The following is a 55858-nucleotide window of genomic DNA, read 5'->3' on the forward strand; positions in this document are numbered from 1 at the left end:
CTTCACGGCCTGCGATGCGGTCTACGCACTGGGGGCGCCCGCGCTCGCGGAAGAGGACGTCGAGACGTCCTTCGGTACGACTCACGTCCACCGCTATGGCCCCGCGAACGAGGCTGCCCAATCCCGCACCCCCATCGTCCTGGTGCACGGGGCGGGCTCCTGCTCCGCCATGTGGTACCCGAACACCCCCGCTCTCAGCGCAGACCGCCCGGTCTACGCGATCGACACCCTGGGCGATCCCGGCCGCAGCGTGCAGCGCGAACCCATCCACCAGCCCGAACATGCGGCGCGGTGGCTGGATGAGACGCTCGCCGGGCTCGGACTCGACCGCGTCCACCTCGTCGGCTCCTCCTACGGAGGCTGGCTTGCCCTGAACCAGGCGCACCGCAGGCCCGGTCGCCTCGCCTCGGTCACCTTGCTCGACCCCGGCGGCCTGGAGAAGGTGGGGTTGCGCTTCTTCGTCTGGATCTTCGCCAGCCTCTTCGCAACCTTCGCGCCCAAGGTGCTCCGCCCGCGACTGGCCGCCTGGCTCGAACAGCCGGTCCTCGTCGTGCCGGAACTGCGCGCGATGATCAGAACGGCGGTTCGCGCCTACCGCATACGCCGTCCAGCGCCGCTTCCCCTGTCCGAGGAGGAGCTGTCCACCATCCGCACTCCGCTCTATCTGGTGCTGGGCAAGCGAAGCCTCCTCGTGCACCCGCAGCGGCAGGCGGAGCGTGTGCCGCGTCTGATCCCCGATGCCCGAGCCGAGATCATCTCCAGCACGGGCCACGGGCCGCAGATCGACCACGCGGAGGAGATCAACCGCCGGATGCTGACCTTCATGGCCTCCGTCGACTGACAACCGCCCCGCCGACGGGCCAGGACAGCGCCGAGGGACGGCCGGCCAGAGCCTGGGCCGGTAGAAGGACCCTTCACGGTCGTTCAGACGGGGCCGGGGGCGGTGGCCGCTCCCACGGTCGGCCGCACATGAACGCAGGTGAACGGCCCCGTCCGAGTCGCTCAGGACCACCACCACAGTCGGAAAGCGTGTGGGGGGCAACCCCTCACGAGTTCGAATCTCGTATCCTCCGCAGCCGCCACTTCTCCTGCCTTCGGCTCGTCTCGTCGGGCTGGGCCCGCGGTGGGGAGGTGCCCCAGACTCTGTCTTCGTACGGCATCCGCGGATCGCGGAACTGCGCCATCCTTGATCTTGGCGCCGAAGCGGCTTCGGCCCGCCTGTGACGTTTCCTGTCTGTCGAGGTGCACCCTCATGAAGTCCCGATCGACGCTTGCGACTTGGCTGAGCGAACTCGACGGTTCCCGCCTGGCACGCATACTCGCGATGCGGAAGGACGCGGCCTCCGCTCCGGAACCACGCTCGGTGGGGGAACTGGCGGACCGTCTCCAACGACCAGGGTCCGTGGCACTCGTCCTGCCCCAGCTCACGCTGCCGTGCTTGCAGGCCGCCGAGGCGCTGGCAGCCCTGGGAGCACGAGCGACCCGGGACAGCCTCGCGGAGCTGCTCGGCTCGACATCCCCTGCGGCGGTACACGCGCTGGACGCGACCCTGGAGGCGCTGTCGGATCGGGCGCTCGTGTGGCCTGACGGCAACGAGGCACTCCGCACGCCTACGCCCTTGCGGCAGGCGTGGAGCACACCCCTGGGACTTGACGCCCCGCTGGAAGAGTTGCTGGCCGGCACCACCTCGGAGGAACTGCGCGGCATGCTTGCGGTCCTGGGTATCAAGCCACCCGGTACCAAGCAGCAGCGACTCGGGGCTCTGGTGGAGCATCACAGTGACGCGGCACGGGTCGCCGCGTTGGTGGGTCAAGCACCGGCGGCCACACGGAAGTTGCTTGAGCAGAGCGCCAGGGCCACGCCGCGTCAGTCATTGTTCGTCGCGTTCGGGGCTCCTGGCCACGACCTCCGACCAGGCGCCCGATGGGCACTCGACCGCGGGCTTCTGCTCCAGGACCGTCACGGGTACGGGCCCGTCCGGATGCCGGTCGAGGTGGCCTTGGCCCTGCGGGGCCCCGATTGGCACGCTCCGTTCGAACCTCTGCCTCCCGTCACACAGTTGGTGCCCATCACCTCCTCGGAGGTGGAGCGGGAGGCCGCGGTGGCCGCCACCGCGTTCGCGGCCCATGCCGCCTCCGTCCTTTCGGCGTGCGCGACCGCTCCACCGACCCGGCTGAAGTCGGGCGGGATCGGCGCCCGTGAACTGGCCCGGCTCGGCAAGGCCGCCCAAGCGGACGACGCCGTCGTACGCATCGCCCTGGAGACCGCGTACGCCGCCGGACTGCTGTCCCGCGACGGCGATCGCGTAGCTCCCACCGAGGCTTACGACGCCTGGGCCGAGCAGGAGCCCGCAGAACAACTCGCCGTACTGCTCCGGGCATGGCGGGATCTGCCGCTCACCCCCACCCGGGCGCGCGACGAAGACAACAAGGCGCTTCCCGCGCTTGCCGGTGCGCCTGACTGCGGCGGCTGTCAGCAGGCCCGCCACGGGCTGCTCACCGCGGCAGCGGGGCTCCCGTCAGGACAGGGGGTGAAGCTCGCCTCGGAGCTGGGGCCGCTCGTCGCCTGGCACCGTCCGCTCGCGGACGACGCCTCGCCCCAGGACACGGCACCGTTCAGCACCGTGATCCGCGAAGGCGAACTGCTGGGCGTGCTGGCACGGGGTGCGCTGTCCCCACTCGGTGCCCACCTGGCGGCCCACGCCGACGAAGAGCTCGACATCACGGCCCGGCGGCTGCTGCCCCCCGCGACCACGACGGCCCGGATCGGCGCCGACCTCACCGCCGTCGTCACCGGCACCCCGTCCGCGCGACTCGCGGCGCTGCTGGATTCGATGGCCGACCGGGAGACCAGTGGCACGGCGTCAGTATGGCGCTTCAGTGCCGGCAGTATCCGCCGGGCTCTGGACGCCGGCCGCACCCCGGACGACATCACAGCCGACCTGGCAGCCGGCTCCGCCACGGCACTGCCACAGCCGCTGACCTATCTCATCGCCGACACCGCACGAGGTCACGGTCGGGTGCGCATCGCCCCCGCGGCCTGTGTCATCCACGGCGACGAACCCGCGCTCCTGGCCGAACTCGCCGCCCACCGCGCACTGTCCAAGCTCGCCCTGCGGCAGCTCGCCCCGACGGTCCTGGTCAGCGGCAGCCCACCCGCGACGGCTCTCGCCGCGCTCCGTGCTGCGGGCTACGCCCCGGTCGCCGAGACCGCCGAGGGAACGGTGCGCATCGAGAAGCGCCTGCCGCAGAGGGCCGCCGCTGCCGTCCCGCCCCCGCGAAGGAACGTCGGGCCGCGCGGCCCCCGGACGACCACAACCGGCGCCTCGGACATGCCCACCGACGCCGGGATGGACGTCCTGGCCGACCGGCTGCTCAAGGCCCCGCCCATCGCACCGGACCCCGACCCGTTCGGCAGCGGGGTGCCATTCGCGACGGACACCGAGGAGATCGTCTCCGGATACGCGAAGCACCTGTCGTACAGCGATGTCCGCCAGCTCGCTCATGCCATCGACACCCGTGCGGCCATCACGGTCGAGTACATCGCCACCTCGGGCAACCGGACCGTACGCACCCTCAGCGACCTGGAACTCGACCCGCCCTACCTCGACGCCTGGTGCCACCTGCGCGAAGCGGAACGTGTCTTCACTCTCTCCCGCATCCATGGCGTGATGCCCGCGTAGGACTCGGCGGCCAGGCCGGGTGCCCGGATGCCGGGGTGTGCCACTTCGAGAACATTCGAGAACAAGGGGAACTACCGTCGGTGAACGCGGCCCAGTTCCTGATCGACACCAGCGCGCTCGCTCGGTTCATGTGCGAGGACGCGGAGCAGTACGGCTGGGACCAGGCAGCAGCAGCCGGGCTCATCGCCACCTGCCCGATCACCGAGCTTGAGTTCTTCTACAGCGCCCGGGCGGCCGCCGACAGGGCGCGCGGCATCGAGGACATACGACTGATCTTCGGTTGGGTTCCCGTCGAAGACCGCGCCTACGACCGCGCCTGGCAGGTCCAAGAGGCTCTCACCAAACAGGGAAAGCATCGCAGTGCGGGTGCGGTGGATCTCGTCGTCGCCGCGACGGCCGAGCTGCAAGGGCTCACCTTCCTGTGTTGCATTCACCTCCGTACCGCACCGTTCAGGAGCACCACCTGCCACAGCCGCACCGCAGGTCAGAACGCTCCCGCACACCCCTGCACCCCAAGACGAACATGTGGAAAGCGTGTTGTCTCAGTCGAGGTGGGTGATGTCCGTCCAGTGCCAGGCCTGGAGGGACGGGTCCGTGAAGATGCGGTTCAGGGTGTGGTTCAGGTCCGGGGTCGGGGTCGGTCGTGCGGGGCGGCCGAGGCGGACGGTGAAGTGGGTGCCCTTGACGTGCGGTTCGTAGTGCCAGTCCTCGGGGAGCAGGGCCAGGAACCGTACGGCGGCCAGTTCCGGGGCGCCGGCCGTCGCGGTGGGGCGGGGTTCGATCAGGACTACGCGGTGGTCTGTCATGAGAGGAACGGCAGGCCTTCGCCCGAGCCGAGTGCGTCGTCGAGGGCGAGCAGGACGCCTGCCGTGCCGGTGGCGAGGTCGGTGGACAGGCGCAGGGTCTGGTCGCCGAGGAAGGCGGGGTGGCCCGCGTAGGGGATGGCGTGCCAGCCGAAGGCGGTGAGGTGGCGGTGCAGCGCGGCCTCGGTCTGCGGACCCGGCGTTCTGTCGTGCAGTCGGCGCAGGGCGAGCGTCGCTCCCGCCCGGCCCTGGAACAGGCCCGCCTGGGCCTGGTAGGGGGAGGCCAGCGAGGAGTGGAGGAGGGGCAGGGCGTCGTGCAGGGCCGGGTCCGGGGAGGGCAGGTGCGGCAGTACGTCACTCACGACCATCGCCGTTCCCGCGCCGCCCACCGCCAGGTACGGCATCCGGCTGATGCCCGGCCCGTTCGACAGTTCGGCGAGGTCGTGGCGCAGTCCCTCCACCGCCGTGTGCAGCAGTTTCGGGTCGCCCGTCCTCTCGTACAGCCGCAGCAGGAACAGCGCCGCGCCCGTCGCGCCGTGGAGCAGACCCGGCCGGGGGCGGGCCGCGTAGCCGCCCGGGGTGCGGTCCGCGACCAGTTCCGCCAGGCGTTCGGCCGCGTCGAGGTGGCCGAAGTGGAGCAGGGAGAGGCCGATGCCGGGGAGGCCGGCGAAGAGGGAGCCGTCCACGTCGTCCAGCGGCAGGGCGAGGGCGCGGTCCAGGACCTCGTGTGCCTCGGCCGTACGGCCGAGAGCGTCGAGGGCGTAGGCGATGCCGTGCAGGCCGTCGTAGAAGCCGGGGCGGGGTTCGGTCCAGCGGCGGACGCGTTCGGTCAGCCAGTCGGTGTGCGCGGCCGGGATCTGCGTACCGGCGCCGCCCAGGGCCCACAGGACCCCGGCGGCTCCGTGGGCGAGGGCGAGGCCGCCGCCCGGGGTGGTGAACTGGGCGATGTCGCCGGGGAAGAGGCGGTCCTCGCGGTCCGGGGTCGCGGTGGCCAGGATTCCCGCCGCGAGTGAGGCGCGCAGGGACGGCCAGTCGGCGGGGGTGAGGGTCTCGGGCCAGACGGGGGCCGGGTCGGCGGCGCTCGCGGCGGTCTCCGGGCTCGCGACGGTCTTCGGGCTCGCGACCGTCTCCGCGTTCGCGTCGGCCTCTGTTCCCTCTGCCCCGGCGGTGTCATGGGCGGCCGTCAGGTCCGCCACCACCCGCTCCGCGAAGTCCGGCGGCACCGGGAAGTTCTCCGTCACCAGGGTGATCAGTTGCGCTGTCTTCTCCGGGCCCCAGTTCAGCACCACCGTCAGCGGCAGGAACACCGCGAGGCGGAGGCAGCCGAGGGCGTAGCGGTCGACCGCCGGGCCCGTGCAGCCGGCCGGGGCGCGGAAGCCGGGTGCGCCGATCGACTGGGAGGCCATGGCGTCGACCGGGGTCGCCGTCTCCAGGTCGATGAAGGCGATCGAGTCGTCCGGCCGGACCAGGACGTTGTTGGGGTGCAGATCGCCGAAGACCACGCCCCGGTCGTGCATGGCCCGCACGCCCGCGTCGATCTGGTCGAGGAGGGACAGGGCCCAGGAGGTGTACGCCGTGAACGACTCGGGGGAGGCGTCGGCATCCGGGTTCAGCAGCGGGTTGGACTCGTGGATACGTGTGTGGAGCGAGGCGCCCGGCACGAACTCCCGTGCCAGGAAGTAGTGTTCGCGCCCCTTGCGGTAGTCGATCAGCGGCGGCACGCAGTCCAGTCCCGCCAGCCGCTCCAGCGCCCAGCGCTCGCGCTCCAGCCGGGTCACCGCGTCCTCGCCCTCCTCGTCGAGGCCGGCCAGCGGGCGGGCCTCCTTGAGGAGCACGGTGGCTTCGGTACCGGAGCCCTGACGCAGGTCCTGGGCCTCGTAGACGCCGCCGCCGTTGGAGAAGTGCAGCGCCCTGACCGCGCGGAACGGGAAGTCGCCCATCGTGCTCGCGTTACGGGCCGCCAGCGACTCGGCGAGGCAGTCCGGCAGCGTCACCCACGCGGGCGGCCGGAAGCCGGGGCCGCGTACGTCGGGCACGAGGCGGCCGTCCGGGTCCTCGATGCAGTGCACCGGGTCGCCCTTCGCGTCCCGGCCGAGGCGGGCGACGAAGCCGCCGTAGCGGACGTAGAGCGGGCCGGAGCGCCAGCGCAGGTCGCTGAGGATGTACGGGCCCGGCTCGCCGCCGACCTCCGCGTCCAGGTCGACGAGCACCCGCTCCAGCTGGGGCTCGTCCAGCGGGTAGAGGGTGATGAACTTGCCGCTCGCGCCGCGATCGCCGTACTTGCTGTTGCGCCGGTTCAGGACCTCGGCGCTGCGGATGTACTTGAAGGTGAGGCGCTCGCGTACGCAGTAGGCGCGTACGGCGTCGAGGACGCGGTCGGCGTTGTCCCGGGTCGCCGAGACGTGGATCTTCCAGCCCTGGCCGGGGAGTTGGGTGTGCGGCGGGGTCAGCACCACCCAGTCGCCGTTGACGGAGCGGGTCCAGCCGGCGGGGGCTTGTGCCACCGCGTCGGCGGGCTCGGTGGGGGCGGTGGCGGTCGCCGGGTCCTCGTAGAACGCGTTGCCCGCCTGGCAGTAGGTCACGTACCGGAGATCCATGGTCGTTCTTCCTGTGAGGGCTCTGGGCTACCAGCGCCAGGCCGGTGCGACGTACTTGGTGTAGAGCCACTCCCAGCCCGGGCGGCTGCCCGCGTCCAGCTGGGCCGCGCCCGAGGGGTCGGCGGGGGCACGGTCACGGCCGCCGCGCAGGTCCAGCGGAAGGCCGAGGGCCGGGGTGGGCAGGGCGTCGCTGCGGACCGGGATCAGCGCCGACAGCGGGGCCATGGCGTCCTTGCCGTCCGCCCCGTCGACGGCGACCGTCGCGGCGCCGGTCCGGGTGCGGGTCGCGATGCCGGCGCGGTAGAGGCGTACCGGGGCGCCGGCGGTGATCAGCGCGCGGTCGGTGGACCGGGGCAGGAGCAGCGTGACGCGGCCGTCCTCGGCCGTCGTGTAGCCGCCGTTGACGGTGTACGGGACCTGGACCAGCTGCCCGAGTACGGCGAGGGCGGCCGCGGCCAGGGCGAGCACCGCGCCGAGGCGCCAGGGGCGGCCGCCCGCCGTCCGGGCCTCGCGGGCGAAGCGGCGTACCCCTCGCGCCAGGTGGTGGAGGAAGTAGCCGATGCCGCACAGGACGAGGAGCGCGCCCAGGGCGCCGAGGCGCTGGAGGCTGTCCGACCAGAGGGTGATCGCGCCCGCCACGATGTAGAGCGGGAAAGTCATGCAGAGCAGGCCGAAGGGGACCGCCCAGCGCACACCGGGCAGGTCGCGGCGGTAGCCGGTGCCGCCGGCCAGCAGCCGGGCCAGCCATCTGCGGGCGTCGGTCATCGCCCGGTCGCGCAGATGCGGGATGTCCAGGTGGCTCATCAGCGCGATGTAGCCGTCCAGTTTCACGAACGGCAGGAGGTTGAGCACGCCGGAGAGGTAGGTGACGACGGCGTACACGAGGACCCCGTCGCGTGCCGCCGAGGCGCCCATGAACAGGGTGGCGAGGGCGGCGGCCCCGGCGATGACGGTCTGGGTGGCGATGCCGGCGAGGGCGACCCGTACCCGCTGCTCCTTGCGCGGCAGCCGCCAGCCGTCGGACACGTCGCAGAAGAAGGCCGGCGACATGTAGAAGAGCATCATGCCCATCCGGGTCGGCCGTCCGCCGTAGTACGTGAGGACCGCGCCGTGGCCGATCTCGTGCACGGCGGTGGTGGCGAGCACCGCGCCGATCACGCAGAGGTAGAGCAGGGGTGCGAAGGGGCGCCCCAACGCGCCCTGGAGATCGGCCCCTTGGAAGGCCAGGGCGAGCAGTCCGCCGATCGTGACGGCCGATGCGGCGACGGCGGCCCCGCGGTGCGCGACGGCCGCCACGAGCGGGGCGAGGCGGGTCAGCAGCCGGTCCGGCTTGAGAAGGGTGAACTGCAGGGTGAGCGGCGGGACGAAGCGGAACCAGGAACTGCGGTCCTTCTTCGGCACTCCGTCGTCCAGCACCTTCGCCCCGGCGAGCGTCCGCACCGCCGAGCCGACGTCGGCCTGGGTCCAGGGTGCGCCGAGGGCGTCGGCCAGGTCGTCGTGGTCGCGTACGCCGTCGACGGCCCGGACGAGGCGGGCCAGGTCCTCCTGAAGGCGGAAGTACTGGTGGCTGCCGCGCTGCACCACCCAGGGCGCGCCCGGCTCGGCCGGCTCGTGGACCACCACGTCGGGGGCGAGGCGGGGACGGGCCAGCCGCTCGGGGGCCAGTAGTACGGCACCGGCGGGTGTGCTGGACATGCCTGGTTCTCTCCTCGGGACGGCGGGGTGGCGGGACGGCGGGACGGCGAGATGACGGAACGGCGGGGTGGGCGGGGGTGGATCCGGTGGCTCCGCGACAGCCGGTGTCGGGGCATGCCGCCGGGCGACGTCGCGGGTGGTGTCGGTTGCGACGTCGGACGGCGGGTGAGGTGACGTGGGGTGCGGTGGGGCCGAGTGTGGTGGGGCCGGGTGCGGTGGGGCCCGTCCGGCGACGGCCGGCGCTGTCGTCAGACGACGTCGCGCGCGGTGAACAGCTTCCGGGCGAGCAGCGCGGCGGCCGTCAGCCAGCCCACGATCACCAGCAGCGCGAGCGGCGTGGAGAGCAGGTCGGGCTTCTGGTCCCGGTAGACGGAACTCTGGGCGATCGTCATCAGGTACTTGCCGGCCTCCGGCACCAGCACCTGCACCGCCGGGTCGACGACCAGGGTCAGCGCGACGACGGTCACCACGGCCCCCACCTGGTGCCGGACGATCCAGCCGACCAGCGCGCCCCAGGGTGCGGCGAGCGTGTTGACGGCGAAGACGCCCAGCAGGATCAGCCAGGTCTCGCCGTGCCACGCGGGCTTCGTCCCGTTGGCCGCGAGGGTGCCCCACGCGGAGGCGAGGGACAGCGCGGCGGTGAGCAACGCGGCGAGGGCGCCCACGGCGGTGGCGGTCAGCACCTTGGCGGCGAGCAGGCGGGTACGGCCGCCGCTCATCAGGACCGAGCGGCCGATGGCGCCCGAGGTGTACTCGCGGGAGACGAAGACCGCACCGAAGAGGGAGGTGAAGAGGGACATCATGAACCAGGAGCGGACGATGTCGTCGGTGACGGCGGCCCGGCCCATGGTGCCCTCCTCGATGGCCGTCACCCCCTGGGAGGCGTAACCGAGGGCACCGAGCAGGGACATCAGGACACCGCACCCGGCCAGGATCAGCCAGCCGCGGCCCGTCCAGGCCTTGGCCCATTCACCGGCGAGCAGGTTACGCATGGTTCTGTCCTCCGACAGCGGATGAGGCGGTCGATGCGGCTGAAGCAGCCGAGGCGGCCGAAGCCGTCGTCGGCGAGCCGACCAGGGAGAAGAACCGGTCTTCGAGGCGTTCCCCCTCGCCCGTGCCAACGAGACCTTCGAGCGGACCGGCGTACCGCAGCGAGCTCTGGATGATCACCACGTCGTCCACGGTCTGCTCCACCTCGGAGAGCAGGTGGCTGGAGACGAGGACGGTCCTGCCCTCGTCGGCCAGGCCGCGCAGCAGGCCGCGCAGCCAGCGGATGCCGTCCGGGTCGAGGCCGTTGGCGGGCTCGTCAAGGACGAGGAGTTCGGGGTCGGGGAGCAGCGCGGTGGCGAGCGCGAGGCGCTGCTTCATGCCGGTCGAGTAGCCCTTGACGGGGCGGGAGGCCGCGTTGCCGTCGGCCAGGCCCACCAGGTCGAGAACCTCCTCGACGCGCTGCCGGGGCAGGCCCAGGGTCCGGGCCCAGATGGTGAGTTCGCGTCGGGCACTGGCGCCGGGCAGCGGCCCCACGGCGTCCATGCTGACGCCCACCCGGCGGGCGGCGTGGGGCAGTTCGGCGTAGGGGCGGCCGAAGACGGCCGCCTCGCCGGAGGTCGGCCGGCACAGGCCGAGCAGCATCCGCAGCGAGGTGGTCTTGCCGGCTCCGTTGCGGCCGAGGAGGCCGACGATCCGGCCGGGCCGGACCTCGTACGTCAGGTCGTCGACCGCCGTGACCTCGCCGAAGCGCTTGGTCAGGCCGCGCAGGGCGACGACGGGGGCGCCGGCGGTGCTCGACGCGTTCGCGGTGCTCAACGGCGTGCCTTCCGGAGGTTGGCGCCGATCTTGACCAGGCAGCTCAGCATGACGGCACCCAGGCCGGCCATGACGAAGATCTCGACGCCGCCCGACAGCTGCGAGGTGGCGACGGCCATGCCGAGCGGGATGAGAGCGCAGGCGAAGGCGAGGTTCTTGTTCTCGGCCGCTGCCTTGTCTCGGCTGTTGGCCATGCTGGACTCCTTGGTCGGACTGGTGGGACTTGGGTGGGGGGAGGGGGCGGAGAACGAAGCGCGGATTCCGCGGTGGCGGCCCGGGGCCCTCTGCGGGCCCGGGACGCCGCCGCGGAAATCCGTATGCGGTTCGGCCACCGCTGTCGGCTGATCGGCCGGGTCAGGCAGACCGCCGGATCAGGCAGACCCCCGATTCGGACAGACCGCCGATTCGGACAGACCGCCGGATCGGACAGACCTGCCGGAGGGGACAGATCTACCGGATCAGGATCAGGTGGCGATGACCGCGCTGGCGACGGTGCTGATCACGACGCCGGTCTTGAAGCCGCTCCAGAAGCCCGGGGCCTCCATGGCCTCCAGCTCCTGCATGCCCAGCTCCAGCGACGCGTCGAAGCCGGTCGGCTCCTGTGTGACGTTGTCCTTCATGTCGGTTGCCCTCCCGTTGAGTTGAGACTGGATCGAGTCGAACGAGTCTTGAGTGAATCAGGTGATGATCGAGACGGCGACGCCCGTCGAGACACCGACGGCCGACACGACCGTCGCACCGACGACGACGCCACCGGCGGTCCACCAGCCCGGGGCCTCCATGGCCTCAAGCTCCTGCATGCCCAGCTCCAGGGCGGAGCTGAAGTTGTCGTTCTCGAAGTTCTCCTGCATGGGAACTCCCCCTTTTCTCATGGTGTCGAGAGCCGTTGCTCTCTTTCCGCCCGCTCCCGGGACCGGGAGCGGAAGTCTCAGATGTGCGCGGTGAGCGCGGTCGGCACGGCGTGCGCGGCGTGCGCGGTCCGTGTCGCGGTCGTGCCGAGCGCCGCGTCCAGGAGGCGGCGTACGTCCTCCGCCCGCAGCCCGCCGAGCATCGGCAGGCCGGCGCCCCAGGCCCGTACGGTCCGCTCGGCCAGGGCCTCGATCCGCCCCGGGCCCTCGGCGGTGAGCCGGCGGCCCACCCGCCAGTCGTCCATCAGGGCGGCGATCCCGTCGGCCGGGTCCTCGGGCAGGGCCCGCCCCCGGTCCGCCGGCGCGGCCTCGCGCAGCCCGGCCCACATCCGTCGCAGCCGTGGCGCGGAGCCCAGCCTGGGCTCCCCGTCGAGCACGGCCCGCCACAGGTGCGGCAGCAGCGCGGCGACGGCGGTCATCTTCCGTACGCCGAGGGCCGACGACATCTCGTTGGCGATGAGCCAGCCCTTGACCGCGTACGGGTCGCGGCCCTGGTGCAGCCACTCGCCGTGTGTGAGCCCGCTGAGCTTGGCGATGTCCAGGCGGAGCGCGTCGCCGGGCTCCTCCTCCCGTACCGCCTCGTAGCCGAGCTGGACGAGCCGCCGGGCGACCGTCTCCGTCAGCCGGTCCTCGGTGCGACGGTCGTCCCGATGATCACCGGCGTACGGGCTGACCGCCCGGAACAGCGCCTCCAGGACGCCCTCCACGACCAGTTCCCGGGGCAGTGTCGCGGTGGCCGACGGATCGAGCAGTGCCGCCTCCGGCCGCAGTACGCCGCCGAGGATCAGCCGCTTGCCCTGCGGGTACGCGAGGCAGGCGACCGCGCTCATCTCGCTGCCGGTGCCGAGGGTCGTCGGTACGGCGAGCAGCGGGACGGTACGGGTGACCTCGCCCGGCAGGCCCATCAGGCCGCCGCGCTGGGGCACGGTGAGGCGGGTGTACGCGACCGGGTTGGCCCGCAGCAGGGCCGCGATCTTCGCCAGGTCGAGCACCGATCCGCCGCCGATGGCGACCACCAGGCCGACATCGGCCCCTTCGTCCGCCAGGCTCTCGGCGAGCGCGGCGGCCGCGCCGAGATCACCGGGGCCGGCGGCCAGTGGTGTCCGGGCCGTCCGCCAGCGGGCCCGGCCGAGGCGGTCCTGGACCAGGGCCGTGATCCCCGCCGTCGCGACAGCGGTGTCCACGAGGAGGGCGGCCGTGCGGCCTCCTCCGTCGGGAAGCCATGCCGTGAGGGCGTCGGGACCGATCAGCGCCCGGGTCGGTCCGCCCCGGCCGTGGCTCATGCCGGTACCTCCGTCGGTACCGCGGCCGGTATCGGCCCGCGGGTGAACAGGGCCAGTCCGGCGCGGATGCGGTCCATCAGTTCGGTCAGTTCCGCGTCGGTGTAGGTCAGCGCGGGGAAGAGCTGGATGCCGTGGACGCCGGGGTGCACGATGGCGCCCGCCGTACGGATCGCGGCGACCAGCTCCGGGACGCGGGCCTGCGGCAGCGGTTCCCCGTCCGGGGTGGTCAGCCGCAGTGACCGGAAACAGCCCACACCGGTGGTGCCCGTGACCCAGGGGTGCTCGTCGACCAGCCGGGTCAGCTCCGCGTCCAGCCGGAGCGCCAGGGCCCGGCCGAGGGCGACCGCGTCCAGGCGGCGCATCTCGGCGATGGTGGCCAGGATGACGGCGCAGGTGACGGGGGTGCCGGCCTGGGTCTCGCCGTGGGTCAGCATGGCGCCCGCCGTGTCGAAGGCGTCCGCGACCGTGTGCGAGGCGATGACGGCGGCGGCGGCGCCGGTGCCGTTGGTGAGCCCCTTGGAGGTCACCAGGAGGTCGGGCCGGGCGGACCAGCGCTGGGAGGCGAAGAAGTCGCCGGTACGGCCGAAGCCGGTGGCCACCTCGTCGGCGACCAGCAGGAAGCCGTACTCGTCGCGCAGCCGCAGCAGTTCGTCGACGTACTCCTCGGTGAGCGGCACCGCCCCCGAGCCGAGCACCGGCTCGACGACGACGGCCGCGACCATCTGTCCCTGACGTTCCATCAAGGTGCGGATGCCGGTCGGGTCGTTGGGGTCGACGTGGCGGATGAGGCGCTGGTCGACGCCGTACACCTGCTGCCCGAGGTCCTCGCCGGTCAGCGCGAAACTGCCGTACGTCAGACCGTGGTAGCTGCCGCGCAGCCCGACCACGAGTTTGCGGCGGTCCTCGCCGCGCAGGGCGTGGTAGTGGCGGGCGAGCTTCATGACGAGGTCGTTGGCGGCGCCCCCGGAGGTGGAGAAGAGGACCCGGCCGTAGGTGTCGGCGCCGCACAGCTCGACGAGGGCGGCGGCCGCGGCACGGGCGTAGCTGTTCTCGTAGCGGAAGACGCTCAGGTACGAGGCGTCGCGGAGCGCGTCGGCGGCGGCCCGGGCGATGGCCTCGTTGCCGTAGCCGATGTTGGTGTTCCACAACCCGCTGGAGGCGTCGAGGAGTTCGCTGCCGTCGGCGTACCGGACCCGTACTCCGTGCGCGGAGACCGCGCAGAGCGCGTCCGAGCCGTGCAGGGCGGGGGCCAGGAGGGACGGCCACAGCGCGTTCTTCGTGTTCTTCGTCCTCGTGTGTACGGGACTCATGGCGTGACCTCCGTTTCGAGCAGTACGTCGTGGTGGCGGGAGCCGACGGCCGGCAGGGGGTGCCGGGCACGGACGGTGAGTCCGGCGGCGGCCAGTTCGGCTTCGAGGAGGGTGGCCGGCAGGACGCCGACGCTGGTCGTGGTGACCTGGACGGGGCTGTCGTCGTCCGGGATCCGCGCAGGGAAGACGGTGACCGTGCGGGCGCTGTCGCCGACCGCCCAGTGTTCGAACATCCGGTAGGCGCGGCCGGCTTCGGCCTCCACCACCAGTTCGGCTTCGGCGGGCTGACCGGAGTCGGTGTCCATGCCGACGGTCGACAGGAGGAACCGGCCGCCGGGCGCCAGGTGTCGGCGTACGGCCCGGTAGAGACCGGTCCGGCCGCGCTCGTCGAGGAGCGAGACGGAGGTGGTGCCGAGGACGATCACCGGGAAGGCGCGGCCGAGCGCGAAGGCGCTCATGTCGGCCTCGACGACCGTGCAGCGCTCGCGCAGGGCGGCGGGCGCGGCGGCCAGCCGGTCCTCCAGCAGCCGCAGCATGTACGGGGAGAGGTCGAGGGCGGTGACCCGGCGGCCCAGCGCGAGCAGCGGCATGGTCAGCCGCCCGGAGCCGGCCGCCAGGTCGAGGACGTCACCGGGCAAGGTCCGCACGAGGCCGGTCAGTTCCCGCACCTCGTGGGTGCTGCGGCCGGCCACGTCGTGGTAGACCTGCGCGCCCGCTTCGGCGTAGAGGTCGCCGGTGACGGCACGGGAGCCGAGCCGGGCGAGCAGCTCCCCGGCCCGTCCCGGGATGGTCGTGGGAGTGGTCGGTGACGTCGGAGCGGTCGTGGTCGTCAGGGGGGTGGTCGTCAGGGGGGTGGTCGTCAGCGTGGTGGTCATCGTGGTGTCACACTCCGGCCCGGGTGAGGAACCGCTCGATGCGTACGGTGTGGTCGGGATCGGCGTACCGCGCCGCCGCCTCGGCCGAACCGCAGGCCAGCAGCGCCTCGACCGGCGTGGCCGCCGACCGTTCCACGCTGAAGGTGCGGCTGGGGGCAGGGGCGTGCACGTACACGTCCTGGTCGGTCCACAGCAGGAGCGGCGCGTCCGCGTCCCGCAGATCGGCGTCGGCGTCGGTGGCCAGCGCCTCGGTGATCCGTCCGCCGAAGCCGGAGACCCGGATGGTGCCGTCCACTCCGCGGGCCCGCAGGGAGCGGATCGCGCCGAGGGCGGCCAGGTAGCGCCCGAGCCAGGGCCGGGCGGTCAGCGCGGTACGCCGCAGGTCGTGGTCCACGACCGCCCCCAGGCACACCACGCACGTCTTCTCGGCGCCGCTGTTGAGCCGCCGCCACCGCGCGTCGAGCAGGTCGGGTCCGTCGCCCGCCGTTCCGAGGCGGGTACCGCCCGGTGCGGTGGAGACGGCTCCGTCCGCGCCGACGTACAGCCGGTGCCGGGGTCCGGCGGCCGGTGTGCGGCCGGCGCCGAGGCCCGGGAGGTCGGCGAGCTGGATGGCGGGGTGGGTGAGGAAGTCGGGGAAGGTGCCGTCGAGCAGGGCCCGGTCGGCGTCGGCGAGGAAGACGTCGAAGTCCGTGTCGTCGGCGATCCGGACGAGGGTCGGCCCGGCGACGGACATGTACTCGCTGATGCCGTAACCCTGGATCTGGAGGTAGAAGCCCGCGCCCGGGGAGAACTCCCCGCCGGCCCCGGCCAGCGACCCCTCGTACCCGACGACGCGGTGGCCGTCGGCCCCGCTCTCCCCACCGGGTCCTTCGGGCGCACCGGACCCACCGGACCCACCGGACCCGACGGACCCACCGGACCCGACGGGCACGAGGACCAGCGTGTCCGCTCCGACGACACCGGAATGCAGGATCGCCGTCAGGTGCTCGCGGTTTTCCAGTACGACGGTTTCCACGCCGGCGTACGACAATTCACCGATTCGCGTTCCGGTTTCTTTTGCGGTGCCGGTTCCGAATTCTGTTCCGCTACCGGTTCCGGTTTCTGCTCCGGTTTCTGCTCCGGTTCCGGTTCCGGTTTCTGTTCCGGCGCCGGCACTGGATGTACCGGTCCCCCAGCGAATGAGCCGCTCTTTCAGATCAGCCATTTTCTCGTCCTCCCCCACGGTCAGGCGGCCAGGGCGGCCAGAATGCGCTTCGTTTCGTCCAGGGCCGCTTGTGGGCCGTACAGATTGCAGACGCCGGTCAGGTTCAGGACGACCTCGTCCACCCCCGCCGCGCCGAACGCGCGCAGTTTCGCGACGAGTTCGTCCGGGTCGCCGCTGAGGAACGCCCCGCCGTCGACGAGCGCCTTGGCGTTAGCCGCCGGGTCGTCGCCGGCGACATCCGTGCCGGACCGGCGCAGCATGTCGATGTAGTGGGCGCCCTGGAGATGCGCGGCGTTGCTCGCGAGCGCCAGTTCGGCGGGTTCGCGGTCGGGCCGGGCCAGGGCGAGCGGCACGATGGCGGTGAGTCTGGGGGGCGTGCGCCCCGCGCCTCCCTTGCCGTCCGACGCGTTCGCCGCGCCCTCACGCATCGCCGGGAGCACGGTGTCCCGCAGGTAGTGCGCCGGAGTCAGCCAGGTCACGGCCACATCGGCGACCTCACCCGCGAGCCGCGCCATACCGGGCCGCAGCACACCGAGCCCGATCTCCACACCCGGCACCGGGTAGCGGGGCATCTCGGCCCGGCAGCTGAAGTACTCGCCCCGGATGTCGACGCTCTCGCCCGCCAGCAGTCCGCGCACGATCGAGAGGTACTCGCGTGCCGCCGTGAGCGGACTGCGGTACGCCTCGCCGAGCAGCGACCGCTGCAACGGCCGGCCCCCGGGCCCGAATCCGGCGATCACCGGCTGTCCGGTGGCCATCGCCAGCGAGCGGGCCTGCAGAGCGGCTTCGTAGGGGTGGCGGAGCGGCATGAGCGTGACGCCGAGTCCGGTCGGCACGCGGAATCCCGCCCCCGCCGCCGCCACGAATCCCTGGTGCGGCTCGATCATCACGGACTGCCCCTGCCAGAGGCGGCTCGCGTTGCTCCAGTGCACCAGTCCGGCGTACGGAAGGATCTGCTCCGGGCGGCGCGGAAGGAAGGGCAGGAGCACGGAATAAGAAGTCATGGCCTGTCCCCCATTTCTCGACGTGACGCGTGGATACCGCTCGGCATTTCCTGCCCTGCGTTCTCTTCTTCGCTTTCCTCTGTCGGCGTTCGTTCGTTCCGACACAGAGAACAATGCCAAACGGGAGCAGCCCATCGGGCGGTTCCGGGGCGCTACTTGCTGCCAGTGACCGTGCAGCTTGTTGCAGGTACTCTCACAGGTGATCAGACGGAGGCACCATGGGGGAATTGTCCGTACTCGGACTCACCGATACGGAAGAGGGCATCTACCGGCACTTTCTACGGAACCCCGGCACGACCGCCGAGGACATCCAGTTGCTGCTGCACGTGCCGCTGGACGACATCGGGAGCGCGCTGGAGCGCCTGACCGAACTCGGCCTGCTGCACGGAACGGAAGGGGCCGGCCCCGGAGCGGACGGCGGGCCCGAGGTGATCTCCGCCGCCGATCCCGAGACCGCCGTGGACCGGCTCACGGACCTGCGGCTGCGCGAACTCCACCAGCAGCTCCAGCAGGTCACCCAGTCCCGGCACCTGATAGCCGGCCTGCGCGCCGAGCAGAGCGTGAAGGAACAACCCGACTCCGGACCGATCGAGCGCCTGGAGGATCTCGGGCAGATCCGGGGCCGGATCGACGACCTGGCGTTCTTCGCCCGCGAGGAGATCCTCTCGGTCGAGCCGTACACCGAGCTGACCCCGGCGAACATCGCGCACGCCCGGCCGCTCGACACCCGCTGTCTGCGGCGGGGGGTACGGATCCGCAACGTCGTCCTGCGCGAGGCCCTGGACCACGCGCCGACCGTCGGCTATCTGCGCGACCTCACCTCCCTCGGCGCGCAGATCCGGGTCGCGGACACCATCGCGGAACGGCTCCTCGTCTACGACCGCCGCACAGCGCTCGTCCCCGTCGACCCGGCCGACACCCGGCGCGGCGCGCTGCTCGCCCGGGAGGCGGGTCTGGTCGCGAACATCCTGGCGCTGTTCGAGAAGATCTGGGACCAGGCCACCGATCTCACCGTGCTCATCGACGAGCGGGCGGGGGCGGAGGGCGGGGGGCTCTCGGAGATGGAGCAGCAGGTCCTGGAAGCGATGTGCCACGTGGGCAAGGACGAGTCGGGGGCGCGCTCGCTGGGGGTGTCGGTGCGGACGTACCGCCGTCATGTCGCCGACGTCCTGCGCATCCTGGGCGCGAGCAGCAGGGCGCACGCGGCGCTCCTCGCGCGGGAGCGCGGCTGGGTGTGAGGCCCGGGGGGACCCGGGGGGACCCTGGGCGCGGTGGCGGCGGTGACCGGGGGGCGGCCACCGGTGGCGGTGACGCCACGACGAAGGGGTGCCCCGGCGACTGATCGCCGGGGCACCCCTGTACTTCTTGCGCCGCTCGTGCTGCTCGTACTGCTGTGCTGCTCGCTGCTTGTGCTGCCGTATGCCGGATCGCTGCCGGCCGTACGGCTACCGCTTCGGCTTCGGAGTCTCGATCTGCCACCCGTTGACGGGCTTGGAGGCGCCGCCGCCCTGCTCGCCGCAGAGCGGCAGCCTGATGGGCAGCGGGGTCGCGCAGACCCGCTCGACGATCGGGTCGACGACGGGAGCGACGAAGGAACCCCCGACGATCACCGGAGCGGTCACCGCGGCTGTCGCCGGAGCGGTCACCGCCGGCTTGCCCGCCACCATCTGGGCCTGAGCCCGATCCTGCGCCTGAGCCGGTCCCTGTCCCCCCACCACCGCGAGCGCGAGCGCCGCACCCGCCACCACGGCCGCCTTCTTGCAGCCGGCGAAACCGGAGGCCCCCACGAACCCGGCGAATCCCTTGAACCCCACGACGTACCCCCGTTTGTTGTCCCCCGCGCGTTCCGGGCCGGTCGTGCCCCCGCGGTGACCCCCACTCTGCCAACGGAAAACCGCAGGCGGGACGGCGATTCGTGTCAGCTTGCTGCACACGCTCGCTCAACTTCATGCCACCGCACGTTCAGTGGGCCGGGGGCCGGTCCCAGGGGTCGGGCGGGGACGGAGGCGGCTGGGCCGTGCCGAGGCGGCGGTAGGCGGCGCGGGCCTGGAGGAGGCGGGCGAGGGCGGTGCCGGCGAGGGCCGCGGTGAGGAGGCAGACCAGCCAGAAGGTGTCGCGCGGGTTGGTCCAGGTCAGGACACCCGCGGGCGGGATGGCGAACCCGTTGAGGAACAGCCAGCACAGGGCGGCCGTGCCCGGGGCCGCGGTGAAGCGGGCGTATCCGCCGAGGAGCGCGGAGAGCACCGACAGGGCGAGCAGGGCCGGGCCGGGGCGGTCCGTGCCGACCAGCGCGTTGTGCACGGCCACCAAGGCCATCGCGCCCGCGAAGGCCGTGGCCCACACCAACGGGGTCGCCACGGGCTGGGGGACGGGACGGGGACCGGTCCCCAGGGACACCCACTGGATCACGGGCACGCTCCCGGAGTCCTGGGGGCGTGCGCTCCCGGAGTCCTGAGGGCGTGCGCTCCGGGGGGCGTGGGTCCCGCGGGCGTCGCGGGCCGGCGTCCGCAGGGGACGGGTATCACCTCGGTACCACCCGCGCGACCTCTCCACGACGTCGCGGCCATCGGCCCGCCGGCCGACGGGATGCCCGGTGCACGGGGCGGGCGGGGGACCGCCGCATGGGCTGTGGGGGCAGCCGTGAGGATCATGGCGGGGGGTCCTTTCGGTCAGCCCCGGTGCCGATACGGGGGGCGCCCGGGGGTGAAGGGGGATTGTTCCACCGGGAGACCGGTCCCGGAGCCGGCGGCCGGGTTTCGGGGTCTCGTCGCGATTTTCGGGGTCTCGTTAGGGTGGCACCGACGGTTGTCCGATGACATATCCGAATCAGACAGGGGGCCGGCCGTGGGTGCTCCACGACTCAGCAGTACGCCGTTGCCGGGGATCGGGGTCCGCTACGACCTCACGACCAGGGAGCAGCGGCGGATCTCGGTGGTCGCGCACCGGGACGGCGCCCGGACGCTGAGCGCGTACCGGCAGGACGATCCGGACGCGTGCGCGCTGTCGGTGCGGCTGTCGTCGGGGGAGGCGACCGCCCTCGTCGACGCGCTGATGCCCGACCACCACAGCCCGAACCTGCTGTCCACCACGGAGCTGGGGCTGGTGGCGGAGCGGATCGAGCTGGCGTCGACGTCCCACTGGAACGGGCGCGTGCTGGGCGACACCCGGATGCGGACCGAGACGGGCGCGTCCATCGTGGCCGTACTGCGCCGGGCCGAGGCGATTCCCTCGCCCGCACCGGACTTCCGGCTGGCCGGCGGGGACACGCTCATCGTGATCGGCACCCGCGAGGGTGTGGAGACGGCCGCCGCGATACTCGGGCGGGAGTGAGCCGGCCATGCACCTCGCCGCACACCTCCCCGCCCTCGCCGTCCCCGCCCTCCCCGCTCACCCCTTCGCGCACCTCGCCGCACAGTCCGAGTCCACCGCGCACTCCTCCGCCGTCTTCCTGGTCGAGTTCGGCGCGATCATCCTCGGCCTGGGGCTGCTGGGACGGTTCGCGGCGCGGTTCCGGCTGTCGCCCATCCCGCTGTATCTGCTGGCCGGGCTGGCCTTCGGCGAGGGCGGCCTGCTGCCGCTGGGCGCCAGCGAGGAGTTCGTCGCGATCGGCGCCGAGATCGGCGTGATCCTGCTGCTGCTCATGCTCGGCCTGGAATACACCGCCAGCGACCTCGTCTCCAACCTCAAGACCCAGTACCCCGCCGGACTCGTCGACGCCTGCCTCAACGCCCTGCCCGGCGCGGCCATGGCCCTCCTCCTCGGCTGGGGCCCCGTCGCCGCCGTCGTCCTCGCCGGCGTCACCTGGATCTCCTCCTCCGGCGTCATCGCCAAGGTCCTCGGCGACCTCGGACGCCTCGGCAACCGCGAAACCCCCGTCATCCTCAGCATCCTGGTCCTGGAAGACCTCTCCATGGCCGTCTACCTCCCGATCGTCACCGCCCTGCTGGCCGGGGTCGGTCTGGCGGCGGGCAGCGCGACCCTCGCGATCGCGCTCGGGACGGCCGGGCTCGTGCTGCTGGTGGCGGTGCGGTACGGACGGCACATCTCGCGGTTCGTCTCCAGCGACGACCCCGAGAAGCTGCTGCTCGTCGTGCTCGGGGTGACGCTCGTCGTCGCCGGGCTGGCTCAGCAGCTGCAGGTGTCGGCGGCGGTGGGCGCGTTCCTGGTGGGCATCGCGCTGTCGGGCGAGGTGGCCGAGGGCGCGCACAGTCTGCTGGCGCCGCTGCGGGACCTGTTCGCGGCCGTGTTCTTCGTCTTCTTCGGCCTGCACACCGACCCCGCCAGCATCCCGCCGGTCCTCCTGCCCGCGCTCGTCCTGGCCGCCGTCACCGCCCTGACGAAGATCGCCACCGGATACTGGGCCGCGCGGCGGGCCGGTGTCTCCGCCAAGGGCCGCTGGCGGGCGGGCGGCACGCTCGTCGCGCGCGGCGAGTTCTCCATCGTCATCGCCGGCCTCGCCGTCACCGCCGGCATCGAACCCTCCCTCGGCCCCCTGGCCACCGCCTACGTCCTCATCCTGGTCATCGTCGGCCCGCTGGCCGCGCGCTGGACCGAGCCGATGGCCATGTGGCTCACCGGCCGCCTGCGTGGGGCCCCGGCTACCGGCGTGGGGGTCGGCGCAGGGGAAGCGGACGGTACGCCCCTGTCGGCTCCGGCTTCGGCTGAAGCGCACGAGGCGTTGGACGACGAACGGGACACCGTCGACCGGACCTGAGGGCCAAGGGCACGCCAGCCACCCCCTCGCTCTCCGCCCCTGGCCCTCCTCCTCTCCTGGCCCTCCTCTCCTAGCCCTTGTCCCCCGCCCCCTCCTCCGCGTCGAAACTGGCGAAGTACGCGGCCGCCATGTCCTCGTCGGCGTGGCCCTGGGCGGCGGCGCGGGTGAGGCGGGCCGCGCCGGCGGCGGCGATGTCGAGGCGTAGGCCGTGCCGCCGGCCGGCCTCGACGATCAGACGGGCGTCCTTCGCGGCGGTCGAGACGGCGAAGGAGGCCGGGGAGAGGCGGTCTTCGAGGATGAGCGCGGACTTGGCGTGCAGATAGCCCATGTCGAGCGGGCCGCCCTCGATGATCTCGAAGAAGGACCGCGGGTCGACACCGAGCGCCTGGGACAGGGCCAGCACCTCACCGGCCGCGTTGGTCGCGGCGAGCACCCAGCTGTTGGCCACCAGCTTGAGCCGGGTCGCGGTGCCCGCCGCGCCGTCCTCGCCGGTCCAGACGGTACGGGCGCCGACGGCGTCGAAGACGGGGGTCACCGTCCCCCGCCCCTCGACCGGGCCCGCGGCCAGCACCGTCAACTGCCCCGCCTCCGCGGGCTGCCGGGTGCCGAGCACCGGGGCGTCGTAGAAGACCAGCCCGTGCTCACCGGCCAGCGCGGCCAGTTCGGCGACGCCCTCCACGCCGGCGGTGGTGGACTGGACCCAGGCCGTGCCGGGGCTCAGCGCGGGCGCCGCCTCGCGCATCACGTCCCGGGCCGCGGCCCCGTCGTACAGGATCGTGAGCACCACGTCCGCCCCGCGCACGGCCTCGGCCGGGCTGTCGGCGATTTGCGCCCCGTCGGCGGCGAGCGGCTCGGCCTTCTCCCGGGTGCGGTTCCAGGCCCGTACGGCGTGGCCGGCGCGGACGAGGTTGCGGGCCATCGCGGCGCCCATGATGCCGGTACCCAGGACGCTTACGGTGAGCTTGTCGGTCATGACGTCAACTTCCTGCCGCGTACAGTGCGTTGCAGTGTCGCAGTCCGGGACGGGCCGGAGGGCGGTACGACACCGGGCGAACGGACCCTCTCGCCGGGCCGCCGCCCGGCGCGGTCCTCGTCCGATCAGGACACTTATCCGCCGGTCCGCATGCGCGCGCGGCGCCCGGGGAAGACCGGGCCTACGACCGGCGTCGAAGGGCGAGCCAGCGATGAGCACCGACACGAACACGTCCTCAGGGGCACCGGAGGGCGGCCTCGACGTGCGCCCCGCCTCCGGGCACATCGGCGCCGACATCCACGGCGTGGACCTCGCCGGCCCGCTCGACGACACGACCGTCGCCGGTGTCCGGGCGGCGCTGCTGCGCTGGAAGGTGGTGTTCTTCCGGGGCCAGCGGCTGGACCACGCCGGCCAGATCGCGTTCGCGCGCCGCTTCGGGGAGCCGGTCCGCCTGCGTGCCAGGGGCTCGGTCTCCCCGGCCGCGCACCCCGAGATCGAGACGACGGCCGACCGTCAGGAGCTGGGCCGCAAGCACGGCATGGACCAGGCCGAATGGCTGGAGCGCCGCCGCCACTCCACCCTCCGCGGCTGGCACGCCGACCACACCGCGCGCATCGACCCGCCCGCCCTGACCCTGCTCCGCGCCGAACGCGTCCCCCCGTACGGCGGGGACACCACCTGGGCCAACCTCGCCACCGCCTACGCGGGCCTGTCGGAGCCGGTGCGCCGGTTCGCCGACGGGCTGCGCGCCGAACACCGGCTGGGCGTCGGCTATCTCGCCCGCTCGGGCCCCGACCCCTACCTCCGCCATCTCCAGGACCACCAGGTCGCGTCCGTCCACCCGGTCGTCCGCGTGCACCCCGAGACCGGCGAATGGGTCCTGTACGTCAACCCGTACTACGTCGAGAACATCGTCGACGTCACCCGGGCCGAGAGCCGGCTCCTGCTGGAGATGTTCGTCGAGCAGATCACGCGCCCCGAGTACACGGTCCGCTTCCGCTGGGAGCCGGGTTCCGTGGCCCTCTGGGACAACCGGGCCACCGTCCACCTCGCCCCGAGCGACGCCGCCCACCTGGACTTCCCGCGCATCATGCACCGCGTGATGATCGCCGGTGACCGGCCCGTCGGCGTCGACGGCACCCCGTCGAAGTCGCTCTGCGGCGCACCGCTGCACGAACGGAACGAACAGCGGAACGCCTAGCGGCACCGGCGCGGGGCGGGCAGCGGCACAACCGGCGCGCCACGCAAGGCGGGTGGCGGGTGGCGCGCCGCGCAAGGCGGGTGGCCGGGACGACGATCGCGGGTACCCGGCGTCCCATGGGTGACGTACTCGTCGGGACCTGCTCGTGGACGGACCGGGCGCTGCTGGCCAGCGGCTGGTACCCGCGCGGGCATCGCGACGCCGGGCCCCGACTCCGCTACTACGCCGAGCGGTTCCCGGTCGTCGAGGTGGACTCCAGCTACTACGCCCTGCCCAGCCGCCGCAACAGCCTCCTCTGGGCCGAGCGGACACCCCCCGGATTCCGCTTCGACGTCAAGGCGTTCTCCCTCCTCACCGGCCACCCGACCCGCCCGGCGGCCCTCCCCGAGGACCTCCGGGAGTTACTCGGGCGGGAGCCGCGCCGCAGGACGACCCCCGCCGTACTGGACCGGGTGTGGGAGCGGTTCGCCGACGCCGTCGAGCCGTTGCGGGAGACCGGGCGGCTGGGCGCGGTGCTGTTCCAGTTCCCGCCGTGGTTCGCGCCGGGGGAGCGGGCGCGGCAGACGCTGGAGGAGTGCGCGGGGCGTACGGCGGGCTGGCCCGTCTCGGTCGAGTTCCGGCACCCCGCGTGGTGGCGGGGCGAACAGGCCGACCGCACCGCGGCGTCGCTGTCGCGGCTCGGCCTGGTCGCCGTCGGCGTCGACATGGCCCAGGACCTGGAGACCTCCCTGCCGCCGCTCGTCCCCGTCACCTCGCCCGAGCTGGCCGTCGTACGGTTCCACGGCCGCAGCCCCGACTGGGGCACCGGAAGCAAGGAGGACCGCTTCCGGTACGCCTACTCCCCGTCCGAACTCGCCGCATGGGCACCCCGGCTGCGGTCGGCCGCCGAACAGGTGGACGAGCTGCACGTCCTCTTCAACAACTGCTGCGCCGACGCGGCCGTACGGGCGGCGGAGACGACGCGGCGGATCCTCGACGAACGGTGAGCCCGCCGGCCGGCCCCGGTCCGGCCCCGGTCCGGCCTCGGTCCGGCCTTGCTAGCTCACCCGTACCGGCTTCTCCACGGTGACCTGGTCGATCTCCGTCGTACGGACCGTGAGCCTCATCGTCCACTTGCCGGGCAGGGGGAGCCGCAGCTCGTCGGTGACCCAGTAGCCGCCGCGGTCGGTGAGCTTGGCGTCGATCGGGCCGATCTTCTGGGCCTTGAGGGTGAAGGTGAGCCGCAGTTCGGGAACGGTGGCGATGCCGCCGTCGGGGCCGAAGACCACGGCCTGCACGGAGTTCTTGCCGACGCGCCCGGGACCGAGGTCGATCTGGACCTTGCCGTGCCCGTTCGGGGTGCCGACGTCGAAGGGGATCGTCGTCGAGGACGCCGTGACCCCGCCCGCCGCCTCGCTCGCGCTCTCCTCGGCGATCTCCGCCGCCGCCCGGCCCGGGAGCGTGCCCGTCAGCACGGTGGTGATCACCAGGACGACGACCGCGACGGTGAACTCCGCGAGCACCGACCGCCGAAGGCGTCGGCGCGGCGGATCGGCCGCCGAGGGGTCCTCGGCCGGCGAGCCTTCGCGGTCGCCCCGGCCCGCGTCGCCCCGGCCACCCTCGCGCCGGTCGTCGCCGGCTCCCTGGTCAGGAGAGGGCGCGTCGGCGGACGACACGGCGGCGGGGGCCGGGGCGGACGCCCCCTCGCCCACCCGCCCGGACACCCGCGCCGCCACCGCCACGGCCGCCCGCTCGGTGACCTCGGCCCGCTCGCGAGCGACGGCCGTCACCGGCCCGGCGGCGGCCTCGTCCGACTCGGCCTCCTGCCCGGACGCGACAGCCTCCGCCGCCGGAGCCTCCGCCGGAGACTGCCCGGCCTCCCCCAGCCGCCCCGTCCAACGCCGTGAGAACGCCGCCGCCACCAGCAGGAGCACCACGGCGACCAGCTTGGCGACCAGGACCTCCCCGTACGCCGTGGACGTGAAGGCGGACCAGGAGCCGAGGCCGCGCCAGGACTGGTAGACGCCGGTGACGACGAGGACGGTCACCGAGACGAAGGCCAGCCGGGAGAAACGGTTGACCACAGCGGCCGACAGGGTCTCCGGCGCCCGGTACAGCATGGTGAGCAGCGCGGTCAGCCCGCCCAGCCAGACGGCCATGGCCAGCAGATGCAGCACCGAGGAGGTCATCGCGACCGGCACCTGGATACCGGCGGAGGCGTGCTCGGCGGCCGCCCAGGTCCCGGCGAGACCCACCGAGAGCAGCGCACCGCCGACAAGAGCGCCCTTCCCCCACGCGTCGCCCCGCCGGCGTACCCGTACGAGGACGAGGGCCGCCACCGCGAGCAGCGCCAGCCGGGCCAGCAGCGCGAGTCCCGGCCGGCTCACCAGCGTCTCGCGCAGCACGGAGAGGTCGAGGGCGGACCCGATGCCGGTGCCCCGCTCGTACGGCCCGCGGAGCAGCAGCAGGACGGCCGAGGCGAGCAGCAGTGCCGGCCAGCCGGCCAGGAGCAGCTTGCGCAGCGACTCGGCCGGGCCCCCGAGCACGACCGCCATGAAGAAGGCCACGCCGATGAGCAGGGCGAGGGCGCCGTACGCGAAGTAGCGGGTGATGTCGTAGAGGGAGGAGGTGAGCGGGTCCTCGGTGAGGTCGGCGGGGAGGACCGCGGCGGTCGCGGAGGGTTCGCCGATCGAGAAGAGCAGGGCACCCGAGATGGGGTGGCTGTCGGCCGAGACGACCCGCCAGGCGATCGTGTAGGTGCCGTCGGCGAGGCCGCCGGGCAGGGTGACACTGGCCGTGTCGGACCGGCCGCCCGCGCGCCCCGGCCTGCCCGTGTCGACCGCCCGGTTCTCCGGGTCGACGACGCGGATGGAGTCCTCCAGGAGGCTCACCGACTCGGTGAAGCGGAGGGTGATGTCCTTGGGGGCGGCGTCGAGGACGCTGCCGTCGACGGGGTCGCTGCCCTTGAGAGCGGCGTGCGCGGAGGCGGTACCCGCTCCCGCGAGGAGGAACAGGATCAGCGCGGTGCCCAGCAGCACCAGGCGCCGGATCCCACGGCCCCGGCCGCCGCTCCGGTCCCCGGCCCGGCCCCGGTGTCCACCGAGGCCGCCGGTTCCGCCCGGCCGCCTCGCGCCCCGGCCCCCATCGCTGCCGCTGTCGCCGACCCCGCCCTCGACGGGGCGGCTGTCGCCGCCCCTGTCCTCGACTGGGTCGCTGTACCTGCGTCGGTCCACGTAGTGCTCCGGATCCACGGTCGCCGGCTCTCGGACTCCTGGAACACGTACGGACGCCGCGAACGCCGCGTTCAACGCGATCCGCACCGGGTCCGCCCCGCCTCCGGGCACCCCCGAACCTACGCCCGCCCCAGCTCCCCGATCTCGGCGGCCCGGTCCGGGTAGAGCAGCGCCAGTTCCGCCGCGTCCCCGTGCTCGTATCCCCCGAAGGTGAACCCCGGCGCCATCGTGCACCCGAACAGCGTCCAGCCGCGGCCGTCTCCGGTGCCCGGGACCCTCGCCCCCATCCAGGTCCCCGCGGGCACGACGTACTGCACGTGCTGCCCGTCGAGCACCTGCGGTCCGAGGACGACGACCCGCGAGGACCCGTCCGGGGCGAGCAGCAGCATCCGGAGCGGGTCGCCGAGGTGGTAGTGCCAGATCTCGTCGCCGGGCAGCCGGTGCAGCGCGGAGCGGTCGCCGGGCTCGGTGGTGAGCAGGGCGACGATCGCGGTCCCCTCCGGCCGCCCGTCGTCCCGCTCGGGCCCCGCCCACGTCTGCCGGAAACGGCCGCCCTCACGCGGGATGGGCTCCAACGCGTAGTGCGCGATGAGGTCTTCGGGAGTCATCCGCCCGAGGCTACGCCCGCCACCACCGCGTCCGTCACCCCTACGCCCGCCACCACCGCGTCTGTCACCACCGCGTCCGTCACCGCGCCCGTCACCCGGCCCACCGGCCGACCGGCGACGGCACCGCTCGGACCTACCGGCCAAGCAGGCTCTCCCTCCGCAGGAACGCCAGCCGGGCCCGCTTCGCGGGCAGATACACCTCCGGCAGATCGACCTCCGGCAGGACGACGACCGGCCCGCGCTCGAACCCCTGGCGGGCGAACCGCGCGATGGCCCGCTCGTTCCGCTCGTCCGGATCGACGACGACCCGTGGCCGGTCCAGCCCGACCAGCACGTACGAGGCGAAGACCGCCAGCAACGAGGACGACCACCCCGGTCGCCCTCCGCCCTCCCCGGCGGGCGCCAACAGCACATGGACGCCGATGTCCCCCGGCTCGACCTCGTAGGCCTCGCCGACCCGGTCCGCCTCCGGCTCGTAGGTCTGCAGCAGTCCGACCGGCTCGCCGTCGTGCACCGCGAGGTAGGCGTGGTGGGTGTCGTAGGCCGCCAGGCCCTCGTAGACCTCCCGGACCTGCTCCTCGGTGAGCCCGTTCATGCCCCAGAACCCGGCCCTCGGCTCGCTCACCCAGCCATGGACCACCCCGGCATCGGCCCGCGCGTCCAACGGCAGGATCCGCACGGTCCCGAACCCGTCGACCACCTGCTCGTGAACGGCCACCCGGTCGCCGTACGACCCGACGCTCATCGTGCTTCTCCTCGCTGTCCTGTTCGCTGTTCGTCGCCGTTCCCCGCCCCACCCGGTGCGGGGTCGTCCCCGTCCTCGCGGGTGAGGCGGTCCCAGTCGGTGACGACCGGGACGAGGTCTCCCCCGAGCCACCGGGGGAGCTGATCGCGGTGATGGGCCGAGCCGCTCACGCCGGACGCCCCGAACGGCACCACCCAGAGGCTGTCCTCGCGCCGGGCCAGGTCCCAGACGTAACGGGCGGCCGGGCCGCGCGCGCTGAGATCGGTGACGCCGGGGACGGCGGAGGTGCACAGGACGCAGTCGTGGTCCCCGGCGAGCCCCGGCCCGTCGGGCGCGTCCTCGCCGTCGTCCGGGAGCGCGCGCCACGGCACGAGCCGGTGGCTGTCGCCCCAGGGCCCGATCGCGGCGCCGGCCGCCTCCTCCAGCGCCTCGCGCACCAGCGCGGCCCGGTCGATCCCGTACAACTCCTGCGCCCTGAGCAGATGTTCGAGCGCGAACCCGATCCGCACGGTGAGCGAGAGCCACGGCCGGAAGACCTCGGGGTACGCCGGCGGCACCGCCAGCGCCGCGAACGCGGGCTCCGCCGCGAGCCGCCGTACGACCGCCCCGCGCAGCGCCGCGTACGCCGCCGCGTCGACGCTGTCGGCCTCCATCCGCCGGTCCCAGCGCAGAAGGCGGTCGCGGAGCGCGGCCGCGGCCGGGCTGATCCCCGCGGCCGGCCCGGACCCGCGCTCGCATCCGCCCCCGGACCCGCCCTCGGTACCCGGCGTGCCGGGGGTGGTCTCGGCGAGGGCGGCCAGGTGGTCCAACAGGGGCCCGGCGGAGGAGAGATGGGTGTCCATGTGCAGGGCGGGCATCTCCGCCGCGGACCACACCCGCCGCTCGTCCAGCAGCGCGCGGATGCGTTCGGCCCGGTGCGGCGGCGCGAACTCCACGCCCAACGGCGCCGCCGGGCCACGCTGGTTGGCCATCACCGCGACGCCGTCCTCGAACCCGCCGTACGGCATCTCGTGCCACCCCTGCCACTCGTGTCCCGGCTCCCAGGCCGCGACGACGCGGGTCCGGTTGTCCCGGCCGCGCACCGGCACCCGCCCCGCCACCCGGTGCAGCACCCCGCCCCGGGTGTCCGCCGCCAGCACGACGTTCACCGGCTCGGCCCACGCGTCGAACGCCCTGTCCACCTCGGCGACCTCCCGCGCCCGGAGGAGGGGGAGCAGCGCGCTCAGCCCGAGGTCCCCGGTGACGCGGGGCGGACAGCGGAGGCTGAGGGGACCGACCGGACCGGGTTCACCCGTGTCCGGCCCTCCGACGACGACCGGCCCCCGCGCGGTCTCGATCACCTCCACCTCCACCGGCTCCCCGCCCGCGACCTCGATGACCTCCACATGCCGGTGCGCGGCCCGCCACACCCCGTCGGGATCGAGTGCCTCCACACCGCCGTCCGTGGGCCGCAGCCGCTCCCGGTACAGGTCCTGGTAGTCGGCCATGGCGTTGGTGATGGCCCAGGCCACGTCGCCGGTGTGAGCGAAGTGCGCGATGCCCGGCATACCGGGGACGGCGAGGCCGACGACGTCGAACTCGGGGCAGGAGAGGTGGATCTGCTGGTAGACACCAGGTGCCTCGATGAACCGGTGTGGATCACCGGCGACGACGGCCTGCCCGGTGGCCGTACGCGAGCCGTCGACGAGCCACCCGTTGCTGCCGGCGGTGGCGGGCCCGTCCGTGGCGAACAGCCCGACCGCGTCGGCACCGAGCTGCCGTACGGCCTCCTCCCGCCAGAGCTTGGCGGGGAACCCGGCGAACAGGATGTGCGTGGCGAGCCACACACCGAGCGGATGCCAGACCTCCCAGCGCCCGGTCACGAGCCCGGCGCGCTCGAACTCGGGCGCGCGCCGCCCGCCCTCGGCCAGCCCGTCGTTCACGCCCTCGACGTACGCGCGGACCCAGTCGGCGGTCTCCGGGTCCGTTCTCTCCAGCCGGTCGAAGCATCTTCGCGCCGTGTCCTCCAGGCGGGCCCGCCGCGCGAACCGGTCCCAGCCGAGGGAGCCCACGCCCAGGAAGGCGGCGGTGGTGCCCTGGACCCGGTGGCGTTCGACCTCCAGTTGCCAGGCGCGGTCGAGGGCGGTGACCCGGCCCTGGGCGTGGGCGAGAGCGCGGACGTCGGCGGCGCGGAGGTGGGGGATGCCCCAGGCGTCGCGGTACGTCCCGTACGCCTGTGGTCCCTGTGACCCTCGCGCCCCCTGCGATTCCCGCGGTCCATGGCTCGACATGCCCCCTCGGACCTGCTCCCGCCCGCCGATGTCCCGCATTCCCGTCCCCACTCCACTCACGATTTAGGTTAGCCTCACCTAAGCAATCAGTGATCAAAGCGTACGGGAAGGGTGCAGAAGCCATGGGGCAGGGGCACGGTTGGGAGGGAGCGGTCCTCAGACTGCTCCGCGGCAAGGACTTCGTCCTCACGGTGACCGGTGCGGAACAGGTCACCGAGCACTACCGCCGGGTCCACCTCACCGACGGCGGCATGCTCGCGACGACCGGCGTCCACCCGACGATGTGGGTACGCCTCTGGTTCGACGCCGCCGGCAAACCGCACCAGCGGGCCTACACCCTGGTCGATCCCGACCCGGCCGCCGGCACCTTCAGCCTGGAGTTCGCCCTCCACGACGGCCACGCCAGCGACTGGGCCCGCACCGCGAAGTCCGGCGACACCATCGAGGCCACGGTCCAGGGCACCGCCTTCACCGAGCCCGACCCCACCCCGTCCCACATCCTCGCCATCGGCGACCCGGCCTCCCTCCCGGCCCTCAACTCCCTCCTGGGCGCACTCCCGTCGGCCCCGGCGACGATCTGGTTCGAGACGCCGACGGACACCGGGGCCCCCACCCCCGAGGCGGGCGGGCTCCCCCTCCGCCTCGACCCCACCCGCCACGACCTCCGCCCGGTCCCCCGCCAGGACGCCGGCGCCCGCCTCCTCACCCGGGTGAGAGCCGACGCACCCGCCCTCCTGGCGAACACCCCCGCCCCCTACGTCTGGATCGCCTGCGACACCACGACGACCCGCTCCCTGACGACGTACTTCCGCAAGGAACTGGGCCTGCCGAAGCAGCGGACGCACGCGCTGGGCTACTGGCGCCCGTGAGGCGGCCGGCACCCTCCCCCGGGGCCGGGCTGCGGGGGGCCGCCCGGCGGGCGATCATCGGGGCATGAACGTCACCCTTCACCTCGCCCAGGACCCCGAGGCGGACGAGCTCCTCGGGCGCAGTCCGCTCGCCGCGCTGGTCGGCATGCTGCTGGACCAGCAGGTGCCGATGGAGTGGGCGTTCAAGGGCCCGTGGACCATCGCGCACCGGCTCGGCGCGGACGACCTGGACGCCCACGAGATCGCGGCGGCCGATCCGGAGTCGTTCGTCGCGCTGCTGTCGGCCAAACCGGCGGTGCACCGCTACCCCGGTTCCATGGCGAAGCGGATCCAGCAGCTGTGCCAGTACCTCGTCGACCACTACGACGGCGACGCGAGCGCGGTCTGGCAGGACGCGGCGACCGGCGGGGAACTGCTCTCCCGCCTCGAATCCCTCCCCGGCTTCGGCCGCCAGAAGGCCCAGATCTTCCTGGCCCTCCTCGGCAAACAACTCGGCGTCCGCCCCACCGGCTGGCGCGAAGCCGCCGGGTCCTACGGCGACCCCGACTCCTTTCGCTCCGTGGCCGACATCAAGGGCCCCGACTCGCTGGCCAGGGTCCGGGCCCACAAGCAGGAGATGAAGGCGGCGGCCAAGGCGGCGAAGGCCTCCGGCACGTAACCGCGAAGACGGAGCCGACGGCCGCATCCCGGCACGCGCTCCACCCACGCCACCGGGAGCAGCCGTGGCGCGGCTCCGAAGACTTCCCGGCGACATCGAGGCACCCCTGCGGAGAAGTCCGGACGACGCGACGAGGAACCCCGGCGCGTCCGGGGCGAAACCCCGGGAGAATCCCCGACCCGCGCCGCGCGGCGGACGCGCCGCACCCCCGAAAGAACCCCGGCGGGCACCCACCACCGCCACCGGACCCTCACAGAATCACCGGTATGCCCTACTTCGCTCCACCTTTTCCGCGCCCGCACTCCGCCGCCATGGCTGCGCCCGGAACGTCTTGACCGGTAGGCTTTCCGTGTGATCTTCAAGCGCATCGGAAACGGCCGGCCGTACCCCGACCACGGCCGGGAAAGCACCCGGCAGTGGGCGGACGTCGCGCCGCGCCCGGTCCGCCTCGATCAGCTCGTGACGACCAAGGGGCAGCTGGACCTGGAGACCCTCCTCGCCGAGGACTCCACGTTCTACGGCGACCTCTTCGCGCACGTGGTGAAGTGGCAGGGCGATCTGTACCTGGAGGACGGCCTCCACCGCGCGGTCCGCGCGGCCCTCCAGCAACGCCAGGTGCTCCACGCCCGCGTCCTGGAACTGGACTAGCCCGCACGGAAGCCGGTTGGCCCTTTCGGGTTGGACCACAGCGCGGTGAATGATCATCTAGTAGGCATCACCGTCCAACGGCACTACGCTGCGCCCATGAGCATGCTGACCCCTCCCGGCATGGGCGGCCAGTACCGGATCACGGGGGACAAGTACCCGAAGCTGCGTCGGCCCAGGAGGCGGCGCAGGCTCGTCCTCGCCGTCCTCGCGTCCGTGACGTCGCTGGGCCTCGTGGGCTGGGGAACCCTGCAGCTCATCGACGTCTTCACCGGTGACGGGGACCAGGCCGCCGCGGCCGGCCCCAAGGCGGACTGCGCGTCCCGCGTGAGCCCGTCCCCGAAAGCGAGCGGACCGGCCGGGAAGTCCGGGGTGTCCGCGAAGGGCTACCCCGCACCGGGCAGGATCACCGTCAACGTCCTCAACGCCACCCCCCGGGCCGGTCTCGCCAAGGAGACCGCCGCCGAGCTGAAGAAGCGTGGCTTCCGCATCGGGAACGTGGGCAACGCGACCAAGGAGTACGACAAGAAGGTCAAGGGCGCCGGGATACTGCTCGGCGCGAAGGCCGCCGCCGACGCGGCGCTGCCCGTCCTCAACACCCAGCTCGCCGGGGCGCGGCTGAAGACCGACGGTCGTACGAAGGCCACCGAGGTGGACCTCGTCATCGGCACCGGCTTCAAGGCCCTCAGCAAGCAGAAGGACGCCGACCGGGCCCTGGCCGAACTGACCAGGCCCGAGCCGACGCCCAGCACCACCGGAACCTGCTGACCCCGAGGGCCCTACACACGCACGGGTCTACTCCGCGGCACCGTAGAGCCGGTCGCCCGCGTCTCCCAGGCCCGGCACGATGTAGCCGTGCTCGTTGAGGCGCTCGTCGACGGCGGCGGTCACGACCGTCACCGGTGAGCCGGCCAGCTCCCGCTCCATGATCTCGACGCCCTCGGGTGCGGCCAGGAGCACCACGGCGGTCACGTCGTCGGCACCGCGGGCGATCAGCTCGCGGATCGCGGCGACCAGGGTGCCGCCGGTGGCGAGCATGGGGTCGAGGACGTACACCTGACGCCCGGAGAGATCCTCCGGCATGCGGGTGGCGTACGTGGAGGCCTCCAGCGTCTCCTCGTTGCGGATCATGCCGAGGAAGCCCACCTCGGCGGTCGGCAGCAGCCGGACCATGCCGTCGAGCATGCCGAGGCCGGCCCGGAGGATGGGCACCACGAGCGGGCGCGGGTGGGAGAGCTTGACGCCCGTGGTCGACGCCACCGGCGTCGTGATGTCGACCAGCTCGGTGCGCACGTCCCGCGTGGCCTCGTAGGCGAGCAGGGTGACCAGTTCGTCGGCGAGGCGACGGAAGGTCGGGGAGTCGGTGCGCCGGTCGCGCAGCGTGGTGAGCTTGTGGGCGACCAGAGGGTGGTCGACGACGTGGAGACGCATGTCCACAACAGTAGCTGGGGCAACAGGCCCGGGCGCCCCCTCACCCTCCCCCACCCGCCGCGCCTTCCCGATGGCATCAAACCCGCCATCGGAGGGAAAGTGGGATGAACGGAGCGGCGACGGAACGACCGGCGCCTGACGGTGGTGAGCCCATGCCAGACCCGAACAACGCTTCCCCACGTCCCCGGGGCACCCGCACGGGGCCCGACCAGGCCGAGCGGCGCAACGCGCCCGACCGGCGGACCGGAAGGTCCGCGCGGACAGCGGGCGGTACGACGCGTACGGCCGAGGGAGCGGAACGACCAGGCGGCCGAGCGAAGCCGCAGGCCTCCGCCGGGACGGCCGGCCGCACGACGCGGCCGCCCGGCGGTACGGCGCGAACCCCCACCGGGACGGCGCGGGGCGCCGGTCCGCCGGCGCGGGCGGGCGACCGGGCAGCGCGCACGGGCGAGGGACCGGCGCGGACCACGGGACGGACGGCGCCCCCGGCGGACGAGACGGCGCGGACGACCGGGCGCGCCACGTCCCCGGCGGACAGGACGGCGCGGGGAACCGGAAACGCGCCTCGGGAAGCGGCGGGAAAGGCGCGGGTGGCGGTGCGAGGGGCCGAAGAGGTGGCGGACATGGCTGATGGGGCGCAGGGCGGCGGGCGGGAGAACGAGGCGGCCCGTCGGCGCCGACGGGCACAGTTCCTGCGGGAACTGACGGAGGCGCGGGAGCTGCGCGACCGGGTCCAGCCGCGCCGCGCCAAGGCCGCCCGGCTCCGCCACGCCATGCGCATGCGCACCTTCCGCTGGTGACCCGGCCGCCCCGCACTCTCGGCTCCTCCCCCGCACCCTCCCCTCCCACGGGAGCCGTGCGACGTGTTCCTGGGGCCCGAGTGGGGCGTTCACGGGGTGGTCGTGCATATGCGGCCGGGATCTGCGCGTACGATCCGCTGGTGGCGGCAACAGGTGCCCAGGTGAACGGCGGCCCCACCGGCGATCAAAAGAGCCGGACACAGGGAGCCGAAGACGTCCCCTGAGCGCTCCGTTTCTGCCACGATTCCGAGTGGGTGGGGCTCGGACCGCAAGCCTCCCCATCCACAACATCCGCCGGGGGGACCCCCGACCGGCACACCTATGACCAGTGGGAGAGTCACGGTGTACTTCGCCGCACTGCTCGCGCGCACCGAAGACGGGTGGGAAGCGAGCGACACAGAGCTCGACGATGTGGAAACCCTGTCGGATCTGGCCGACCTGGCCCGTGAAGCCTCGCCCGGCGACGACACGGTGCTGGTGCTCATCGAGCAGGAGGACGCCTGGTTCGGCGTCGTCCGCATCGATGGCGAGGACGACCCTCGTATCTACGTGTCGGACGCCGCCGCCGCTGCCCGCAGCAGCTACGGCGAGATCCTGCTCACCGACGAACTGCTCGGAAGGGAGCCCGGCGACGACACCCCCGACCTGGAGTCGCTCGATCTCGACGGCACCGAGGACGGCGAGTCCGACGACGAGGACGACGACACGTCCGCCGAGGCCGTGCCGCACAGCCCCGTCGGCGACACCGAGATCCTGAACGACCTGGGGGTGGGCGAGAAGGAGCTGCGCGCTCTCGACGCCGACGACGCCCTCGGCTCGATCGCCGAGGTTCTCGGGGCGTCGGAGGTCCTGGAGACGGTCCGCTGAGTGCGGTGAGTCCGCCGAGTCCGTCGGCTGTGTTCCCCCGGTGACCGGCGCGGTGGCACCGGGCGGACCCGATCCCGTCCGTGACCCCTGGCGGTCCGCGATGCGGCTCGCCCTGGCCGAGGCCGGGCGGGCCGCCGAGGGCGGCGACGTCCCGGTCGGCGCGGTCGTCCTGGCCCCGGACGGCACGACCGTCCTGGCCACCGGGCACAACGAACGCGAGGCGACCGGGGACCCGACCGCCCACGCCGAGGTACTGGCCCTGCGCCGGGCGGCCGCCGCCCTGCGGGCTCCCACGACGCGGACCACCTCCGGTGAAGACGGCGGAGGCGACGAGAACGGCAAGGACGGTGTCGGCGAGAGCGGTGCCGGCAAGGCAGGACGACCGGGCGAGTGGCGGCTGACCGGCTGCACCCTGGTCGTCACCCTCGAACCCTGCACGATGTGCGCGGGCGCGCTCGTGCAGTCCCGGATCGACCGGGTCGTCTACGGCGCCCGCGACGAGAAGGCCGGGGCCACCGGCTCCGTCTGGGACGTCGTACGCGACCGGCGCCTCAACCACCGCCCCGAGGTCGTCGAAGGCGTCCTCGCCGACGACTGCGCCCGGCTCCTCACCGAGTTCTTCCGCACCCGCTGAGACCCCTCCATACCGATTTCAAAGCACGCCCCACCTTGCTGTAAGGTCTCCCTCGGTAGCGTGTCCGAGCGGCCGAAGGAGCTCGCCTCGAAAGCGAGTGTGGCGCAAGTCACCGAGGGTTCAAATCCCTCCGCTACCGCAGAAGAAGGGCCCGGTCCATTGGACCGGGCCCTTCGCGTTTGAGGCGTTGAGACGTGGGGGCGTGCGGGCGTGCGGGGCGGCACTTCGAGGTGGGCGACGCGCTCCTGAGCACCTGGGCATGCACACCCGGCGCGTCGGCACAACCCGGGAATCGCCGGAACAGTGATCTCCGTTTCCCGTGCTTGTCTTGGGGCGGCGCCGCCGGGTTCGGTACGCGGTGCCCACGGCTGAGCCGTAGAAGCTGTCCGTCGCCGGAGGGGAAGTCCTTGTCATGATCAGTCGTCCACTGGCCAGAGCAGCCTGCACCGCCGCCGCCGGCCTGCTGCTGGCAGGCGGAGTCGTCGTCGCCGCGCCGGGTACGGCACTGGCGGCCCGGTCCGATTGCGAGCGTGGGGCCAACGGCTTCCGCGACATCTCCGACAGTCTGGTCGGTGTCCCTGCCGGCCCGCCGGACAAGACCCTGCGCTCCGACCCGCAGGGGCTGTCCGGGCGCATCAGCCTGCGGGCGACCACCATCGACGGTCGGGTCCACGGATTCGCCGCGCTCTCGGCCCCGCGTGTGGGAGACGAGATCTGGATGGACTGGACGCTCAACGGCAGGGATGTCCACGTCCAGTGCGGTCCCTTCCGGGCGACCCGGGACGGCCAGCCGCTGACCAGCGCCGCGAAGGTGACGGACAACAGTCCGAACTACCGGTTCCGTGCCTGCGGAGGCGGGGGCGGCCAGGCGGTGCAGTGCACGGACTGGTGGTAGCCGAACCGACGGGCCCACCTCCGCGCCCCGGCATCCGTGGATGCCGGGGCGCGGTGTCGTACCGCCGACAGTGCGAACAGGCCCCTCGAAGCCCGAGGTCCGGCGTCTCTCCTGCGAACGCATGATCGGGTTACACTCGCCGCCGACAAAGAGGGACCGACAGGGCCCATGGGGCACAAGAGGCGGGGGAGGCCGCGGTGGCGGTGCAGGGGAAGAAGATCGCGCTGTATGTGCTCGTGGTCTTCGTGCTCTACGTGATCATCACGGACCCGGCCAAGGCCGCCGACTACGTCCAGATAGGGTTCGAGGGCGTCTCCAACGCCGCCCAGTCCGTCGGCGACTTCTTCACCTGGCTCGCCGACGGGGCCGAGTAGCCCCGCCCCGCACCCCGTACGACCTTCCCGGAGCACCCATGATCCGCCACCTGGTCCTCTTCAAGCTCAACGAGGGCGTCGAGCGCGACGACCCGCGGGTCGTGCAGGGTGAGGGTGCCTTCCGCGCACTGGACGGCACGATCGCGGAGATCCGCTCCTGGGAACTGGGCTGGAACCTCAGCGACCGCCCCATCGCCTACGACTTCGCGATCAACTCCGCGTTCGACGACGTGGACGGCCTGCGTGCCTACGCCGAGCACCCGGACCACCAGGCGGGCGTGGCGCTGTGGCGCGAGTTCGCCACGTGGGTCGTCGCCGACTACGAGTTCTGAGCCGTAGCGCCTTTCGTCCCCGCGCACGCGCCGCTCGTTCCGCCCCGCCCGCCTCGTCCCACTCTGCCCCGCACTCGAACAGTGCGGGGTTTTTTGCACCCGATTGCCCCTCACGCTCCTCACTCATGTTCAACACGGGCATATGCGGTGCTTGATCACAGTGCACATGTCTTGTGATGCTATGACCGCTTTTGACGGTTGAGTTGATGGATGAAGAGGTGGCGTTGACCGTGTCGGCCAGTACTGCGCCTCCCCAGGAAGAAGTCCCGGCTCCCGAGCCCGCGTCGGCCCAGGTCGCCGCCCAGGCCACCGCACCCGCCCCGGAGAAACGTCGCGGCGCCGACACCCGGGCCCTCACCCAGGTGCTGTTCGGTGAGCTGAAGCATCTGGCGCCGGGCACTCCGGAGCACAACCGCGTGCGCGGGGCGCTCATCGAGGCGAACCTCCCGCTCGTGCGCTACGCGGCCGCCCGTTTCCGCTCCCGCAACGAGCCCATGGAGGACGTGGTCCAGGTCGGGACGATCGGGCTGATCAACGCCATCGACCGGTTCGACCCGGACCGGGGCGTGCAGTTCCCGACCTTCGCGATGCCGACCGTCATCGGCGAGATCAAGCGGTACTTCCGCGACAACGTGCGCACGGTCCACGTCCCGCGCCGGCTGCACGAGCTGTGGGTCCAGGTGAACAGCGCGACCGAGGACCTCACCACCGCCTTCGGGCGCACCCCCTCCACCGCCGAGATCGCCGAACGGCTGCGCATCACCGAGGAGGAGGTCCTGTCCTGCATCGAGGCGGGCCGGTCGTACCACGCGACCTCGCTGGAGGCCGCCCAGGAGGGTGACGGAATGCCGGGGCTGCTCGACCGGCTCGGCTACGAGGACCCGGAGCTGGACGGCGTCGAACACCGCGACCTCGTACGGCACCTCCTCGTCCAGCTGCCCGAGCGCGAGCAGCGGATCCTGCTGCTGCGCTACTACAGCAACCTCACGCAGTCACAGATCAGCGCCGAGCTGGGGGTCTCCCAGATGCACGTGTCCCGGCTGCTGGCCCGCAGCTTCGCGCGGCTGCGCTCGGCCAACCGGATCGAGGCGTAGCGCTCCGCGAGGGTGCCGGGGGCCTCCTGCCCATCGGCCGGTTTCCGGGTGACCTTCGGTAACCACACACCCCCCGCGCCTTCCCGGATGGACCATGGGGCACGCGGGGCGCACGATGGCAGGCGGGGCGCACAGAATCGGCCAGCGGTGCGCGTGCGCAGGCCATGGGCCTGTCCGAATGCGCTGTCGAAGTGTCACCGTCAAGAGCGAATCGCTTTTTGAGGGCCTTTCCGGCAGAACTGCGCTGAAATCCCATCAGACTGCCCTTTTCCAGGGCCTATCCACCCTCTCCATGTCGACATGTCACTACATCGCGTTGCCGACGTGTGACATTCTCTCCCCAGCGCGTTTGCCGTGGCCTCGCCGCCGGTATTCAGGTGGAGGCTGCGTTCCTTACGACGGAGCGTCCGCCGCGACCGTCCGCGACCCAAAGGGGGTGGCATGTCCGCAGACCAGGGCAGCTCGAAGGTGCTCACGCTCGAGAAGAGCGCGACCGCGCCCGACGCTATCCAGGCCCCTCAGGACCTTCAGGCGCTTGAGGACCTTCCCGGTCCCCAGGCTCCGCCGGTGACTGACCTTCCGGCCGTGTCGGCCTCGGCGAACATCGACACCCGCACCCTGTCCCGCTCCCTGTTCCTGCGGCTGGCCGCACTGGACGAGAACAGCCCCGAGCGTGCCTACGTCCGGGACACCCTCATCGAGCTCAACCTCCCGCTGGTGCGTTACGCCGCCGCCCGTTTCCGGTCGCGCAACGAGCCGATGGAGGACATCGTCCAGGTCGGCACGATCGGCCTGATCAAGGCGATCGACCGCTTCGACTGCGAACGGGGCGTGGAGTTCCCGACGTTCGCGATGCCGACGGTCGTGGGCGAGATCAAGCGGTTCTTCCGCGACACCTCGTGGTCGGTCCGGGTTCCGCGCCGGCTGCAGGAGCTGCGTCTGGCGCTCACCAAGGCCAGCGACGAGCTGTCGCAGAAGCTCGACCGCTCCCCGACGGTCACCGAACTCGCCGCCGTCCTGGGCGTGTCGGAGGAGGACGTCGTCGACGGCCTCGCGGTCGGCAACGCCTACACCGCGTCGTCACTGGACTCGCCGGCCCCCGAGGACGACGGCGGAGAGGGCTCCCTCGCGGACCGTCTCGGCTACGAGGACACGGCGCTGGAGGGCGTGGAGTACCGCGAGTCCCTCAAGCCGCTGCTGGCCAAGCTGCCGCCCCGTGAGCGCCGGATCATCATGCTCCGGTTCTTCGCGAACATGACGCAGTCCCAGATCGGCGAAGAGGTCGGCATCTCCCAGATGCACGTCTCCCGCCTCCTCACCCGGACCCTGGCCCAGCTCCGCGAGGGCCTGATCTCCGACTGAGGCGGCACCGGCCACGCGTTGACACGTGACCCGCCGGGGGCGGCTTGACGCCACCCCCGGCGGTGGTCGTGTGCGTGGGTAGGTGAGCGACCCCGGGTGCGTGATTCAGGCGCGGGCCCGGTAGGGGCGACCCTGACGGCACCCCCGGCGATGGTCGTCTGCGTGGGTACGTGGGCGGCCCCAGGGTGCGTGATCCAGGCGCGGGCCCGGTGGGGCTTCTCGCGCAGTTCCCCGCGCCCCTGAAAGCCAGGCCCTGCGGGCCCGAAGAGCACGGGGCGCAGCCCCTGCTTTTCAGGGGCGCGGGGAACTGCGCGAGCAACCACGACGCACCCGCACCCGCACCCGCACGATCACGGCCCCCGGCAGACGCACAGGCACCACCCGCGCAGACCCCGGCAGACACGCGGGCGTCCCGCACAAGCACCCCGCACAAGCCCCGGCAGCCGCACAGGCGCCCGCCCCGCAGGGACCTACGCCAGCGCCAGCCACACCACCGCGGCCACCACAGCCACCGCCGCGAGAACACCGACGATCACACCGACCCGCGGCCCGGAACCCCCCGCCGCACCCGAGGCGGCCTGTCGGCCCCCCGAAGGCGTCTCGTCGACGAAGGCGCGGAACATCTGCGTGCTCCCCGCGGGGTCGTAATTGCCCTGGGGGTTCTGGTTGTCGGCCATGGCCCGAGACCTTAGCGAATCGCGCACGACGCACCCAAGCGGGGTTGCCCGCCCACGACCCCGCAACGTTCTCCTTTGCCAAGACTTGGGCCGCACCCGCCCGATTTCATTTGCCTGCAGCAACCATCCACTCTATGGTTGCCCTAAGCAACAACATCGGGAGGCAGTCCATGGCCGGGCAGGCGCACTACGAGGAGCTGGTCCGTCAGCTCAGTGCCGTCGGGGCCGTGAAGCGGGAGCTCACCAGGATGCTGCCGCACGAGTGCCCCGGCGGCTCGGCGGGAGTCCTGACCCTGCTCGGCCGGCACGGCGAGATGCGGATGAGCAGGCTCGCCGAGCTGCTCGCGGTGGACATGTCGGTGACCAGCCGTCATGTCGCCCACGTGGCCGAGCGGGGCTGGATCGAACGCCTCCCCGACCCGGCGGACAAACGCTCACGCATCCTGCGCCTGACCCCCGAGGGCCGGGCCGTGGTCGCGGAGCTGGACCGCCGCAGCGGCCGGCTGATGGCCGACCGGCTCAGCGACTGGTCCGACGACGAGGTCGCCCAGCTCGCCCGGCTCCTGGGCCGGCTCCGCGAGAGCTTCGACGCCACCCCGACCCGCACACCCGCCTAGAGCCGACGCGACGACGCCCAGGCCCCACAGCGGCCGGCCCGACGTTCCGTACGCCCCCACAGCGGCGGCCACCCCGACCCGTACACCCGCAAAGACCCGTAGGAAAAGGAAGCCCCATGGCAACGACCACACCAGCCGGTGTGCGGGCTCACGCCAAGCACGGAGGAGGCACCGCCAAGGGTGCTCCCCACAGCGGTGGCGACCATGCCCCGATGACGCACCGGCAGATCATGGAAGCGCTGACCGGACTGCTGCTCGGCATGTTCGTGGCGATCCTGTCGTCGACGATCGTGTCGAACGCGCTGCCGGACATCATCAAGGACCTGGGCGGCGGACAGAGCGCCTACACATGGGTCGTGACCGCGTCGCTGCTCGCGATGACCGCGTCCACCCCGCTGTGGGGCAAGCTCGCCGACCTGTTCTCCAAGAAGCTGCTGATCCAGCTCGCACTCGTGATCTTCGTGCTCGGGTCGGCCGCCGCCGGCCTGTCCCAGAACGCCGGGACGCTCATCACGTTCCGCGCGGTCCAGGGTGTCGGCATGGGCGGTCTCTCCTCGCTGGCCCAGATCATCCTCGCGGCGATGATCTCCCCGCGCGAACGCGGCCGGTACAACGGCTACCTCGGCGCCACCTTCGCGACCGCCATGGTCGGCGGCCCGCTGGTCGGCGGTGTCATCACCGACACCAGCTGGCTCGGCTGGCGCTGGTGCTTCTACGTCGGCGTGCCCTTCGCGGTCATCGCCCTGGTCGTGCTCCAGCGGACCCTGCACCTGCCGGTCGTCAAGCGCAAGGTGAAGGTCGACTGGGCCGGCGCGTTCCTCATCACCGCCGCGGTCTGCCTGCTGCTGATCTGGGTGACCTTCGCCGGTGACAAGTACGACTGGGTGTCGTGGCAGACGTACGCGATGGTCGGTGGCACGGTCGCGCTCCTCGCGCTGTTCCTGCTGGTCGAGTCGAAGGCGACCGAGCCGATCATGCCGTTGCGGCTGTTCCGCAACCGGACGATCGCGCTGGCGTCGCTGGCCTCCCTCTTCGTCGGTGTCGCGATGTTCGCGGGCACCATCTTCTTCAGCCAGTACTTCCAGCTCGCCCGCGACAAGTCGCCGACCATGTCCGGCGTCATGACGATCCCGATGATCGCCGGTCTGTTCGTCTCCTCGACCGTCTCCGGCCAGGTCATCACCCGCACCGGCCGCTGGAAGGCCTGGCTGCTCGCCGGCGGTGTGCTGGTGACCTCGGGGCTCGCGCTGCTGGGTTCGCTCCGGTACGACACCGCGTACTGGCACGTGGCGATCTTCATGGCGCTGCTGGGTCTCGGCGTCGGCATGATGATGCAGAACCTGGTCCTGTGCACCCAGAACCAGGTCGCCCCGAGCGACCTCGGCGCCGCCAGCTCGGTCGTCACCTTCTTCCGCTCCCTCGGCGGCGCGATCGGCGTCTCGGCGCTGGGCGCGGTGCTGAGCCACCGGATCTCGCACTACGCCGAGCAGGGCCTCGCCCAGCTGGGTGTGTCCGGTTCCGCCACGGGCCACGGCGAGATCCCCGACCTGGACGCCCTGCCCTCGCCGATCCGCACGGTCATCGAGAGCGCCTACGGCCACGGCATCGGAGACGTCTTCCTCTACGCCGCACCCTTCGCCGTCCTCGCCCTGGTCTTCTCCCTCTTCATCAAGGAGGTCCCGCTGCGGACCACCGGGGCGCTCGCCCAGGCGGCCCGGACGAAGGCGGCGGCCACGGAGACCGACGGGGAGACGGACACGCCGGACGCGTCCGCGACGCCCGCCCCGGTCCCGGCCCCGGTGGCCGCGGACTCCGGCACGGCTTCGGCCGCCGACACGGCCGCGGTCACCCCGCCGGTGTCGGACAGCGGTGACGGAACTCCCGTACGCGGTCAGGTCCGCGGGGCCGAGGGCGTGCCCGTGCCGCGGGCCGCCGTCACCCTGATCTCGCTCGGCGGGCGGCAGCTCGGCCGTTCGGTCGCGGGGGCCGACGGCGCCTACGCGGTGGACGCGCCCAGCGCCGGGTCGTACGTCCTGATCGCGGCCGCCGACGGGTTCCAGCCCCAGGCGTCCACGGTGGTCGTGAACGGCGAGCCGGTCGCGTACGACATCCTGCTCAGCGGCACGAGCGGGCTGAGCGGTGTGGTGCGGGCCGACGGCACCGGGCGCGCCGTGCGGGACGCCATGGTCGTGGTGACCGATGTGCGCGGGGACGTGCTGGCCGGCGGACTCACCGGTGAGCAGGGCGAGTTCGCCTTCGGCGAGCTGGTGCCCGGCGCGGTGACCGTCGCGGTGAACGCCGCCGGGTTCCGGCCGCGTGCCCTGCCCGTCGAGGTCGGCGGCACCGGGGTCACCCGGATCGAGATCGACATGGAGACGGGGGCCCGGCTCCAGGGCGTCGTCCGGGCGCCGGGCGGAGTGCTGGCCGACGCCCGCGTGACCCTCGTCGACGCGGCGGGCAACGTGGTCGGCTCGGCCACCACCGGCGCGGACGGGGCGTACGCCTTCACCGACCTGGACGGCGGCGAGTACACGGTCATCGCGACCGGCTACCCGCCCGTGGCCACGGCCCTGACCGTCGCCGGACCCGGCGTCGACGGCCACGACATCGAACTCGCCCACCCCGGCGAGTAGTCGAACCACCGGCCGGTGGAGCCACCCCCCGCTCCACCGGCCGGTCGCCTGCTGAGGAGTTGGACGGACCATGGGACTGACCGCGAGGATCCGCACCCGGGACGGATGGGCCGTGTCGCACGCGGTCGTCACGGTGACCGACATGACCGGTACGCAGGTGCTGCGGGCCGGGGCGGACGCCGAAGGGGGCGTGCACGACCCGACGGCACTCGCGCCCGGCGCCTACACGGTGATCGTCACGGCGGTCGGCCACGCGCCGTTCGCCGCCGGCGCGCTGGTGACCGCGAGCGGCCGGGCGGAGGTCGGCACGGTCACCCTCTCCCGGTTCGGCGGCACGGAACTGCCGCCGCCCGGCCGCTGGACGGTCGACCCCGCCCACTCCTCCGTCGCCGCGCTGGCCCAGCACCTCGGCATCTCCAGCGTCCACGGCCGCTTCACCGACTTCTCGGCCTCGATCGAGATCGCCCCGGCCCCGGACGAGGGCACCAGGTCCCGGGGGGAGGCGGTGATCCGGGCCGCCTCGATCGACACCGGGAATGCGACCCGGGACCGGCATCTGCGGTCGCCGGACTTCCTGGACGCCGAACGGCACCCCGAGATCACCTACGTCTCGACGGGCCTGACCCCGGCCGGCCCGGACCGCTGGACGGTCCACGGCGAGCTGGGCATGCGCGGGGTCGTACGGCCGGTGGACCTGGACCTGGCGTACCTGGGAACCGGCGCGGACCCGTGGGGCGGCACGCGCGCCGCGTTCCGGGCCACCGCCGAACTCCACCGTGCGGACTTCGCCATGAACTACAACCAGGTCGTGCAGGCGGGGATCGCGGCGATCGGGACGACGCTGAGGGTCGAGCTGGACGTGCAGGCCGTGCGGGGGCCGAGCGCGTAGCGCTCCCGCGAGGGGCGCGGGGAACCGCGCGAACCACCACGACACACCCGCCGCCGAACCGCGGAACCCCCCGAGCCGATGGGCGCCCCTGGCCCTACGCTGGGCGCCATGGCACGGAACATCGCGACCAACACCTCGGTCTCCCTCGAAGACCTGCTCGACTTCGTACGGCCCCGCCACCGGGCCCTCCTGCTCACCCGGCGGGCCGACGGCAGCCCCCAGGCCTCTCCGCTGACCTGCGGCGTCGACGACTCGGGCCGGATCGTCGTCTCCACCTACCCCGAGCGCGCCAAGACGCGCAACGCCAAGCGGGACGAGCGCGTGAGCGTCGTCGTGCTGAGCGACGACTGGGACGGCCCCTGGGTCCAGATCGACGGTACGGCGGAGGTCCTCGACTCACCGGACTCGGTCGAGCCCCTGGTGGAGTACTTCCGGAACATCTCGGGCGAGCACCCGGACTGGGACGAGTACCGGGAGGCGATGGTCAAGCAGGGCAAGTCGATCATCCGGGTCACGCCGGTGCGGTGGGGGCCGGTGGCGACCGGAGGGTTCCCCGCGCGGCTGGTGGCCGGGGAGTCCTAGCCGGTGGCCGGGGAGAGCGGACGTCCGGGGAGCGGTCAGCCCCGCTCGGCCATCACCTCGATGCCGGCGACCAGGGTCTCCAGGGCGTAGGCGAAGTCCCGTTCGCGCATCTCCTCCACGGTGTCGCCGCCGCGGGCCTCCATGAGGTCCGCGGAGTGCCGGATGACCTCGTGGGGCGAGAGGGAGCCGGAGACCGCGCTCATGGCCTGGCGGAAGTACTCCTCCTGGGTCACCCCGGCGGCGGCGCAGCGCTGCACGAAGTGGCCCTCGATGGTGCCGAACCCGTAGACGAACTGGAAGACCGCCGCGATGGCGCCGGCCTGGCCGCGCGGGGGCAGCCCGGTGCGGTGGACCACGCGCTGCACGGCGAGCGAGAAGTCGAGCGAGCGCGGGCCGATGTTGAGGAAGGTGCCGGCGAGGGGCGATACCCAGGGGTGGCGGACCAGTACCGCCCGGTACTCCCCGGCCAGCGTGCGCAGTTGGCCCCGCCAGTCCTCGCCCGCGTCCTCCGGCGGCAGGCGCATCTCGCCGAACGCCTGGTCCAGCGCCAGTTCCAGCAGGTCGTCCTTGGTGTCCACGTACCAGTAGACCGACATCGCCGTCACGTTCAGCTCGGCGGCCAGCCGGCGCATCGAGAACTTGGCCAGCCCCTCCGCGTCCAGCAGCCGGACGGCCGCCGCGGTGATCCGCTCGCGGTCCAGCCCCGACGGCTGTCCGCCCCGCCCGGCCCGCGCCTTCCCCTCCAGCCAGACACTGGCCCGCACGGACCCTTCGGACCGACCGGCTCCCTTCACCATGACGCACCTTCCGAGACGTTCCTCCACTGGTGACGATGCTAGGCGGGCAGCGCGCCCGAAGGGGCGCGAGAAACCGCGCGAACGACCACGAAGGACCCGCAGCCGCCCGAGGACAGAGCCCCCGGGCTATGAGGCGCCCACCAACTCCGCGTCCTCCCTCTCCGCCCTGCGCAGCAACCCCGCCGCCACCAGCCCGCCGAGCAGCACGGCCACCGCTCCCACCAGCAGACTCGTCTCCAGCCCGGAGGAGTACGCGGACAGCACCCGGTCCCGCTCCGCGGCCGTGTCCGCCGCCCCCAGCGCGGCCGGCAACGACACCGCCGACACCGGGATCAGCGCCGCGAACCGGGAGTTGAGCACCGCCCCCAGCACCGCCACCCCCAGGCCCGTCCCGAACTCCGCGAGCGTGCCGTTGATCCCGGCCCCCACCCCCGCCCTGGCCGGCGGGATCGCGCTCATGATCGCGTGCGCCATCGCGGGGTTGGCGACGGCGCAGCCCACCCCGATCAGCACCAGCCCGAGCAGTGTTCCGGCGTAACCGCCGGAGGCCATCGTCGCGATGGAGACCAGGCCGCCGGACATCACCACCATGCCGAGCGCGATCGACACCGGCATACCGAGCCTCGCCGTCCACTTCGCCGACAGCCCGGAGAAGTTGAGCACGACGACGACCAGGGCGAGGGGCGCGGTCCGCAGTCCCGCCTCCCACGCGTCGTAGCCGAGCACGAACTGCAGATGCTGGGTGAGGAGGAAGAGCGCGCCGCCCATGCCGAAGGTGATCAGTACGGCGCCGGCGACCGCGCCCGTGAAGCGCCGGTCGCGGAAGAAGCTCAGGTCGAGCATGGGGAAGGGGACGCGGCTCTCCCAGTACGCGAAGGCCGTGAGCACGAGCACGGCGACGGCGGCCGTGGCGAGCACGAGGCCCGACGTCCAGCCGTGCTCCGGGCCCGAGATGATCGCGTAGACGAGGGCGGCCATACCGAAGGTCGACAGCACCGCGCCCACCAGGTCCGGCCGGTCCCCCTGCGGGTTCTTCGACTCCGGGACCAGGGCGATCACGGCGACCACGCCCAGCGCGGCGACCGGCAGGTTGATCAGGAAGATGGCGCCCCACCAGAAGTGGGCGAGCACGAAGCCGCCGAGGAGGGGCCCGGCCGCGAAGCCGAGCGCGTTGACCGCGGCCCAGATGCCGATCGCCCTGGGCTGCTCCTCCGGGGCGAAGATCTGCATGGCGACGGCGAGGGTCGTGGTGAGCAGCAGCGCGCCGCCGACACCCATGCCCGCCCGCGCGGCGACCAACTGCCCGGTGGACTGGGCGAGTCCGGCCACCAGCGAACCGATGCCGAACAGCACCAGTCCCGTGATCAGCATCTTCTTGCGGCCGTAGCGGTCGGCCGCGCTGCCCGCGGTGAGCAGCAGCCCCGACTGCACCAGGGAGTACGCGTTGATCATCCACTGGATGTCCGACGTGGCCGCGTCCAGCTCCTCGGTGAGGGAGGGGATCGCCACGTTCAGCACGGTGTTGTCCAGCAGCACGGTGAGCTGGGCGAGGCAGATGACGCCGAGGATCAGCCAGCGCTGGGGGTGGCCCCGGGTGCCGGAGGCGGTGGGGGTCGACATGCCGTACACCGTAGAACAGTCCCCTTACGGTGTACAACGCGCGTTCGATCTCGTACGACCGCGTTCGATCTCGTACGAAAGGGGGCGGTGGCCCGGGGGCGTCCGCACCCCGGGCCACCGCCCCCGCTCACCTCGCGGCTCGCGTCACTTCACGGCTCGCGTCACTTCGCCTGCGTCAGGTCGTAGAACGTCGTGCCGTCGACCGTCACCGTCTCGAAGTTCTCCTGGACCCAGGAGCTGATCTGCGCGGAGGTGCCGTCGCTGCCGCCGCCCCTGCCACCGCCGGAGCCACCGGAGATGAAGTAGTGGATCCTGCCGTCCTCCACGTACTTCTTGAACTCCGCGAGGGTCGGGGACGGGTCGGTGCCGTTGAAGCCGCCGATCGCCATGACCGGTTCGCCGGTGGAGAGCTGGTAACTCGCCGCGTTCTGGGCGCCGATGGCGGCGGCGGCCCAGGTGTAGTCCCCCACGTTCTTCACCAGCAGTTCCTTGGCCTCGTCGCTGACGGAGGCACCGTTGAGCAGCCCGCCCATACCGCCACCGCCGCCACCCGCGCGGCCACCGTCACCGTTCTGCATCTGGCCGTTGCCCTGGCCCTGCTGCTGGTTGTTCCGACCGCCGCCGAAGCCGCCGGTCGGGGGCTGCCCCATCTGGCCGTTGCCCGTCTGGCCGTTGCCCGTCGGACCGTTGCCGTTCTGGCCGCCCTGCTGGTTCTGGCCGTTGCCCTGCTGGTTCTGGCCCGGCATACCGCCGCCGCCACCGGGGCCGCCGTCCATGCCGCCGCCGGGGCCACCGCCCCTGCCGCCCTGCACGGCCGGCCCGGCCGTGACGATCGAGCCGGTGTGGCCCTCGCCCAGCGTGGTGAGCGTGTACGCCGTCGGCCCCGCGACCGCGGTGACGAGGCTCAGCACCACGACCGCCGGCGCCAGCCGCCGGCCGAGCCTGGCCGCGAAGGCCAGGCCGAGCGCGGCGACCAGACCGCCGACGAGCACGACCCACTTGAGCCAGGGCAGGTGGTCGGAGGAGCGGTTGAGCAGGACGTAGCCCCAGGCCGCGGTGGCCGTCATGGCCGCCGCCATCGTGAGCGACGCCCAGAGCTCGGTCCGCCGTTCCCAGAGCAGAGCCGCGCCCATGCCGGTCAGCGGCGCGATGTAGGGGGCGAGGGCCACGGTGTAGTACTCGTGGAAGATGCCCTGCATGAAGCTGAAGACCACCATGGTGATCAGCAGCGCGCCGCCCCACAGGAGGAAGGCCGCGCGGGTGCTGTCGGTGCGCCGCAGCTTCCTGGTGGCCCAGAGCGCGGCGCCGAACAGGATCAGCGCGGCCGGGATCAGCCACGAGATCTGGCCGCCGACGGAGGAACTGAACATCCGGTCCCAGCCGGTCTCGCCCCAGTTGCCGCCACCGCCTCCCCCGCCACCGCCGACGCTGCCGGTCTCCTCGCCGTTGATCCGGCCGAGACCGTTGTAGCCAAAGGTCAGTTCGAGGAAGGAGTTGTTCTGCGAGCCGCCGATGTACGGGCGGGAGGACGCGGGCCACAGCTCGACGATCGCGACCCACCAGCCGCCGGCGACGACCATCGCGAGCCCGGCGAGCAGCACCTGGCCGACCCGCTTCTTCAGCGGGGCAGGCGCGAGGACGGCGTACACGATCGCCAGGGGCGGCAGGATCAGGAAGGCCTGCAAGGTCTTGACCAGGAAGGCGAGGCCGATGGCCACGCCCGCCCACACCAGCCACTTCGTCCGCGCCTTCTCCATGGCGCGCTGGGTGCAGTAGACCGCGGCGGCCATCAGCAGGGCGAGGCCCGCGTCCGGGTTGTTGAAGCGGAACATCAGCGCGGCGACGGGCGTCAGCGCGAACACCGCCATGGTGAGGAAGCCGGCCGTGGCGCCGAAGCGACGGCGTACGGCCGCCCACAGCACCCCGGCGGTCGCGACGGCCATCAGGACCTGCGGGAACAGGATCGCGAAGGAGTTGAGGCCGAACAGCCGTACCGACAGCGCCATCGGCCAGAGCGAGGCCGGGGGCTTGTCGACGGTGATGGCGTTGCCGGAGTCCAGGGAGCCGAAGAAGAACGCCTTCCAGGACTGGCTGCCCGCCTGCACGGCCGCCGAGTAGAAGGAGTTGGCGTAGCCGGAGGCCGTGAGGTTCCAGGTGTAGAGGCCGCCGATCAGCAGCAGCGTCAGCAGGAAACCGGGGCGTATCCACCGGTTGTCCTCCGGCCGGCCCCTCCACAGCCGCTTGCCGAAGGGCTGCTCGGGCTCACCGGACCCGGGGGCCGGGGGCTCGGCGGGGGCCTGCGGCACCACGGGTTCCTGGTGGGCCGTCGCGGACGAATTCCCGCCGGGGCCGGGGCCGGGCTCGGGATCTCCCGGCGGGCTCGTCGTCTCGAACTGCGTGGTCATCGTGCGTTCCTCGAATCCTGATCGTGCGGGCGCACCGGCCGCATCTGCATGGTCGGGTCCCCCCAGGTGCGGTCCGCGGCCGCACCGGCGCGGAACTGGGGCGTGGTGTACGGGGTGTTCTCGTACGGCATGTGCTCGTACGGCGTGTTCTCGTACGGCGTCGTGTGCTCGTACGGCGGGTGCTCGGCACGGTCGTTCCGGGTCGCCGGCGGACGCTCCGCCGACGGGTGGAACCGGTCCTGGTGGGCGTAGGGGCCCGGCTGCCCGGGGCGTACCCCGGTTCCCGCCGCGTACCGGTGCGAGGCCGGGCCGGCGGGCTGGTGCGCGGCGACGACGGTCGAGCCCGAAGGAGACGTCGGTGAGCCGGAGTCGGACGATCCGTCACCACCCCCCGGGAACACCCATGCCCGGAAGAGCAGGAACCGCAGCACCGTCGCCGCGAGGTTCGCGGCCACCAGGACCGCCAACTCCGTGGAGTGCGCGGGATCGGAGGTGGCGGCGTTCAGCGCGGCCAGCGAGCCGCTGGTGAGGGCCAGACCGATGCCGAACACCACCAGGCCCTGCGCCTGGTGCTTGACGGCACCGGTCCGGCCGCGGACGCCGAAGGTCAGACGCCGGTTGGCCGCCGTGTTGGCGACCGCCGAGACCAGCAGGGCCAGCGCGTTGGCGGTCTGCGACCCCGACAGGGTCCGGAAGCCGCTGTAGAGGAGCAGGTAGAACAGGGTGGAGAGGCCGCCGACGACGCAGAAGCCGAGGAGCTGACGGGCGAGACCGCGCGGCACGTCCTGGATCTCACGGTCGCGGGGGTCGTCCCCGAAGGGCCGGGCGAGCCGGTCCAGCGCGAGGGACCCGGTGGCCAGCGCCTTCCCCACCCGCCAGACACCCTTCAGGTCGTCGGTGGCGGTCCTGACGATGTGCACGGTCGAGTTCGGGTCGTCGACCCAGTCCACCGGCACCTCATGGATCCTGAGCCCGGCGCGCTCGGCCAGCACCAGCATCTCGGTGTCGAAGAACCACCCGGTGTCCTCCACCAGGGGCAGCAGCACCTGGGCCACGTCCCGGCGTATCGCCTTGAACCCGCACTGCGCGTCCGAGAAGCGGGCCTGGAGCGAGCCGCGCAGGATCAGGTTGTAGACCCGGCTGATGAACTCGCGCTTGGTACCGCGCACCACCCGTGAGGAGCGGGCGAGCCGGGACCCGATCGCCAGGTCCGAGTGACCGGAGATCAGCGGGGCCACCAGCGGCAGCAGGGCGTTCAGGTCGGTGGACAGGTCCACGTCCATGTAGGCGAGGACCGGGGCGTCGGACGCGGACCAGACGGTCCGCAGGGCCCGCCCGCGCCCCTTCTGCTCCAGCCGGAAGGACCTGACCTCCGCCAGCTCCGCCTCCAGCCGCCGCGCCACCCGCGCGGTGGTGTCCGTGGACGCGTTGTCCGCGATCGTGATGCGGAAGGCGTACGGGAAGGTGCGCGCGAGGTGCTCGCGCAGTCTGAGCACGCACGGCCGGAGGTCCTTCTCCTCGTTGTAGACGGGGATCACTACGTCCAGGACAGGCGTACCGGCGTTTCCGGCCGGGAGGTGCTCCCGCGCCGGCAGGGTGCCGGGAGAAGAGTCGGTTCGCATGCCCACCACATTCGTGAGCCGCTCTGTTATGCCCGTGTGCTCACACTGTGGTGCGCCTGTGAGTCCGCCCGCCGGCTCGTCGCGTCGCCCACGAGGTCGGCCGCGTCGAACTCGCCGTCGCACCGCGCGTCGTCGAGCTGCCAGTTCGCCGCGTCGTCGAGCAGCGGGACGTTCCGCCCGAGGGCCGGCAGATGCACCGTGAACACGGTCCTGCCGGGCACGCTGTCGACGGTCACCGCGCCGCCGTGCGCGTCGGCCACGGCCTGCACGATGGCGAGGCCGAGCCCGCTCGACCCGGACGCCCTGGACCGCGACGAGTCGCCGCGCGCGAACCGCTCGAACACGTGCGGCAGCAACTCCTCCGGGATGCCCTGCCCGTCGTCCTCGACGTCGACGCACATCCACGGCCCGCGCCGCTGGACGCGCGCGGTGACGGTCGTGCCGGGGGGCGTGTGCGTACGGGCGTTGGCCAGCAGGTTGACGAGCACCTGCTGCAACCGCGCCGCGTCGGCCGACACGAGTGCGGGCATGTCCGGCAGGTCGAGCCGCCAGCTGTGGCTCCGCCCGGCGACCCGCGCGTCGCTGACGGTGTCCACGACGAGGGGGATGAGGTCGGTCTGCTCGAACTGCAGCGGCCGCCCGGCGTCGAGCCGCGCGAGCAGCAGCAGATCCTCGACCAGCATGGTCATCCGCCCGGACTCGGACTCGATCCGCCCGAGCGCGTGCCGGGTGTCGGGCCCGATCTCCTCCCGGCCGCGCCTGGTCAGCTCGGCGTACCCACGGATCGACGCGAGGGGGGTCCGCAGCTCATGACTGGCGTCCGCGACGAACTGCCGTACGCGCGTCTCGCTCTCCTGCCGTGAGTGCAGGGCGCCGTGGATGTGGTCGAGCATGCGGTTGAGCGCGGCGCCGACCTGTCCGACCTCGGTGTGGGGGTCGGTCTCGGACACCGGGACGCGTTCGTTGAGGGTGACCTCGCCGGTGTGCAGCGGCAGCTCGGACACCCGGGTCGCGGTGGAGGCGACCTTGCGCAGCGGGCGCAGCGCGACACCGACGACCACGGACCCGGCGATACCGGCGGCGATGAGCCCGGCGGCGGTGACGCTCAGTTCCACGGCGATGAGAGTGCTCAGAGTACTGGTGACGTACTTGGTGGGGAGGGCGACGTAGAAGTTGCCCTTACTGCCCTCGACATAGGTGACCCGGTATTCACCGAGGCCGGGGATGTCCACGGTGTGGATACCGGTCTTCGACACGGAGCCGAGTGCCGCCTCCTGCTCGTCGCTGAGGGAGTCGGTGATCATGCCCTCGAACACGTCGCTGTCGGAAGTCTGCTCCTTGGCCATCACGGCCTCGGTGACTGCGCCGTCGGTCCCCACCTCGGCGACGACGGTGTATGCCTCGGTACCGCCCCTGGTGACGAACCCGAAGGGACCGCCGGGCGGAATGCTGCCACCACCCCTGGGGCCCTTGTCCTCCGGCGGGCCGGCGGCGCGCTCGGCGACCTCCTCGACCTGCGTGTTCAACTGGGTGTTGAGGTGCTCGCTCAGCGCGATCGTCGTCACCGTCCCGATGACCGCGCACACCACCGCGATCAACGCCACCGCGGAGACGACGAGCCGCGTACGCAGCGTGCGCGGCTGTCGTCCTCGCCCTCGCCCTCGCCACAGCCTCGGCTGCCTCTGCGTACGCGTCCGCCGTCGCCCGCTCATGACGCCGCGGGCTTGATCAGATAACCGGCCCCACGCCTGGTGTGGATCATCGGCTCGCGCCCGGCGTCGATCTTCCGCCGCAGATAGGAGATGTACAGCTCGACCACGTTGGCCTGACCACCGAAGTCGTACGACCACACACGGTCGAGGATCTGCGCCTTGCTGAGCACCCGCCGGGGGTTGCGCATGAGGAACCGCAGCAGTTCGAACTCGGTGGCCGTGAGGTGGATGTTCGCCCCGCCGCGCGACACCTCGTGGCTGTCCTCGTCGAGCATGAGGTCGCCGACGACGAGCACGGAGTCGGAGCGGCGGTCGGCGGCGCCGGAGCGGCGGATGAGCCCGCGCAGCCGGGCGACCACCTCTTCGAGGCTGAACGGCTTGGTGACGTAGTCGTCCCCGCCGGCGGTGAGCCCGGCGATACGGTCCTCGACCGCGTCCTTCGCGGTCAGGAAGAGCACCGGCACCTCGGGCAGCTCGCGCCGCAGCCGCCCGAGGACGGTCAGCCCGTCCATGTCGGGCAGCATCATGTCGAGGACGACGGCGTCGGGCCGGAAGTCCCGGGCGGTCTGGAGGGCACCCGTGCCGTCCCCGGCGCTCCGGATCTGCCAGCCCTCGTAGCGCAGGGCCATGGACAGCAGTTCGGTGATCGACAGCTCGTCGTCCACCACAAGCACGCGGACGGGGCTCCCGTCCGGCCTCAGCAGTTCGGTGCGCCCCTGGGGCGAGGTCGTGGTCATGCTGGACACCTTGTCGGGGCCCCCTGAGAACACCCTTTCCGGAACCTGTGATTTTTCTGAGAAACGCACAGGTACCTCTCAGCCAACCCCTGGGAAGATCCCCGGCATCTCGGGACGCCACCCCTACCGACCAGCGGCTTTCCGATCGCTCCCACGGCATTCTCCCGGCCGCCGCACCGCCGGCCCACAGCTCCACGGCCACCGGGACGCGCCTCCGCCCGCCTGCCCTGACCCCGCTTTACGCAAGCGCCGTCATGCTTCGCCCACGCCCGAGCCGTCCTCTCTCACATAGCTGTGACTCCGCTCGACCTTGGCGATGTGCAGGGTGTAGTTCTCGTACCACTCGGCCCGCCCCCGCTCCTGCGCCGCCAGGTGCTCGACATCGGTCCGCCACGCCTCGATGGCCGCGGCGTCCCGGAAGTACCCCACGGTGATGGCCGGCCCTCCGGGCCGCCAGGCCTGGTCCATCCCGAGGAACCCAGGAACCCCCTTCACGAGTTCCTCCATCCGCTCGGCGGTCTCCGCGTACCCGCTCTGGTCCTGGGTGCGCGTCGAGGTGAAGACGACGGCGTAGTACGGGGGTTCATGGGCGGGAACGGGCGCGACGACCGACGTGTCGCGCAGTGCGTCGTCGGGTGCGCTGCCGGGAGCGTGGCCAGGTGCTGTCCGCTGATCATCCATGGCATCACTGTCGGGTCGGGCCGCGGACGGCGTCC

General features: G+C 72.6%; 52 protein-coding genes, 1 tRNA gene and 1 pseudogene (1 of these 54 only partly in view). 25 read left to right on the plus strand and 29 right to left on the minus strand.

Features of this window, described 5'->3' with window-relative positions:
- The 3 genes and pseudogenes from STRBO_RS0138905 to STRBO_RS42530 form a co-directional block, all read left to right on the plus strand.
- Positions 1-841, plus strand: the 3' portion of a protein-coding gene (locus tag STRBO_RS0138905) for an alpha/beta fold hydrolase (protein WP_020115781.1). 71 nt of this gene lie to the left of the window's left edge; only the last 841 of its 912 coding nucleotides appear in the window; its start codon lies beyond the left edge, outside the window; its stop codon occupies positions 839-841.
- A gap of 411 nt (positions 842-1252) precedes the next feature.
- The gene (locus tag STRBO_RS0138910; RefSeq protein WP_005482707.1) at positions 1253-3682 is read left to right on the plus strand and encodes a helicase-associated domain-containing protein; all 2430 of its coding nucleotides are present in this window, start codon (positions 1253-1255) and stop codon (positions 3680-3682) included.
- 80 nt (positions 3683-3762) lie between these two features.
- Positions 3763-4104 (plus strand): annotated as a pseudogene (locus STRBO_RS42530) (PIN domain-containing protein); the annotation flags it as partial.
- Between the two features lie 120 nt (positions 4105-4224).
- Here the strand turns inward: STRBO_RS42530 and STRBO_RS0138915 are convergent.
- The 13 genes from STRBO_RS0138915 to STRBO_RS0138975 all read right to left on the minus strand — a co-directional run bounded on the left by STRBO_RS0138915 (position 4225) and on the right by STRBO_RS0138975 (position 17167).
- Positions 4225-4488, minus strand: a complete 264-nt coding sequence (locus STRBO_RS0138915) for a hypothetical protein (protein ID WP_005482710.1) — start codon at positions 4486-4488, stop codon at positions 4225-4227.
- On the minus strand, positions 4485-7082 hold the full coding sequence (lanKC, locus tag STRBO_RS0138920; RefSeq protein ID WP_005482712.1) for a class III lanthionine synthetase LanKC: 2598 nt from the start codon (positions 7080-7082) through the stop codon (positions 4485-4487). Before lanKC ends, STRBO_RS0138915 begins: the two co-directional genes overlap by 4 nt.
- Positions 7083-7109: 27 nt before the next feature.
- Complete coding sequence (gene mpaP / locus STRBO_RS0138925; protein WP_005482714.1) at positions 7110-8777, minus strand: daptide biosynthesis intramembrane metalloprotease; 1668 nt, start codon at positions 8775-8777, stop codon at positions 7110-7112.
- A 248-nt stretch (positions 8778-9025) separates the two neighbouring features.
- On the minus strand, positions 9026-9769 hold the full coding sequence (locus STRBO_RS0138930) for an ABC transporter permease (RefSeq protein ID WP_005482716.1): 744 nt from the start codon (positions 9767-9769) through the stop codon (positions 9026-9028).
- Positions 9762-10583, minus strand: coding sequence for an ABC transporter ATP-binding protein (locus STRBO_RS0138935; protein ID WP_005482718.1), 822 nt, complete (start codon positions 10581-10583; stop codon positions 9762-9764). The genes STRBO_RS0138930 and STRBO_RS0138935 overlap by 8 nt, the downstream gene beginning before the upstream one ends.
- Positions 10580-10777, minus strand: coding sequence for a hypothetical protein (locus STRBO_RS0138940; RefSeq protein WP_005482720.1), 198 nt, complete (start codon positions 10775-10777; stop codon positions 10580-10582). Before STRBO_RS0138940 ends, STRBO_RS0138935 begins: the two co-directional genes overlap by 4 nt.
- Before the next feature lie 270 nt (positions 10778-11047).
- On the minus strand, positions 11048-11203 hold the full coding sequence (locus STRBO_RS44045) for a daptide-type RiPP (protein ID WP_005482722.1): 156 nt from the start codon (positions 11201-11203) through the stop codon (positions 11048-11050).
- Positions 11204-11260: 57 nt separating this feature from the next.
- Complete coding sequence (locus tag STRBO_RS44050; protein ID WP_005482724.1) at positions 11261-11434, minus strand: daptide-type RiPP; 174 nt, start codon at positions 11432-11434, stop codon at positions 11261-11263.
- A gap of 77 nt (positions 11435-11511) precedes the next feature.
- Positions 11512-12774 carry a daptide-type RiPP biosynthesis dehydogenase gene (mpaC, locus tag STRBO_RS0138955; RefSeq protein WP_005482727.1) on the minus strand — a complete coding sequence of 421 codons (1263 nt, stop codon included), beginning with the start codon at positions 12772-12774 and terminating at the stop codon, positions 11512-11514.
- Positions 12771-14084: a daptide-type RiPP biosynthesis aminotransferase gene (gene mpaD / locus STRBO_RS0138960; RefSeq protein ID WP_005482729.1), complete on the minus strand. Its 1314-nt coding sequence runs from the start codon at positions 14082-14084 to the stop codon at positions 12771-12773. Before mpaD ends, mpaC begins: the two co-directional genes overlap by 4 nt.
- Positions 14081-14959, minus strand: a complete 879-nt coding sequence (mpaM, locus tag STRBO_RS0138965; protein WP_005482731.1) for a daptide-type RiPP biosynthesis methyltransferase — start codon at positions 14957-14959, stop codon at positions 14081-14083. Before mpaM ends, mpaD begins: the two co-directional genes overlap by 4 nt.
- A gap of 7 nt (positions 14960-14966) precedes the next feature.
- Positions 14967-16163 carry a daptide biosynthesis RiPP recognition protein gene (gene mpaB / locus STRBO_RS0138970; RefSeq protein WP_425336031.1) on the minus strand — a complete coding sequence of 399 codons (1197 nt, stop codon included), beginning with the start codon at positions 16161-16163 and terminating at the stop codon, positions 14967-14969.
- 20 nt (positions 16164-16183) lie between these two features.
- Complete coding sequence (locus tag STRBO_RS0138975) at positions 16184-17167, minus strand: LLM class flavin-dependent oxidoreductase (RefSeq protein ID WP_028797101.1); 984 nt, start codon at positions 17165-17167, stop codon at positions 16184-16186.
- A 218-nt stretch (positions 17168-17385) separates the two neighbouring features.
- On the opposite strand from STRBO_RS0138975, the gene STRBO_RS0138980 reads away from it, so the two are divergent.
- Complete coding sequence (locus STRBO_RS0138980) at positions 17386-18405, plus strand: helix-turn-helix domain-containing protein (RefSeq protein WP_005482738.1); 1020 nt, start codon at positions 17386-17388, stop codon at positions 18403-18405.
- A gap of 207 nt (positions 18406-18612) precedes the next feature.
- Here the strand turns inward: STRBO_RS0138980 and STRBO_RS0138985 are convergent, their stop codons facing one another.
- Together STRBO_RS0138985 and STRBO_RS0138990 are read right to left on the minus strand one after the other, a co-directional pair.
- A complete protein-coding gene (locus tag STRBO_RS0138985) occupies positions 18613-18981 on the minus strand; it encodes a hypothetical protein (protein WP_005482740.1) in 369 nt (122 codons plus the stop codon).
- A 148-nt stretch (positions 18982-19129) separates the two neighbouring features.
- Positions 19130-19576, minus strand: a complete 447-nt coding sequence (locus STRBO_RS0138990; RefSeq protein ID WP_005482742.1) for a hypothetical protein — start codon at positions 19574-19576, stop codon at positions 19130-19132.
- A gap of 435 nt (positions 19577-20011) precedes the next feature.
- Here STRBO_RS0138990 and STRBO_RS0138995 point away from each other — a divergent pair, with 435 nt between their 5' ends.
- Together STRBO_RS0138995 and STRBO_RS0139000 are read left to right on the plus strand one after the other, a co-directional pair.
- Complete coding sequence (locus tag STRBO_RS0138995) at positions 20012-20497, plus strand: cation:proton antiporter regulatory subunit (protein WP_005482744.1); 486 nt, start codon at positions 20012-20014, stop codon at positions 20495-20497.
- Positions 20498-20504: 7 nt separating this feature from the next.
- On the plus strand, positions 20505-21881 hold the full coding sequence (locus STRBO_RS0139000; protein ID WP_005482746.1) for a cation:proton antiporter: 1377 nt from the start codon (positions 20505-20507) through the stop codon (positions 21879-21881).
- Between the two features lie 70 nt (positions 21882-21951).
- Here the strand turns inward: STRBO_RS0139000 and STRBO_RS0139005 are convergent, their stop codons facing one another.
- Positions 21952-22854 carry an NAD(P)-dependent oxidoreductase gene (locus tag STRBO_RS0139005; RefSeq protein ID WP_005482747.1) on the minus strand — a complete coding sequence of 301 codons (903 nt, stop codon included), beginning with the start codon at positions 22852-22854 and terminating at the stop codon, positions 21952-21954.
- 211 nt (positions 22855-23065) lie between these two features.
- Here STRBO_RS0139005 and STRBO_RS0139010 point away from each other — a divergent pair, with 211 nt between their 5' ends.
- Entirely contained in the window at positions 23066-24055 is a 990-nt protein-coding gene (locus STRBO_RS0139010; RefSeq protein ID WP_005482749.1) for a TauD/TfdA dioxygenase family protein, read from the plus strand.
- Positions 24056-24171: 116 nt separating this feature from the next.
- Positions 24172-25041, plus strand: a complete 870-nt coding sequence (locus tag STRBO_RS0139015) for a DUF72 domain-containing protein (protein WP_005482751.1) — start codon at positions 24172-24174, stop codon at positions 25039-25041.
- 51 nt (positions 25042-25092) lie between these two features.
- Here STRBO_RS0139015 and STRBO_RS0139020 read toward each other — a convergent pair whose 3' ends face one another.
- The 4 genes from STRBO_RS0139020 to STRBO_RS0139040 form a co-directional block, all read right to left on the minus strand.
- Entirely contained in the window at positions 25093-27267 is a 2175-nt protein-coding gene (locus tag STRBO_RS0139020) for a copper resistance CopC/CopD family protein (protein ID WP_398594763.1), read from the minus strand.
- A 119-nt stretch (positions 27268-27386) separates the two neighbouring features.
- The gene (locus STRBO_RS0139030; RefSeq protein WP_005482755.1) at positions 27387-27875 is read right to left on the minus strand and encodes a cupin domain-containing protein; all 489 of its coding nucleotides are present in this window, start codon (positions 27873-27875) and stop codon (positions 27387-27389) included.
- 133 nt (positions 27876-28008) lie between these two features.
- Positions 28009-28620 (minus strand): GNAT family N-acetyltransferase, encoded by a 612-nt coding sequence (locus tag STRBO_RS0139035; RefSeq protein ID WP_005482757.1) that lies wholly within the window; start codon positions 28618-28620, stop codon positions 28009-28011.
- Positions 28617-30929, minus strand: coding sequence for a penicillin acylase family protein (locus tag STRBO_RS0139040; protein WP_005482758.1), 2313 nt, complete (start codon positions 30927-30929; stop codon positions 28617-28619). The genes STRBO_RS0139035 and STRBO_RS0139040 overlap by 4 nt, the downstream gene beginning before the upstream one ends.
- Positions 30930-31012: 83 nt before the next feature.
- Here STRBO_RS0139040 and STRBO_RS0139045 point away from each other — a divergent pair, with 83 nt between their 5' ends.
- The 4 genes from STRBO_RS0139045 to STRBO_RS0139060 all read left to right on the plus strand — a co-directional run bounded on the left by STRBO_RS0139045 (position 31013) and on the right by STRBO_RS0139060 (position 33830).
- A complete protein-coding gene (locus STRBO_RS0139045; RefSeq protein WP_005482759.1) occupies positions 31013-31759 on the plus strand; it encodes a siderophore-interacting protein in 747 nt (248 codons plus the stop codon).
- A gap of 64 nt (positions 31760-31823) precedes the next feature.
- Positions 31824-32417 carry an HhH-GPD-type base excision DNA repair protein gene (locus STRBO_RS0139050; RefSeq protein WP_005482760.1) on the plus strand — a complete coding sequence of 198 codons (594 nt, stop codon included), beginning with the start codon at positions 31824-31826 and terminating at the stop codon, positions 32415-32417.
- A gap of 351 nt (positions 32418-32768) precedes the next feature.
- A complete protein-coding gene (locus STRBO_RS0139055; RefSeq protein WP_003999914.1) occupies positions 32769-33065 on the plus strand; it encodes a type II toxin-antitoxin system VapB family antitoxin in 297 nt (98 codons plus the stop codon).
- A 120-nt stretch (positions 33066-33185) separates the two neighbouring features.
- Complete coding sequence (locus STRBO_RS0139060; protein WP_020115787.1) at positions 33186-33830, plus strand: LytR C-terminal domain-containing protein; 645 nt, start codon at positions 33186-33188, stop codon at positions 33828-33830.
- 27 nt (positions 33831-33857) lie between these two features.
- Here STRBO_RS0139060 and upp read toward each other — a convergent pair whose 3' ends face one another.
- A complete protein-coding gene (upp, locus tag STRBO_RS0139065) occupies positions 33858-34493 on the minus strand; it encodes a uracil phosphoribosyltransferase (protein WP_028797105.1) in 636 nt (211 codons plus the stop codon).
- A gap of 623 nt (positions 34494-35116) precedes the next feature.
- On the opposite strand from upp, the gene STRBO_RS44055 reads away from it, so the two are divergent.
- From STRBO_RS44055 to STRBO_RS0139110, 9 genes are all read left to right on the plus strand, one after another.
- Positions 35117-35293: a hypothetical protein gene (locus STRBO_RS44055; protein WP_167336835.1), complete on the plus strand. Its 177-nt coding sequence runs from the start codon at positions 35117-35119 to the stop codon at positions 35291-35293.
- 342 nt (positions 35294-35635) lie between these two features.
- Positions 35636-36160 (plus strand): tRNA adenosine deaminase-associated protein, encoded by a 525-nt coding sequence (locus tag STRBO_RS0139075; RefSeq protein ID WP_020115788.1) that lies wholly within the window; start codon positions 35636-35638, stop codon positions 36158-36160.
- A gap of 100 nt (positions 36161-36260) precedes the next feature.
- Positions 36261-36794 (plus strand): nucleoside deaminase, encoded by a 534-nt coding sequence (locus STRBO_RS0139080; RefSeq protein WP_028797106.1) that lies wholly within the window; start codon positions 36261-36263, stop codon positions 36792-36794.
- A 54-nt stretch (positions 36795-36848) separates the two neighbouring features.
- Positions 36849-36933 (plus strand) — tRNA-Ser (locus STRBO_RS0139085).
- A gap of 273 nt (positions 36934-37206) precedes the next feature.
- Positions 37207-37689: a hypothetical protein gene (locus STRBO_RS0139090; protein ID WP_005482766.1), complete on the plus strand. Its 483-nt coding sequence runs from the start codon at positions 37207-37209 to the stop codon at positions 37687-37689.
- A 197-nt stretch (positions 37690-37886) separates the two neighbouring features.
- Positions 37887-38063 (plus strand): hypothetical protein, encoded by a 177-nt coding sequence (locus STRBO_RS44060; protein WP_005482768.1) that lies wholly within the window; start codon positions 37887-37889, stop codon positions 38061-38063.
- 38 nt (positions 38064-38101) lie between these two features.
- Positions 38102-38395 (plus strand): Dabb family protein, encoded by a 294-nt coding sequence (locus tag STRBO_RS0139100; RefSeq protein WP_005482769.1) that lies wholly within the window; start codon positions 38102-38104, stop codon positions 38393-38395.
- 206 nt (positions 38396-38601) lie between these two features.
- Positions 38602-39489: an RNA polymerase sigma factor SigF gene (locus STRBO_RS0139105; protein WP_005482772.1), complete on the plus strand. Its 888-nt coding sequence runs from the start codon at positions 38602-38604 to the stop codon at positions 39487-39489.
- Positions 39490-39930: 441 nt separating this feature from the next.
- Positions 39931-40851, plus strand: a complete 921-nt coding sequence (locus tag STRBO_RS0139110) for an RNA polymerase sigma factor SigF (protein ID WP_005482774.1) — start codon at positions 39931-39933, stop codon at positions 40849-40851.
- A gap of 470 nt (positions 40852-41321) precedes the next feature.
- Here STRBO_RS0139110 and STRBO_RS0139115 read toward each other — a convergent pair whose 3' ends face one another.
- Entirely contained in the window at positions 41322-41528 is a 207-nt protein-coding gene (locus STRBO_RS0139115; RefSeq protein WP_005482776.1) for a hypothetical protein, read from the minus strand.
- Positions 41529-41698: 170 nt separating this feature from the next.
- Between STRBO_RS0139115 and STRBO_RS0139120 the strand changes: the two genes are divergently transcribed.
- The 4 genes from STRBO_RS0139120 to STRBO_RS0139135 all read left to right on the plus strand — a co-directional run bounded on the left by STRBO_RS0139120 (position 41699) and on the right by STRBO_RS0139135 (position 46249).
- On the plus strand, positions 41699-42145 hold the full coding sequence (locus tag STRBO_RS0139120) for a MarR family winged helix-turn-helix transcriptional regulator (RefSeq protein WP_005482778.1): 447 nt from the start codon (positions 41699-41701) through the stop codon (positions 42143-42145).
- A gap of 212 nt (positions 42146-42357) precedes the next feature.
- A complete protein-coding gene (locus STRBO_RS0139125) occupies positions 42358-44778 on the plus strand; it encodes an MFS transporter (protein WP_005482780.1) in 2421 nt (806 codons plus the stop codon).
- Positions 44779-44848: 70 nt separating this feature from the next.
- Entirely contained in the window at positions 44849-45667 is an 819-nt protein-coding gene (locus tag STRBO_RS0139130; RefSeq protein WP_005482781.1) for a YceI family protein, read from the plus strand.
- A 108-nt stretch (positions 45668-45775) separates the two neighbouring features.
- Positions 45776-46249, plus strand: coding sequence for a PPOX class F420-dependent oxidoreductase (locus STRBO_RS0139135; protein ID WP_005482782.1), 474 nt, complete (start codon positions 45776-45778; stop codon positions 46247-46249).
- A gap of 35 nt (positions 46250-46284) precedes the next feature.
- Here the strand turns inward: STRBO_RS0139135 and STRBO_RS0139140 are convergent, their stop codons facing one another.
- The 7 genes from STRBO_RS0139140 to STRBO_RS0139170 form a co-directional block, all read right to left on the minus strand.
- The gene (locus STRBO_RS0139140; RefSeq protein WP_005482783.1) at positions 46285-47046 is read right to left on the minus strand and encodes a TetR/AcrR family transcriptional regulator; all 762 of its coding nucleotides are present in this window, start codon (positions 47044-47046) and stop codon (positions 46285-46287) included.
- Positions 47047-47172: 126 nt separating this feature from the next.
- Entirely contained in the window at positions 47173-48666 is a 1494-nt protein-coding gene (locus STRBO_RS0139145; RefSeq protein ID WP_028797107.1) for an MFS transporter, read from the minus strand.
- Positions 48667-48827: 161 nt separating this feature from the next.
- Positions 48828-51071, minus strand: coding sequence for an ArnT family glycosyltransferase (locus STRBO_RS0139150; protein WP_005482785.1), 2244 nt, complete (start codon positions 51069-51071; stop codon positions 48828-48830).
- Positions 51068-52693: a bifunctional glycosyltransferase family 2/GtrA family protein gene (locus STRBO_RS0139155; RefSeq protein ID WP_020115791.1), complete on the minus strand. Its 1626-nt coding sequence runs from the start codon at positions 52691-52693 to the stop codon at positions 51068-51070. Before STRBO_RS0139155 ends, STRBO_RS0139150 begins: the two co-directional genes overlap by 4 nt.
- A 26-nt stretch (positions 52694-52719) precedes the next feature.
- Positions 52720-54405 (minus strand): sensor histidine kinase, encoded by a 1686-nt coding sequence (locus STRBO_RS0139160; protein ID WP_028797108.1) that lies wholly within the window; start codon positions 54403-54405, stop codon positions 52720-52722.
- Positions 54402-55142, minus strand: a complete 741-nt coding sequence (locus STRBO_RS0139165) for a response regulator transcription factor (protein WP_020115793.1) — start codon at positions 55140-55142, stop codon at positions 54402-54404. Before STRBO_RS0139165 ends, STRBO_RS0139160 begins: the two co-directional genes overlap by 4 nt.
- A 252-nt stretch (positions 55143-55394) precedes the next feature.
- On the minus strand, positions 55395-55823 hold the full coding sequence (locus STRBO_RS0139170) for an antibiotic biosynthesis monooxygenase family protein (protein ID WP_005482789.1): 429 nt from the start codon (positions 55821-55823) through the stop codon (positions 55395-55397).
- Positions 55824-55858 lie beyond the last annotated feature (35 nt).

Source organism: Streptomyces bottropensis ATCC 25435 (assembly GCF_000383595.1).
Taxonomy (GTDB): Bacteria; Actinomycetota; Actinomycetes; order Streptomycetales; family Streptomycetaceae; genus Streptomyces; species Streptomyces bottropensis.

Excerpts from the sequence above, each read along its gene's own strand:
- STRBO_RS0139050 (WP_005482760.1), top strand. The coding sequence starts at position 31,824 with ATGAACGTCACCCTTCACCTCGCCCAGGACCCCGAGGCGGACGAGCTC.
- STRBO_RS0139120 (WP_005482778.1), top strand. The coding sequence starts at position 41,699 with ATGGCCGGGCAGGCGCACTACGAGGAGCTGGTCCGTCAGCTCAGTGCC.
- STRBO_RS0139130 (WP_005482781.1), top strand. The coding sequence starts at position 44,849 with ATGGGACTGACCGCGAGGATCCGCACCCGGGACGGATGGGCCGTGTCG.
- STRBO_RS0139150 (WP_005482785.1), bottom strand. The coding sequence starts at position 51,071 with ATGACCACGCAGTTCGAGACGACGAGCCCGCCGGGAGATCCCGAGCCC.
- mpaM (WP_005482731.1), bottom strand. The coding sequence starts at position 14,959 with ATGACCACCACGCTGACGACCACCCCCCTGACGACCACCCCCCTGACG.
- STRBO_RS0138980 (WP_005482738.1), top strand. The coding sequence starts at position 17,386 with ATGGGGGAATTGTCCGTACTCGGACTCACCGATACGGAAGAGGGCATC.
- lanKC (WP_005482712.1), bottom strand. The coding sequence starts at position 7,082 with ATGGATCTCCGGTACGTGACCTACTGCCAGGCGGGCAACGCGTTCTAC.
- STRBO_RS0138940 (WP_005482720.1), bottom strand. The coding sequence starts at position 10,777 with ATGGCCAACAGCCGAGACAAGGCAGCGGCCGAGAACAAGAACCTCGCC.
- STRBO_RS0139015 (WP_005482751.1), top strand. The coding sequence starts at position 24,172 with ATGGGTGACGTACTCGTCGGGACCTGCTCGTGGACGGACCGGGCGCTG.
- STRBO_RS0138930 (WP_005482716.1), bottom strand. The coding sequence starts at position 9,769 with ATGCGTAACCTGCTCGCCGGTGAATGGGCCAAGGCCTGGACGGGCCGC.
- upp (WP_028797105.1), bottom strand. The coding sequence starts at position 34,493 with ATGCGTCTCCACGTCGTCGACCACCCTCTGGTCGCCCACAAGCTCACC.
- mpaB (WP_425336031.1), bottom strand. The coding sequence starts at position 16,163 with ATGGCTGATCTGAAAGAGCGGCTCATTCGCTGGGGGACCGGTACATCC.
- mpaC (WP_005482727.1), bottom strand. The coding sequence starts at position 12,774 with ATGAGCCACGGCCGGGGCGGACCGACCCGGGCGCTGATCGGTCCCGAC.
- STRBO_RS0139040 (WP_005482758.1), bottom strand. The coding sequence starts at position 30,929 with ATGCGGGACATCGGCGGGCGGGAGCAGGTCCGAGGGGGCATGTCGAGC.
- STRBO_RS0139115 (WP_005482776.1), bottom strand. The coding sequence starts at position 41,528 with ATGGCCGACAACCAGAACCCCCAGGGCAATTACGACCCCGCGGGGAGC.
- STRBO_RS0139060 (WP_020115787.1), top strand. The coding sequence starts at position 33,186 with ATGGGCGGCCAGTACCGGATCACGGGGGACAAGTACCCGAAGCTGCGT.
- STRBO_RS0139165 (WP_020115793.1), bottom strand. The coding sequence starts at position 55,142 with ATGACCACGACCTCGCCCCAGGGGCGCACCGAACTGCTGAGGCCGGAC.
- STRBO_RS0139010 (WP_005482749.1), top strand. The coding sequence starts at position 23,066 with ATGAGCACCGACACGAACACGTCCTCAGGGGCACCGGAGGGCGGCCTC.
- STRBO_RS0139140 (WP_005482783.1), bottom strand. The coding sequence starts at position 47,046 with ATGGTGAAGGGAGCCGGTCGGTCCGAAGGGTCCGTGCGGGCCAGTGTC.
- STRBO_RS0139005 (WP_005482747.1), bottom strand. The coding sequence starts at position 22,854 with ATGACCGACAAGCTCACCGTAAGCGTCCTGGGTACCGGCATCATGGGC.
- STRBO_RS0139135 (WP_005482782.1), top strand. The coding sequence starts at position 45,776 with ATGGCACGGAACATCGCGACCAACACCTCGGTCTCCCTCGAAGACCTG.
- STRBO_RS0139155 (WP_020115791.1), bottom strand. The coding sequence starts at position 52,693 with ATGCGAACCGACTCTTCTCCCGGCACCCTGCCGGCGCGGGAGCACCTC.
- STRBO_RS0139145 (WP_028797107.1), bottom strand. The coding sequence starts at position 48,666 with ATGTCGACCCCCACCGCCTCCGGCACCCGGGGCCACCCCCAGCGCTGG.
- STRBO_RS0139045 (WP_005482759.1), top strand. The coding sequence starts at position 31,013 with ATGGGGCAGGGGCACGGTTGGGAGGGAGCGGTCCTCAGACTGCTCCGC.
- STRBO_RS0139160 (WP_028797108.1), bottom strand. The coding sequence starts at position 54,405 with ATGAGCGGGCGACGGCGGACGCGTACGCAGAGGCAGCCGAGGCTGTGG.
- STRBO_RS0138915 (WP_005482710.1), bottom strand. The coding sequence starts at position 4,488 with ATGACAGACCACCGCGTAGTCCTGATCGAACCCCGCCCCACCGCGACG.
- STRBO_RS0139110 (WP_005482774.1), top strand. The coding sequence starts at position 39,931 with ATGTCCGCAGACCAGGGCAGCTCGAAGGTGCTCACGCTCGAGAAGAGC.
- STRBO_RS44050 (WP_005482724.1), bottom strand. The coding sequence starts at position 11,434 with ATGCAGGAGAACTTCGAGAACGACAACTTCAGCTCCGCCCTGGAGCTG.
- STRBO_RS0138910 (WP_005482707.1), top strand. The coding sequence starts at position 1,253 with ATGAAGTCCCGATCGACGCTTGCGACTTGGCTGAGCGAACTCGACGGT.
- STRBO_RS0139105 (WP_005482772.1), top strand. The coding sequence starts at position 38,602 with ATGGATGAAGAGGTGGCGTTGACCGTGTCGGCCAGTACTGCGCCTCCC.
- STRBO_RS0138975 (WP_028797101.1), bottom strand. The coding sequence starts at position 17,167 with ATGACTTCTTATTCCGTGCTCCTGCCCTTCCTTCCGCGCCGCCCGGAG.
- STRBO_RS0139170 (WP_005482789.1), bottom strand. The coding sequence starts at position 55,823 with ATGGATGATCAGCGGACAGCACCTGGCCACGCTCCCGGCAGCGCACCC.
- STRBO_RS44055 (WP_167336835.1), top strand. The coding sequence starts at position 35,117 with ATGGCTGATGGGGCGCAGGGCGGCGGGCGGGAGAACGAGGCGGCCCGT.
- STRBO_RS0139080 (WP_028797106.1), top strand. The coding sequence starts at position 36,261 with ATGCGGCTCGCCCTGGCCGAGGCCGGGCGGGCCGCCGAGGGCGGCGAC.
- STRBO_RS0139030 (WP_005482755.1), bottom strand. The coding sequence starts at position 27,875 with ATGACTCCCGAAGACCTCATCGCGCACTACGCGTTGGAGCCCATCCCG.
- STRBO_RS0139100 (WP_005482769.1), top strand. The coding sequence starts at position 38,102 with ATGATCCGCCACCTGGTCCTCTTCAAGCTCAACGAGGGCGTCGAGCGC.
- mpaP (WP_005482714.1), bottom strand. The coding sequence starts at position 8,777 with ATGTCCAGCACACCCGCCGGTGCCGTACTACTGGCCCCCGAGCGGCTG.
- mpaD (WP_005482729.1), bottom strand. The coding sequence starts at position 14,084 with ATGAGTCCCGTACACACGAGGACGAAGAACACGAAGAACGCGCTGTGG.
- STRBO_RS0139125 (WP_005482780.1), top strand. The coding sequence starts at position 42,358 with ATGACGCACCGGCAGATCATGGAAGCGCTGACCGGACTGCTGCTCGGC.
- STRBO_RS0139035 (WP_005482757.1), bottom strand. The coding sequence starts at position 28,620 with ATGAGCGTCGGGTCGTACGGCGACCGGGTGGCCGTTCACGAGCAGGTG.
- STRBO_RS0139000 (WP_005482746.1), top strand. The coding sequence starts at position 20,505 with ATGCACCTCGCCGCACACCTCCCCGCCCTCGCCGTCCCCGCCCTCCCC.
- STRBO_RS0139090 (WP_005482766.1), top strand. The coding sequence starts at position 37,207 with ATGATCAGTCGTCCACTGGCCAGAGCAGCCTGCACCGCCGCCGCCGGC.
- STRBO_RS44045 (WP_005482722.1), bottom strand. The coding sequence starts at position 11,203 with ATGAAGGACAACGTCACACAGGAGCCGACCGGCTTCGACGCGTCGCTG.